At 66.3% G+C, this 53,399-nt stretch carries 47 protein-coding genes and 1 pseudogene; 19 read left to right on the top strand and 29 right to left on the bottom strand.

Annotated features, from left to right (window positions below; translation table 11 throughout):
- Window positions 1-59: 59 nt before the first annotated feature.
- The 9 genes and pseudogenes from ACR807_RS19305 to ACR807_RS19265 all read right to left on the bottom strand — a co-directional run bounded on the left by ACR807_RS19305 (window position 60) and on the right by ACR807_RS19265 (window position 8,769).
- Window positions 60-1,298 carry a hypothetical protein gene (locus ACR807_RS19305; protein ID WP_438922733.1) on the bottom strand — a complete coding sequence of 413 codons (1,239 nt, stop codon included), beginning with the start codon at window positions 1,296-1,298 and terminating at the stop codon, window positions 60-62.
- An 835-nt stretch (window positions 1,299-2,133) separates the two neighbouring features.
- Window positions 2,134-2,724, bottom strand: a complete 591-nt coding sequence (locus tag ACR807_RS19300) for a hypothetical protein (protein ID WP_438922732.1) — start codon at window positions 2,722-2,724, stop codon at window positions 2,134-2,136.
- Window positions 2,725-2,943: 219 nt separating this feature from the next.
- Entirely contained in the window at window positions 2,944-3,234 is a 291-nt protein-coding gene (locus ACR807_RS19295; RefSeq protein WP_438922731.1) for a hypothetical protein, read from the bottom strand.
- A gap of 42 nt (window positions 3,235-3,276) precedes the next feature.
- Entirely contained in the window at window positions 3,277-4,329 is a 1,053-nt protein-coding gene (locus ACR807_RS19290; RefSeq protein ID WP_438922730.1) for an AcrVA2 family anti-CRISPR protein, read from the bottom strand.
- A gap of 329 nt (window positions 4,330-4,658) precedes the next feature.
- Window positions 4,659-5,063 carry a hypothetical protein gene (locus tag ACR807_RS19285; protein ID WP_438922729.1) on the bottom strand — a complete coding sequence of 135 codons (405 nt, stop codon included), beginning with the start codon at window positions 5,061-5,063 and terminating at the stop codon, window positions 4,659-4,661.
- A gap of 80 nt (window positions 5,064-5,143) precedes the next feature.
- Window positions 5,144-6,028, bottom strand: a complete 885-nt coding sequence (locus ACR807_RS19280) for an IS3 family transposase (protein WP_438922728.1) — start codon at window positions 6,026-6,028, stop codon at window positions 5,144-5,146.
- Window positions 6,025-6,318: a transposase gene (locus ACR807_RS19275; RefSeq protein ID WP_438922727.1), complete on the bottom strand. Its 294-nt coding sequence runs from the start codon at window positions 6,316-6,318 to the stop codon at window positions 6,025-6,027. The genes ACR807_RS19280 and ACR807_RS19275 overlap by 4 nt, the downstream gene beginning before the upstream one ends.
- Before the next feature lie 34 nt (window positions 6,319-6,352).
- The gene (locus ACR807_RS19270) at window positions 6,353-7,876 is read right to left on the bottom strand and encodes a hypothetical protein (protein WP_438922726.1); all 1,524 of its coding nucleotides are present in this window, start codon (window positions 7,874-7,876) and stop codon (window positions 6,353-6,355) included.
- Between the two features lie 133 nt (window positions 7,877-8,009).
- Window positions 8,010-8,769, bottom strand: a pseudogene (locus tag ACR807_RS19265) (transposase family protein).
- Between the two features lie 405 nt (window positions 8,770-9,174).
- Here ACR807_RS19265 and ACR807_RS19260 point away from each other — a divergent pair.
- The 5 genes from ACR807_RS19260 (at window position 9,175) to ACR807_RS19240 (ending at window position 18,690) form a co-directional block, all read left to right on the top strand.
- Window positions 9,175-9,441: a transposase gene (locus ACR807_RS19260; RefSeq protein ID WP_438922725.1), complete on the top strand. Its 267-nt coding sequence runs from the start codon at window positions 9,175-9,177 to the stop codon at window positions 9,439-9,441.
- 261 nt (window positions 9,442-9,702) lie between these two features.
- Complete coding sequence (locus tag ACR807_RS19255) at window positions 9,703-11,250, top strand: DUF2397 family protein (protein ID WP_438922724.1); 1,548 nt, start codon at window positions 9,703-9,705, stop codon at window positions 11,248-11,250.
- Window positions 11,247-12,497 carry a DUF2398 family protein gene (locus ACR807_RS19250; protein ID WP_438922723.1) on the top strand — a complete coding sequence of 417 codons (1,251 nt, stop codon included), beginning with the start codon at window positions 11,247-11,249 and terminating at the stop codon, window positions 12,495-12,497. Before ACR807_RS19255 ends, ACR807_RS19250 begins: the two co-directional genes overlap by 4 nt.
- The gene (locus ACR807_RS19245) at window positions 12,494-17,452 is read left to right on the top strand and encodes an SbcC/MukB-like Walker B domain-containing protein (RefSeq protein WP_438922722.1); all 4,959 of its coding nucleotides are present in this window, start codon (window positions 12,494-12,496) and stop codon (window positions 17,450-17,452) included. Before ACR807_RS19250 ends, ACR807_RS19245 begins: the two co-directional genes overlap by 4 nt.
- Complete coding sequence (locus ACR807_RS19240; RefSeq protein ID WP_438922721.1) at window positions 17,452-18,690, top strand: DUF2399 domain-containing protein; 1,239 nt, start codon at window positions 17,452-17,454, stop codon at window positions 18,688-18,690. The genes ACR807_RS19245 and ACR807_RS19240 overlap by 1 nt, the downstream gene beginning before the upstream one ends.
- Before the next feature lie 213 nt (window positions 18,691-18,903).
- Here ACR807_RS19240 and ACR807_RS19235 read toward each other — a convergent pair whose 3' ends face one another.
- The 6 genes from ACR807_RS19235 to ACR807_RS19210 all read right to left on the bottom strand — a co-directional run bounded on the left by ACR807_RS19235 (window position 18,904) and on the right by ACR807_RS19210 (window position 24,559).
- Window positions 18,904-20,874: a recombinase family protein gene (locus tag ACR807_RS19235; protein WP_438922720.1), complete on the bottom strand. Its 1,971-nt coding sequence runs from the start codon at window positions 20,872-20,874 to the stop codon at window positions 18,904-18,906.
- 131 nt (window positions 20,875-21,005) lie between these two features.
- A complete protein-coding gene (locus ACR807_RS19230) occupies window positions 21,006-23,105 on the bottom strand; it encodes a cell division protein FtsK (protein WP_438922719.1) in 2,100 nt (699 codons plus the stop codon).
- Window positions 23,102-23,713 (bottom strand): hypothetical protein, encoded by a 612-nt coding sequence (locus ACR807_RS19225; RefSeq protein ID WP_438922718.1) that lies wholly within the window; start codon window positions 23,711-23,713, stop codon window positions 23,102-23,104. Before ACR807_RS19225 ends, ACR807_RS19230 begins: the two co-directional genes overlap by 4 nt.
- Complete coding sequence (locus ACR807_RS19220) at window positions 23,710-24,042, bottom strand: hypothetical protein (RefSeq protein WP_438922717.1); 333 nt, start codon at window positions 24,040-24,042, stop codon at window positions 23,710-23,712. Before ACR807_RS19220 ends, ACR807_RS19225 begins: the two co-directional genes overlap by 4 nt.
- Window positions 24,039-24,368: a WhiB family transcriptional regulator gene (locus ACR807_RS19215; protein ID WP_438922716.1), complete on the bottom strand. Its 330-nt coding sequence runs from the start codon at window positions 24,366-24,368 to the stop codon at window positions 24,039-24,041. The genes ACR807_RS19220 and ACR807_RS19215 overlap by 4 nt, the downstream gene beginning before the upstream one ends.
- Complete coding sequence (locus tag ACR807_RS19210) at window positions 24,365-24,559, bottom strand: helix-turn-helix domain-containing protein (protein WP_438922715.1); 195 nt, start codon at window positions 24,557-24,559, stop codon at window positions 24,365-24,367. The genes ACR807_RS19215 and ACR807_RS19210 overlap by 4 nt, the downstream gene beginning before the upstream one ends.
- Before the next feature lie 167 nt (window positions 24,560-24,726).
- On the opposite strand from ACR807_RS19210, the gene ACR807_RS19205 reads away from it, so the two are divergent.
- The 3 genes from ACR807_RS19205 (at window position 24,727) to ACR807_RS19195 (ending at window position 27,163) form a co-directional block, all read left to right on the top strand.
- The gene (locus ACR807_RS19205; protein WP_106614129.1) at window positions 24,727-25,110 is read left to right on the top strand and encodes a helix-turn-helix domain-containing protein; all 384 of its coding nucleotides are present in this window, start codon (window positions 24,727-24,729) and stop codon (window positions 25,108-25,110) included.
- Between the two features lie 137 nt (window positions 25,111-25,247).
- A complete protein-coding gene (locus ACR807_RS19200; RefSeq protein ID WP_438922714.1) occupies window positions 25,248-26,816 on the top strand; it encodes a transcriptional regulator in 1,569 nt (522 codons plus the stop codon).
- Window positions 26,813-27,163, top strand: a complete 351-nt coding sequence (locus ACR807_RS19195; protein ID WP_438922713.1) for a signal peptidase I — start codon at window positions 26,813-26,815, stop codon at window positions 27,161-27,163. Before ACR807_RS19200 ends, ACR807_RS19195 begins: the two co-directional genes overlap by 4 nt.
- On the opposite strand, the gene ACR807_RS19190 is transcribed toward ACR807_RS19195, so the two are convergent.
- The 8 genes from ACR807_RS19190 to ACR807_RS19155 all read right to left on the bottom strand — a co-directional run bounded on the left by ACR807_RS19190 (window position 27,152) and on the right by ACR807_RS19155 (window position 35,850).
- Window positions 27,152-28,726, bottom strand: coding sequence for a transcriptional regulator (locus ACR807_RS19190; protein ID WP_438922712.1), 1,575 nt, complete (start codon window positions 28,724-28,726; stop codon window positions 27,152-27,154). The genes ACR807_RS19195 and ACR807_RS19190 overlap by 12 nt on opposite strands.
- Before the next feature lie 307 nt (window positions 28,727-29,033).
- Complete coding sequence (locus ACR807_RS19185; protein ID WP_438922711.1) at window positions 29,034-29,603, bottom strand: hypothetical protein; 570 nt, start codon at window positions 29,601-29,603, stop codon at window positions 29,034-29,036.
- Window positions 29,581-29,916: a hypothetical protein gene (locus ACR807_RS19180; RefSeq protein ID WP_438922710.1), complete on the bottom strand. Its 336-nt coding sequence runs from the start codon at window positions 29,914-29,916 to the stop codon at window positions 29,581-29,583. The genes ACR807_RS19185 and ACR807_RS19180 overlap by 23 nt, the downstream gene beginning before the upstream one ends.
- Window positions 29,894-30,115, bottom strand: a complete 222-nt coding sequence (locus ACR807_RS19175; protein ID WP_438922709.1) for a hypothetical protein — start codon at window positions 30,113-30,115, stop codon at window positions 29,894-29,896. Before ACR807_RS19175 ends, ACR807_RS19180 begins: the two co-directional genes overlap by 23 nt.
- Before the next feature lie 87 nt (window positions 30,116-30,202).
- Window positions 30,203-30,829 (bottom strand): hypothetical protein, encoded by a 627-nt coding sequence (locus tag ACR807_RS19170; protein ID WP_438922708.1) that lies wholly within the window; start codon window positions 30,827-30,829, stop codon window positions 30,203-30,205.
- Window positions 30,830-30,836: 7 nt separating this feature from the next.
- A complete protein-coding gene (locus ACR807_RS19165; protein ID WP_438922707.1) occupies window positions 30,837-32,408 on the bottom strand; it encodes an RNA-directed DNA polymerase in 1,572 nt (523 codons plus the stop codon).
- 458 nt (window positions 32,409-32,866) lie between these two features.
- Entirely contained in the window at window positions 32,867-34,309 is a 1,443-nt protein-coding gene (locus tag ACR807_RS19160) for a recombinase family protein (RefSeq protein ID WP_438922706.1), read from the bottom strand.
- Between the two features lie 350 nt (window positions 34,310-34,659).
- Window positions 34,660-35,850: a restriction endonuclease gene (locus tag ACR807_RS19155; protein ID WP_438922705.1), complete on the bottom strand. Its 1,191-nt coding sequence runs from the start codon at window positions 35,848-35,850 to the stop codon at window positions 34,660-34,662.
- 247 nt (window positions 35,851-36,097) lie between these two features.
- Here ACR807_RS19155 and ACR807_RS19150 point away from each other — a divergent pair, with 247 nt between their 5' ends.
- Window positions 36,098-36,310: a hypothetical protein gene (locus tag ACR807_RS19150; protein WP_438922704.1), complete on the top strand. Its 213-nt coding sequence runs from the start codon at window positions 36,098-36,100 to the stop codon at window positions 36,308-36,310.
- Window positions 36,311-36,473: 163 nt separating this feature from the next.
- On the opposite strand, the gene ACR807_RS19145 is transcribed toward ACR807_RS19150, so the two are convergent.
- Window positions 36,474-38,255, bottom strand: coding sequence for a CHAT domain-containing protein (locus ACR807_RS19145; RefSeq protein ID WP_438922703.1), 1,782 nt, complete (start codon window positions 38,253-38,255; stop codon window positions 36,474-36,476).
- A gap of 44 nt (window positions 38,256-38,299) precedes the next feature.
- Here ACR807_RS19145 and ACR807_RS19140 point away from each other — a divergent pair, with 44 nt between their 5' ends.
- Together ACR807_RS19140 and ACR807_RS19135 are read left to right on the top strand one after the other, a co-directional pair.
- Complete coding sequence (locus tag ACR807_RS19140; protein ID WP_438922702.1) at window positions 38,300-38,626, top strand: hypothetical protein; 327 nt, start codon at window positions 38,300-38,302, stop codon at window positions 38,624-38,626.
- 7 nt (window positions 38,627-38,633) lie between these two features.
- Window positions 38,634-40,169 (top strand): CATRA conflict system CASPASE/TPR repeat-associated protein, encoded by a 1,536-nt coding sequence (locus ACR807_RS19135; RefSeq protein WP_438922701.1) that lies wholly within the window; start codon window positions 38,634-38,636, stop codon window positions 40,167-40,169.
- Here the strand turns inward: ACR807_RS19135 and ACR807_RS19130 are convergent.
- Window positions 40,096-40,734, bottom strand: coding sequence for a hypothetical protein (locus ACR807_RS19130; RefSeq protein ID WP_438922700.1), 639 nt, complete (start codon window positions 40,732-40,734; stop codon window positions 40,096-40,098). The genes ACR807_RS19135 and ACR807_RS19130 overlap by 74 nt on opposite strands.
- A 632-nt stretch (window positions 40,735-41,366) precedes the next feature.
- Here ACR807_RS19130 and ACR807_RS19125 point away from each other — a divergent pair.
- From ACR807_RS19125 to ACR807_RS19095, 7 genes are all read left to right on the top strand, one after another.
- Entirely contained in the window at window positions 41,367-42,251 is an 885-nt protein-coding gene (locus ACR807_RS19125) for a sulfotransferase family protein (RefSeq protein WP_438922699.1), read from the top strand.
- 14 nt (window positions 42,252-42,265) lie between these two features.
- Entirely contained in the window at window positions 42,266-43,420 is a 1,155-nt protein-coding gene (locus tag ACR807_RS19120; RefSeq protein WP_438922698.1) for a DegT/DnrJ/EryC1/StrS family aminotransferase, read from the top strand.
- Window positions 43,417-44,388 carry a hypothetical protein gene (locus ACR807_RS19115; RefSeq protein WP_438922697.1) on the top strand — a complete coding sequence of 324 codons (972 nt, stop codon included), beginning with the start codon at window positions 43,417-43,419 and terminating at the stop codon, window positions 44,386-44,388. The genes ACR807_RS19120 and ACR807_RS19115 overlap by 4 nt, the downstream gene beginning before the upstream one ends.
- A gap of 170 nt (window positions 44,389-44,558) precedes the next feature.
- Window positions 44,559-45,431 (top strand): ATP-binding protein, encoded by an 873-nt coding sequence (locus tag ACR807_RS19110; protein WP_438922696.1) that lies wholly within the window; start codon window positions 44,559-44,561, stop codon window positions 45,429-45,431.
- On the top strand, window positions 45,431-46,255 hold the full coding sequence (locus ACR807_RS19105) for an NAD-dependent epimerase/dehydratase family protein (protein ID WP_438922695.1): 825 nt from the start codon (window positions 45,431-45,433) through the stop codon (window positions 46,253-46,255). Before ACR807_RS19110 ends, ACR807_RS19105 begins: the two co-directional genes overlap by 1 nt.
- 280 nt (window positions 46,256-46,535) lie before the next feature.
- Window positions 46,536-47,084: a hypothetical protein gene (locus tag ACR807_RS19100; RefSeq protein WP_438922694.1), complete on the top strand. Its 549-nt coding sequence runs from the start codon at window positions 46,536-46,538 to the stop codon at window positions 47,082-47,084.
- Window positions 47,081-47,809, top strand: coding sequence for a phytanoyl-CoA dioxygenase family protein (locus ACR807_RS19095; RefSeq protein WP_438922693.1), 729 nt, complete (start codon window positions 47,081-47,083; stop codon window positions 47,807-47,809). The genes ACR807_RS19100 and ACR807_RS19095 overlap by 4 nt, the downstream gene beginning before the upstream one ends.
- Window positions 47,810-47,844: 35 nt before the next feature.
- Here the strand turns inward: ACR807_RS19095 and cysC are convergent, their stop codons facing one another.
- The 4 genes from cysC to ACR807_RS19075 all read right to left on the bottom strand — a co-directional run bounded on the left by cysC (window position 47,845) and on the right by ACR807_RS19075 (window position 51,104).
- Window positions 47,845-48,420 carry an adenylyl-sulfate kinase gene (gene cysC / locus ACR807_RS19090; protein ID WP_438922692.1) on the bottom strand — a complete coding sequence of 192 codons (576 nt, stop codon included), beginning with the start codon at window positions 48,418-48,420 and terminating at the stop codon, window positions 47,845-47,847.
- Between the two features lie 825 nt (window positions 48,421-49,245).
- On the bottom strand, window positions 49,246-49,734 hold the full coding sequence (locus ACR807_RS19085) for a hypothetical protein (RefSeq protein WP_438922691.1): 489 nt from the start codon (window positions 49,732-49,734) through the stop codon (window positions 49,246-49,248).
- Between the two features lie 68 nt (window positions 49,735-49,802).
- A complete protein-coding gene (locus ACR807_RS19080; RefSeq protein ID WP_438922690.1) occupies window positions 49,803-50,312 on the bottom strand; it encodes a hypothetical protein in 510 nt (169 codons plus the stop codon).
- A 291-nt stretch (window positions 50,313-50,603) separates the two neighbouring features.
- The gene (locus ACR807_RS19075; protein ID WP_438922689.1) at window positions 50,604-51,104 is read right to left on the bottom strand and encodes a hypothetical protein; all 501 of its coding nucleotides are present in this window, start codon (window positions 51,102-51,104) and stop codon (window positions 50,604-50,606) included.
- A gap of 546 nt (window positions 51,105-51,650) precedes the next feature.
- Between ACR807_RS19075 and ACR807_RS19070 the strand changes: the two genes are divergently transcribed.
- On the top strand, window positions 51,651-53,399 hold a 1,749-nt coding region (locus tag ACR807_RS19070; RefSeq protein ID WP_438922688.1), incomplete at its 3' end, for an ATP-binding protein.

The raw sequence follows: 53,399 nt of genomic DNA, 5'->3' as shown, positions 1-53,399 counted from the left end.
GCGCGACCATGGGTTCGGGGGGCGGACGGGTCGCCCCCGTCCGCCGGCGGCTCACTGGCTCACGCGGCCACCGGTTCGGCCTGCTGCTGGGCGGTCTCCTGCTCCAACCGCCGGCAGTCGAGGCACAAACCCTGCCGGACCTGCTTCACCTCTCCGCACGTCCCACACGGACCACCGTCCACCGTGGGGACGCGCTCCGGCTGCGGCTCGGGATTCGAGTCCGGTTCCGCGTCGGGCTGCGGCTCGGACTCCTGTTCCTGCTCGCGCTGCGGCTGGAGTTCGGGAGTGTCCTCGGGGGCGGTGGCGGCGTCGGCGCACGCTCGGGAGCAGTAGCGCGGGTCATGCGGCGCGTTGCGCTCGTCGTGCTGGTTCGGTACGTCGAGGGGGTTGGGGGTGTTGTTCAGGTTCGCGTCACAGTGAGCGCAGCAGGGCACGCCCTCGGCAACGGTGACGGTGCCCTGCCGATCCTGGTAGCCCTTCACCCACTCTTCAATCGTGATGGCCGTAAGGCGGCGGTGGTTCCGCATGGCGCGTCGCCACTCGGCGCGCACGGTGGGCATGCCGTTGTGCGTGACGTGGTAGGCGCATCGGGCGCGGATGGCGTCGGCGTAGGTGTGGCCGGTGGACAGCTCGGGGATGCCGGGGCGGTCGAGCGAACGGCACTCGGTGCACAGCCCGTCGTCACCGTGTCCGGCTTCGACGCGTTCGGTACGAATGTCGGCAACCGCGCGTTCCCCTGCGCACCACACGCACGGGCGGGTGCGTAGGTCGGCAACAGCGGCCTTGTCATAGTCCAGTTCGTACGCGATGGGGCGTGCTGCGGGCGAGGGGGCGTCGTCCACTCCGGCGCGTGTGGTCATGTACTGGGTGACGACGGGCGAGTCTTCCTGTGCGCGGGCGTGCTGGCGCTGCTGGGGCACGGTGCGGCGGGCGCTGCGGTCGTTGCGGGTGCTGCTGTTGCGGGGGGCCTGGTAGTTGCCGTGACCGTAGCGGGGCGCGTCGGCGGTGTCGGTGTGCGGGCGGTAGAGGCCGGGGTCCTGGTCGGGGACACAGGCGGCGATGACGGCGCGGTGTTCAGGGCTGGTGGTGCGCTGCCACGCGTTGCGCAGCTTCGCAATCGCGATGCCGTAGGGGTAGCTGCTCAGCGTGGCGGCGCACTTGCCCATCAAGGCCAGCGTCTCGGGGTCGGTGTTGTTGACCACGGTGCGAACACGACGCTTGGCGGCGGCCAGATCACCGGCCCTGACCAGGGAAGCGACATCGGCGAGCGCTGCGGGGACGGAACCGAGCTGCGACATGAATAACCTCGGGTTAGGAATTTGTGTCCACCGGGCTTGGTCTTCCCGGTATTTCTTACGGTTTTAATCCTATCCGTCATGGTTGCGGTTCGCAAGACAAAGAAATGCGCAGACCATTCTCGTTGTTGAAACGTTACCGTGTCAGGTGGGTGCTCTGACCTGCGCTTTTGCTTCAACAAACGTGAGCCGCACGCATTGAGGAGACCGGTGGGAATGGTGGCTAACCCTTTTTCTCCCGCCCCCCTCGCGTAGTGCCGGTTTCGTGTCGCGTAGACCGGGTCAAGGTGGGCCCCAAAAATAATTGTTCGGAGCTTGCGGAGAAGAATTATTTTTGGGTGCCTTGATGCGGTCGGAGCGACATGGCAGCCTCAAGGCACGAGGGGGGCGATGGCGACGCGCGGTTCCGAGACGGCTTTCACTTGGTCGCGTATGCAACTGGGGATATGGCAAAACGCCAGTTCAGAGCCTCTTGAGAGCGTGATGGTGCCTTGAGGCACCAGGGCTGTGGTGACGATCCATTGGGTCGCTACACTGAACCGCGTAGCGCATCGGGATAGGCCCTTAGGAGCCTGTGTCGTCCTGATGCGTTGTCCCCGTGGTCTTGGTCGAGCCACTGCCTGGCGGTGGTAAGCCTTCGGGCTTCCGCGGGTGACACGGGGCGTGCCTGGCTTCGGCCAGGCACGCCCTCGACATCTGTCCCGAGGTTCTCCGGATCGGCCACCTCTTCCGCCGGGGCGTCCGAGTGGCGGATGTTCCTGCCGGTCACAGTCACCACAGCGGCAAGCCCTTAAGATCGTCCGCCCGTTCCCCGGTGCGGTGGGCGGAACACCGCGGGCTACTCGCTGGCATGTGTTCCATCGTCCGCAGCCAACGTCTCGACCAGGCCGACCACGGCCTGGGTTGCCTTGCGCTGCAACCAGTCGAGGAATTCCTCTGGTAGTCCCGTGGTGGTGTCCGTCGTCTCGTCCCGTCCCAGGAGCAGGCACGGTCCGGAGATTCGCGGCCTGTCCGCGGCAAGCAGTCGGCGGACGAAGGCGCGGTCGTCGTCTCCGGCGGCGTAGGCGCCGATGATGATGTCGTCGAGCAGGTCGTTGAGCACAATGGTGGCGGCAGGGTTGGGTAGGTGATTGCGCAGGCTGCGGTCGCCGATCCAGAAGTCGATGCCGCGGACGACGTGGATGCGGTCGGCGTGGGGATCGCCGACCAGCCCGATCGGCAGCTGGGCGAGTTCGTCTCGACTACCGGGCAGGGTGAGGAAGTGCAGCTGGTCGGCGTGGCAGAACATGCCGAGCCGGGAGCGCGGCCGTGGCTCTGAGGTGACGGTAGCCGCGTTCGGGCTGGGCGGCTCGACGGCTGAATCGTGGCCAGAGGCGGTGGCGAGCAGCTGCTGGATCCTGGCTGTCAACTCCGTGACCGAGTTGTCCATGGCGTGAGGTCCCTTCGGTGAATGATCCGTGTGGCTGTCCGCTGGGGCAGCCACACCGGTGGAAGCTGGGTGCGGCCGGCGGGTACTGGCCCCGTGCTGTTGCAGGAGCCGAGGCGCTGTCGTGTGAGGTGGTTCTCCAGCTCGGACGGACGTGTTGAGCCGGGCCGCTTTCGACGTCGGGTGTGAGCGGCAGTTGCATTCGGTGTCGGCGGGCGGCGCCTACGTGTTGTCCAGGCCGCAGCCGGGACACAGCAGGAAGACTCCTGCGGCGAGATCCGATGCGTCGGAGTCGACTGGGCGGCCGTGGCGGTCGAACCACACGCCGGTCGGTGAGTCATCGGTGCAGACTTCGGGACGTTCGGCGGGCCAGATGCGGTCGGGCACCTGTACCACCCGCCGGTCCGGATGGACGTACTCGCGGGCGAGGCCGTGGAAGTCGACCGGCCGGTCGTGCAGTACGACGACTTCGTCACCGCAGGCTGTCGTGGCCGGAACGTGGGAACGGGGCATACCGCTGTGCCTCCTGGAGGGTGTCGTGGAGCTTGGGATGTCTCACCGGTTCGTGGGTCGGTCCCACACGTTCACGGTCTGTCCGGTCTTGAGCGGCTTGTCCTGGGGGCCTCTGATCTGTGGGTTGATCCAGACGAGGCGGCGCAGAGACCGGCCAGGGCCGTGGGGTTGGTTGCGCCAGTGGCCGCGAACCAGCCAGCGCACCGTGTACCGGCGCTCATCGGTGCCGGACGACTGGTCGTCGGTGGGCTTGTCCCGGTGGCGGCGGTGTACGTGCACGATGCGGACCTCGGAGGTGCGCATGCCTTCACGGGTACTGCGGCGCTGGAGGCGGCGGTTGGGCGTGACGTGCTCGGTCTGGCTGATGCCCGGCTGGGTCATCAGCAGCCAGGCGGCGTAGAGCACCTTCAGCCACGGCACGACGGCCTGACCGATCAGGAGCGTGCTCAACTCCTGGATGAGGTGAAGGTCGGCGATGGTGCTGCCGTGGTGCAGGGTGATCTCGTTGTCCCACAGCCACTCAGGGGTGGTCCTGATCGCGGCGTCGAGTTCGGCGCGCTTGGGTGGCTGGCCGAAGATCCGGGTCAGGGAGTAGCGGACGTAGTCCAGGTCGCGGACGCTGTAGAAGGTCACCCCGGTGGCATCGGGCTTGCCCACCAGTGGCCCCCACGAGGCGGCGGCGATGTCGACGCGCCGGTCACCCAGCACGTCCCCGAGGTAGGAACCGATGGGTTCCGCGAAGACGATGAACCCCTGCTCGGCCGGCTGGTGGGTCTCGTCGATACGCAGGTCTTCAGGCAGCGTGCTGGCCGCCGCTGTGGCGACCTGGGTCATCTCCGGGGAAACCCAGTACAGGGCGGCCTCGGCCAGCCGTTCGCGTTCACCGTCGAGGATGAGCCGCGCCGCCCGCTCCGGACGGGGTGAGCGGATCAGGTCGAGTGAGAAGCGACCTTCCTTGACCATCTGGGTGTGGAAGGCCAACGCTTCCGGCTGGGCGAAGAACTCGCGCAGGTAGAGACGCACAGCGGGCAGGTCGTGGGGCGCGGGTGCGGTGTAGGTGCTATCCCAGATACCGGTGTCGGGGTTGAAAGGCATGACGGTGTGTGACTCCCGAAAGGCGAAGGAGTGGCTGAGGAGGCGCGGGGCTGCACGCGGCGTGCAAGCACCACGGGCCCCGGCCGAAGCCGGGGCCCGTGAGGTGGAGGTGCTGTTCCGGAAGCGGTACGCGAAGTAGGTGGACCGCCGCTGCTGCCGCCGTGTTCGGGATCGGCGACTGCTTTCGTCGGCGTCCGGTGGGCATGCCGCGGCGAAGCGACTGTGGTGCAGGATGCCGTCAGGACGCACTGTGTCCCGGCGTGCGGCGTCGGCACGTCCGACCGTGCAAGCGTGCTCGGCAGCCGAGACGGAGTGGTGCAGCGGCGGAGTCAGTGTTGAGCTTCGGGTGACCGCGGATCGGTTCCCGGCACGGGACGCTGGTCGTGGTGCAGTGGCGTGGTGCCATGACGGCGTTCGTGCACCTGCGTCGGTGCCGTGATGCGGCGCCACCCGATGCGCTGGCAGGCGTAGAAGCGTCCGTCGACCGCGACGATGTCGCCGATGGACAGCGACCGGTTTCCCCGGTTGCGGTAGCGGATGGCGCGCTGGTCGGGCTCGCCGAACTGGGGGTCGTCCCCGACGTTGCACAGCTGGAAAGCCGACTCGACCAGGTCCACGTCACGAGTGCGCGATGCCGGCGGCTCGTGGTAGACGAGGACCTCGACGACCGGCTGCCCCAGGTAGCCGGACAGCATCGCGCGGTCGCTGAGGTTGTGGAAGACCCTGATGCCCACTGGTCGGCGTGCCCAGCGCAGTAGCGTGTGCCTGCACCGGTCGAACGTTGAGGTTGTCCCCGATGACCGGACACCGGATTTCATGCCACGAGAGTGAGACCTTGACGATAGCCGATGCGGGCTTCGTGCGGGGTGCGGTAGCCGAGTGTCGAATGTAGACGGTCGTGGTTGTAGTAGCCCAGGTAGGCGAACACGTCCCTGCGGGCGTCGTCGCGGGTGTCCCACACCGTTGTGCCGATCTCGGTCTTGAGGGTGGCGAAGAACGATTCCGCGACCGCGTTGTCGAAGCACGACCCGGTCCGCCCCACCGATGGCCGGATGCCGTGACCGGCGAGGGCGGAGCGGAACAGTCCGGAGGTGTATTGCGAGCCGCGGTCGGCGTGAAAGGCCGCGCCGTCGCCGGTCAGGCCGCGTCGGACGGCGAGGTCGAGGGCGTCGCGGACCAGCTCGGCGCGCATGTGGTCGGCCATCGCGTGCCCGACGACCTCGCGGTTGTGCAGGTCTATCACCGTGGCCAGGTAGAGCCACCCCTCCCGCGTGGGCAGGTAGGTTATGTCCCCGACCAGCCGCCTGCCCGGGGCCGGGGCGGTGAAGTCGCGGCCGATCAGGTCCGGTACCGGCGCCGCGACTGCATCAGGCCTGGTCAGCGACCTGCGGCGTCGGCGGGTGAGACCGACGACCCCGCGCTCGCGCATGACCCGCCCGACCCGCTTGTGGTTCACCCGACGGCCTCGGCGGCGCAGCGCGACGACGATCCGCGGACGCCCGTAGGCGCCCCGGTGACCCGCGTGCACCTCGGCGATCTCGGCGGCCAACTCCTCGTCCGCCTTCGCCCGCTCCGCCCTGGTCGGGGCGGCGGCGAGCCACTCGTAGAACCCGGGGCGTCGCACGCCCAGGACCCTGCACAGCCGGGTGACGCCGAAGACGGCGCGATGTTCGGAGATGAACCGGTAGCTGCGGGTCAACGACCCATCTCCCGTGCAAAATACGCGGCCGCCTTACGCAGGATGTCCTTCTCCAACTCCAACTCGGCCACCCGCTTGCGCAGTTCCCGCAGCTCCTGGCGCTCATCGGCCGACACACCGCCCACCGGCGCAGCGACCTGGGCCTGTTCGGCGGTGCGGACCCAGTTGCGCAGCGTCTCGTGGTTCACGCCCAGCTCACGGGCGACCTGCCGCAACGGCCGGTCCGACGAACGGGCCAGCTCGACGGCGTCCCTGCGGAACTGCTCGGGGTACTTCGACTTACCTGACACGGAGGACATCCTTCCCCCAGAACGCTGTCTGGGATCAAGGCGTCCGGTTCAAGGGGACAACCTCACCTGGTACCAGTCCGTCTGCTCTGGCAGTGTCGAGCTGGTGGTCTTGAACTCGGCGCGCGAGCCGCGTGATGAGCTCGTCCCGCACGGCTCCATCGGGGCTTCGCAACGCGGCCACCAACATCGCACGCCCATCAGCATCGTCCAGGAGCGCGTCAACGTCGATCTCCGGGTTCTGCCGCAGGACGTAGCGGGCGGCCAGGTGAGCCTGGGTAAGTGGGCTCCGGAAACGGAATGTCGTTCCCTCGAATCGACCGAGGTCAGCCACGACGACGGCCGCTACGCTATTGGCACCGACAGCTGCGTTCGGATCGACGATCAGACGAAACGCCGCCTCTTCCGCGTGCGCCACTCTCGCGGCAAGGTCTTCGCCGAGGTACCCTGCCAGATCAAACCGGGACGCAAGGAAGCCGTCAATCACCTCCTTCCGGGATTCGCCCCGGAATGGCGCCGTCGCCCAGTACGACGCGAGGCCGCTGAACAAGGCCACTTCCCGCCGCAGCTCGACGAACTCCGGATCGGTGTGCAGCCGGTCGAGCAGGGCCGCATGCGTCGATATCGTGATGCCATGGCGCTGCAATAGTCGCAAGCTTGACAGCGCCGTCAGCTCGCCGACCGCGAGGACGACGTCAGCGTTCGGCGGTGGCGTGCGCATCGCGATCACGGCCCGGTCCCGGTGCCTGGTGCGCAGGAACTCTCCGACCGCCGCCGCGTACTTTGCTGCCTGGTCGAGGGTCAGATCGTCGCCGATGTCGAACGCGAACAGCCACCGGTGGCGGCCGGTCCTGTCGTCGAGGTACTTCCCGAGCTTCTCCCCCACCACGGCGTCGTCGAATCCTTCAGTAAGATGCCGCCGGATCGCGCCCACGGTGATGCTCTCCAACGCGCGCACCTCGACATACACCACGAGGTCCCGCGGCTTGCGCCGGTGGAAGGACCGCCGGCACCAGTCAAGGGCGAACCGGCGGAGCACCGCCGTCTTGCCCGACCCGCGACCGCCGCACAGGAACGTCACTCCGCCAGCGACAAGCGTCGAGACGGACAGGCTTCTCGGCGGCCGTCCTACAGGCTCGTCCATGCGCCGCACGCCGAGGTCGACCTGGTGCCGACGATCGATGCGATCACGCCGCTCGCTCTGCTCGATCCGGAGTTCGACCGCCGCGAGCACCTCCTGCATGTCGTGCCGGTCGATGCTGGGGGCAAGCAGGACGACCGTCGCACCGATGATGCTGAGCACCACCCCGGCAGCAGCCAGTGCTGCGAACTTCACGCCGGTTCCCGCGAGCGGCGATAGGTCCTGGGTGTACAGCGGCACCGCCGCCATCGCCACCGCGAAGAGCCCCAGGATCATGCAGGTCACGCCGACCGTAAGGCGCAAGACGCCACGCTGCACCCGACGTTGCTGCACGACGGCGACCATGGTCACCACAACGGTCGCCAATCCAGACAGGGCGGCGACCAACCAACCCACTACCCCAATCAGCGTTTCCTCCATGCCCTACCCATACATGATCAACGATGGCGGCCGCGGCGGCCGCTCAGCCGTATTTCGAATCGCCATCCCCAAGCGTTAGCGATTCCACGTGACCGCTGCCGGGGGATCCGCTATCAGTGAGCCCTTTCCAACCTCATCCAGCGTCGAGGTGAAGCGTGAGGACGGCTCTGGTCAGGTCGGTGGTGCGGGTCGTGAAGCAGCGGAGTCTGCGCAGCAGCCGCCAGGCCTTCAGGATCGAGACGGATCGTTCGCCGAGGGCGCAGATGCGGGCATGTGAGCGGTTGACAGCCTGCTGACCGGGCGAGAGGTTGTGCCACTTGCCGCGATAGGGCACGCGGATTGGACTGCCGGTTCCCCGGCAGGCCTTGTCCGCCCAGCATGGGATGGCCGCTCCGGCCAAGGCGTCCACGATGCCGTGGGCGCGGGCCGAGGTCAGATCGTGGGCCGCGCCTGGCAGTGTGGGCGAGGTCCAGAGCAGTCGCCCGGCCGGGTCGGCGAGGACTTGGACGTTCATGCCGTGGCGTTTCTGTTTCCCGAGTAGTACGGCCGGTCGGCGGCGATGCGGTCGATGGGCAGCAGGGTGCCGTCGGGGATGACGTATGCCTTGCGTGTGGCGACTTTCAGCGCGTCGGCCAGGTCCGGTGCCAGTGCCGCCAGGAGTTGGACAGCTTCGTGGATGTAGCGGCAGACAGTGGCCAGGCCGACGCCGCCCCCGCGGCAAGGCGGCTGTAGGTGTCGCCGCGACGCAGATGCGCCAGCACCAGCAGGGCTTGGCGTCCGGGAACCAGCCTGCGCCACCTGCTGCCGATCCGGCGCCGGTGCGTGGTCAGTTCCCGGGCCAGGAACTGAAGGTGTGAACTGGACAGGTCGATCGCTGATAGGCGGACAAGCACTCGAAGCTCCTGGCGATGGCCTTGCTCATGGTCGAGAAGTCATCTACCAGGAGCTTCGCAATGCTGCACCACGGTCACCGCCCACGCCATCAGATCGGAAAGGACTCAGTGATGGATTTGCTCTACAGGCTCGGGGAACGCAGCCGCATGTCGTGGCGGAAGAAGCCATGGAGCCCACACCTACAAGCGACTACAGTTAAGTGCGCCCGGTGGCGAGACGCCGCGTCGAAGCAGGCAGCTCTCGATCCGGGCCCGGATGATCCGGCCATCGCCCTCTCCGGAGAAGGGTGCAACCTGACGTCCGCCGGGTTCCGCACCGCTCCCGGCGGAGACAGCAAGGCAGCCTCGCGCCAGCTAGGGCGTGTCTGACGGATCTTGATGTTGAGGTCCGGCAGAGTTCCGGTCATGGGCAAGCAATTGATGCCGGATGCGGCGTGGGCGGTGCTGGAGCCGTTGTTGCCGGATCATTCGCCGCGTCGGGGTGAGCGGTGGCGTGATCACCGTCAGGCGATCGAGGGCATCGCCTACAAGTACCCGGTGGGCGTGCCCTGGCGGGAGGTGCCGGAGCGGTTCGGGCCGTGGCAGACACTCTACGAGCGGTTCGGCCACCGAACTCGTGATCAACCTCAAGCGCACGACCCACGAACTGCTCCCCATCGACTTGAGCGGTGAACCCACCACCGTCGAACTCATATCGCATGTGGAAATCGGCGAACTGATCGACCGCCGACCACAGAAGGCGCTGAATCACAGCATGACGAGCACAACCTTTTGGAAATAAACTGACCAGCAGAGCACAAATTTGACACGTGCATGATGCCGCCCGCCTGGGCTACGGTGACCAGGTCGCCCTCAACGGCGAGCGAGTCGAACAACGCCCATATGGCCGCATTTTTGCGGAAATGATGTGGTGAAGCAGCCGGAGGGGGAGCAGTGCGGGAGCCGCGGCGGTGGTGGCAGGAGGTCGAGGCGAGCGACTGGACGGCGTTCGCCATGCCTGACGACCTGGTGCGGGAGCGGTATACCGCCCTGCTGGCCGCGCTGGAGGAGTTGTCCACTCGCGGCCCCATGTCCACTCTGACCGAAATCGCCGATCAGGCCAAGGAGGTCGGCTACCACGATCCCCTACCCGAGGGTGAGTTGCGTTCGGCGCTCGACCAACTCGCCAAATGGGGATTCGCCGAGCCCTTCCGGGACTACGCGGCGCCGGTCCGCAGTTTTCAAGGGATGGTCGTCCGACAGGAATCGTGGGCACTCACCCGCAAGGGCAGGGGGATCGTCGCCGCAGTGCGACTCGCAATCGTCGACGCACGGAGAGCACTGCAACTGCCCAGCAGGCTCCTCGACGGGGTTGAGAGCACGATCCGCGGATTGTTGGCACACGCGGATAGCGACCCGGGTTTGCTCCCGGTGGACTTGGACGACGTGCGGACACGGGTCGACGAACTGCAGAAGGTGACCGCCGACTTCTACGCGGCACTCGCCCAGATGGTGCAGTCCGACGTCACCGACGACGATGTCTTCGGCGAGAACCGGGACCGGGTCGTCGAGGCGTTGCGGCAGTTCCCTCGCGAATACGAACGAGCGCTGCAGCGAGTGGAAGCGGCTTTGAAGGATTTGCGAGCGGCGGGCCATCACGCCTTGGTGGAGGCTGCGGTCGGCCACGCCGGTTTGATCGATGCGGCCGATCAGCAGAGCTGGGTGGAGGACAGGGTGCGGCGGCTCGCCGACCTGGAGGCGTGGTTCCACCCCGACGGCACAGTGCACCGGTTGATCGCCTCGGCGACGGGAGCCGTGCACACGCTGCTCGTGGCGATCGACCGCCGCTACACGGCCCGCCGGAGGGGATCCGACCTCGGGCACGACTTCCGGATCCTGGCGCGGAGTCTCCACGGGCAGCCGACGGACGTCGAGGCCCGGCGTGTGTACGCCGCCGCGTTCGGGGACTGGCCCGCGTGGCACGCCGTGGCTCGGGCGACCGAGGAGGACGTGGCGCACGGGACGTTGGCGGTGGGTAGCCGCACCAGACACCACGTCGAGGTGACACTGCGGGAGCACGAGCGCCACGGACCCCCCAGCGGACGACCGCGCAAGGTGGCGGACACGAGCAAGGAGCGCGAGGCCGCACTGAAGGACGCCGCAGAGCAAGCCGTGCACCGGCAACGGCTGATCGCCTTGTTGGAGACCGGTGGCGAGGTCGGGCTGGACCACTTCGCCGGGCTCACCGCCGACGCGGCCACGGTCCTGATGCGCACCATCGAGGTCGCGCTGACCCGGTTGGACCCCGTCACCGGCCTCGGACGAGCCTATGCGGACAGCGCGAACCTGCAGGTTATGGTGAGGATCGGGGTCCCGGGGAGGGTGGTCCGCGTCCGACTCTCCAACGGGGTGCTGACCGCCCCCGATGTTCGCGTGCGCGTCATCCCGTCCGCCGACGTCGAGACCGATCCCGACACCGAACGCAAGGGCGGTGCGGCATGAGCAGCGCCCGTGCCCTGACTCCCGAACTCCGGGAGCCCGCGCGCAAACTGATCGCCACCGGTCGCATCCTGGCCGAGCGCGATGTGGAGCTGTACCGGGCCGCCGTGCAGGGGCGCCGCGACCTGACCGAATTCTTCCGCACGGAGCTCGGCTGGACTCTGGAGGTCGTCGAGTCCGCTGAACTGGTCCGCCTCCACAAACGTCGCACCGACGTGCCGACCGACCGGGGACCGTGGTTACGCCGTGACGGCCGTGATGCGCACCTGGCTTCGAAGGACGTGCTTGTACTGGTCGCGCTCGTGTGCGAACAGCTGTGGCGCAGGCCGCGGATGAGCCTGCGCGAGTTGATGCAGGCCATCGCCCAGGTGTGCGCCGCCGAGGCGCCGACCAGGCAGCTGCCCCACTTCAAGATCGTCGCCTCCGACGGCACGGGGAAGAAGGAGGCGCGGACCAGCCGGATCAACCTCGTCGACGCCCTCAAACTCCTGGAGAACGAGGGGGCGATCTCCGTGGACGCGGACCTCGACCGCGTAATCGGCGAGGACGAGAGCGATCTGGTGGTCACCGCCTCGCGGGAGAGATTGGCGCAGAAGTTCTCGGCGCTGTCTCCCGCCCTCCTCGGCTTGGAGGGACTGCCGGTGGCCCGGCACGCCGATGCCCTGTCGTCGAGCGTACTGGTCGACGACTCCGCCCCCGTGGACGAACCGACCGTCGACGACCGGCGACTGCTGGCCATCCGCCGCCTGGTCGACGATCCCGCCACCGACCCGCTCGACGACCGGGCCGCGATGCCGTACCTGCACACACCCGCCGGCCGCGACCGGGCTCTCGAGGTCACCGCGGCCCTGGGGTTCACCACGACCGCTCGGCGCGACTGGTGGGAGGTCACCGATGCCACCGGCATCGGCACGTCGATCAACTTCCCCAACGGGCGGCGGAACGAGCGGCAGGCGGCGCTCGCCCTGCTGGAGGCGGTGAACCGGCGTGCCGAACCGCAACGCGAGCTGCACATCTCCGAGGTGGTCGAGTTGTTCGAGCGGGTGAGGACGACCTTGCCGCGCTGGGCAGCCGCCTACGACCACCGCCTGCGCGTGCTGGCGAGGGCGGCGGCTGCGGAACTCGTCGCCGTCGGGTTGCTCGTACCGGTGCGGCAGGACACCTGGCAGCCGACACCCGGTGTCCACTTCTGGCGGGTCGTGGTCCGGCGCACCAACACGTCGAACACCGAGGAGCACAGCGAGCGATGAGCACTACGGAGCACCCGGCGACGCGGTTGGGGGCTGTGCGCGATCTGCCTTCCGTCGGTGTGCCGGGCGTCGACGGCCGTTGGCAACCGTCCCGTGCCGGTGTGGTCAACTCCTGGGCCTGGTCCAACGAGGTCTTGGTGTTCGCGGACGGTTGGATGACCCTGACCGGCCCGAACGGGTCCGGCAAGTCTTTGACGGCGTCCATGCTGGTCACGCTCCTCCTGGACGCCGACACCTCGCAGACCGCCCTGTCCGTGTCGGGCAAGGCGGCGGGCACGCTGACCAGCAGGCACACCGACCGCAATGAACGTGAGGACCGCACGGGCGCCTGGTGGCTCGAATACGGGATGCGGGACGCGGACAGTTCGGAGACGACTTACCTGACCACCGGGCTATGGCTGCGTTCGGTCGGTGGAAACCTTCAACGGGCCTTCTTCATCGCGCCTGCTCGGGTCGGCCCGCAACTCGTGCTGGAACGGGAGGGGAACCCCGTCCGCATCGAGGACCTGGCTGCTCAACTGGCCATGGCCGGTGGCGAGTTGTTCACGTCGGCCGCCCCGCTGAGGTCGAAGGCTTCGGGGCACCTCGCGGCGGTCGGTGACGAACCCGGTTACCGCCACGCGGTGCGCACCCGCCTGTTCGCCCCGCTGGACGAAGTCCAGTTCGAAGCGCTCGTTGGCGTCCTGCGCAGCCTGCGGAGCCTGCGCACCGCGGAAGCCATCCCGCCGGCTCAGATGCGCGCCGTCCTCACCGAGGCCTTGCCCGCCTTGGACCCCGACCGCCTGACCGTCATCGGCGAAGCCATGGAACGCATCTCCGAACTGGAGACGCAACTGGTCGACATGCGCGACGAGGCCAAGCAGCTGACTGCCACCGACAGGCGGTACCAACGGTATGTCTCGGCGCTGGTCGCGGTGGAGGCGGCGCAGCTCGCGGCGGCCAACACGGACTTCGACGCCCAGACGCGCCGGACCCGGGATGCCACCGCGAAGCTCGACGCGGCCCGACGGGAGCAGGACGAGGCCGCGGAGCGGCTCAAGGACCTGAACGCCCACATCTCCAAGCTCGAAGGTCGACGGGATGCGACGGACACCGCGCTGCGCGGTCACGCCGGAGCCGAACTCCCGCACATGGAACGCCGGGCGGCGGAACTGACGCAGGAGGCCGTTCGAGCTGAAGGCCGAGCCGACGAAGCCGAGCACGACGCCCGGAGCGCAGCCGAGCAGTCCGTCGAGGCCGCGTCGAGCGCCGTGGAAGGGGCGGTCCACCTCGCAGAGCTGTCCGACGAACTGCGCTCCGCATCCCGCGAGGTGGGAGCCGGCGCCGCACTCGACAGGCTCTTCGAGGTCGCTGACCTGCTGACGTCGGCCGGCGAGCACGAGCCGTCGGCGGTCGAGTTCCAGCAGACGTGCGCCACCCCACTGGCGTGGGTGGCCGCGCGCACCGAGCAGGTCGCCCGCGTCGACGGAGCGCTGCAGGCGCACGCGGACGCCCAACGCGACGAGCGCTCGGTCGCCCAGGAGCTGCGCCGGCTCGAACAGGACGAGACCGAGGCCCGGCACCGCGCGGAGGACTCGACCCTGGCACGCCAAGCGGCCGAGGCACGACTGGTCGAGGAGGTCGCCGCCTGGGAGGCACGGGGCACGCACTTCGGCGACGTGCCCGTCGACCTAGTCGAAACGCGCGATTCGGTTGGCGAGCGCCTGGCACCGGACCGCATTGAAGCCTGGCTCTCGTCGGCTGAGAGCCTCGTCCGCAGCCGGATCGACGTGGCGGGACGTCACCGCGCCGCCGACACCGCCGCGGCTCTGCGGGATCAGGCCGAGCAGTCGCTCGGCGCCGCGCGCGAGGAGCAGCGGAGCGCCGAGGAGGCAGTCGGGGAGACGACCGCGGCGCTCTTGGCGGTGCACGAGGAGAACCAGGCCGAGGAGGCGGAGGACGGGCGCCGACGCGACTCGGCGGCCGAGAGGTGCGCACGGGAGACGGTCGCCGCACGACACCAGCTGGACATCGCCGAGCAAGCCGCTCGCGAAGCCGACGCAGCCGCCGGGCGGGCCGCGACGAGTTGGGTGGAGGAGATCCACCGGTGGCACCATGCCGCGCGGTTCCTGACCACCGTCCCCCTCCCCGAACCCGCCGTGGACATCGACCCGGCCACCGTCCGGATCGCGGTGGTGCAAGCGCACGCGCAGGTGAAGACAGAGCTGGAGCTCCTCGTCGACGCCGCTCGGCGGGCAGTCACGAGCGCTCGGGGCGCGGTTGACGAGGTCGAGGGCGCACTCGCCGATGCTCGGAGGGCGGCTCCGGTTCCGACGGCGCCCCCGTGGCGTGGTCGCCGACCGGACCAGGGCGTACCGCTGTGGGCCCTGGTGGACTTCGCCGAGGGTTTGTCACCCGACGAGGCGGACCGGCTGGAGGGTGCACTCCTGGTCTCCGGCCTGCTGGACGCGCTCGTGACGCAGGACGGTTCGGCACTGGTCGGCGACCTGGTCCTCACCTCCGACGTACCGGCGCCGGGACGCACGCTGGCCGATCTGTTGCGCCTTGAACCCTCCCCCGGCGTTCCCCCGGACCGGGTCACCGCGCTGCTCCGGTCGATACCGGCTCCTCAGGTGGTCGAGCACGGCATCATCGCCGCAGGGGCCCTGACCGCAGCCGCACCTGAGGGGTACCGCGCGGAGTTCATCGGCCGCACGACCCGCGAGCGCAGGCGCCTGAGGCTGGTCGCCGACCTGGAAGCAGAACTGGCCCGCGCCGTGGCGGTGGTCGGCGCGGCCGAGGAGGAGGTGTCGAAGCGGGAGGCGGACGTCCTCGCGGCGAGGGCGGAACGCGACGCGTTCCCCGAACCGACCGCACTCTTGAACGCGCGCCGGGAAGCGGAGCGGCTCCGTGCCGAAGCGGACCAGGCACGGCACCGGGCAGCGGAGCGCACGACCCAGGCGGAGCGGGAGCGGGACCGGGTGCTCGCCCTGCTGGACGCGGCAGCGACGAAGCGGGTCTCCCGCGTCGCCAGTGCCGAGCAGCAGCTCCGTCATGCCGAGGAGGTCGCCGTCCGGGCACGTTCCAAATCCGACGAGGCGGCACGGGTAGCGGAGGTACGTCGAACGACAGCAGCCGAGACGGCCACAGCACTGAGCGAGGCGACCGAAGCACAGCGGGAGGCAGATGGCGAACGCGCGTCGTTCCCCGACTTGGAAGATGTCCGGCGTGCACACACAGATGAGGACCGCCACGAGGAGGAGTTGCGTCGCGCGACCGCGCTGGTCATCCCAGCCGCGGAACGCCACCGGGAAGCCGGCGAGGCGGTGCGGGAAGCCCTGCGTCGGCTGAATCACGCGGCCACGCTGCCTGACGGGACGTTGCTGCCCACTGAACGAACGCTTCTCCGGGAGCACGGCACCATCGTCACCCGCCTGGGGCACCAGGTGGAGCTGTGGGGACAGGCCGCCAAGCGCGCCGCTGACCTGTCCCGTCAAGCACGCGCCTCGGCCGACGTGGCTCGTCAACGCGCCGACATCGCCGCCAGGTCGCGGGCTGAGGTGGAGGAGGCCAGGCTCACCGCGATCCGTGAAGCCTCCGCCGTCGCCGAGGCGCGGGAACTGCACGGTGCCGAGTACGAGCAACTGCGGTCCGCCAGGGAACAGGTCGTCACCGAGCTGACCGGCGCGAAGGAGGAGCACTCCGGGGTGCTCAAGCGCGGTCAGAAGGCCGGAGAAGCCGCAGCCGCAGCACAGGCCACGCTCAATGGCATCGCGCCCCAACGCGAGGCCGCCGAGAGACGACGTGATGGGTGCGTGCGACAACTCGGTCGGCTCGTCGAGGAACGCTTCGCCTCCGTACCGGACGACCTCAGGGACGACTCGGGCAAGCCCGCGCACCTCACCGCCGCTCTCACCTGGGCACGACGGCTGCTGGCCGACCGCACGGGAGGAACCGACCGGTTGGAGGCACTTCGCCAGGCACGCGCCCAGGCGCTCTCCCAACTGGAGGCGAGCGTCCGCACGACCAGCAGCGCTTTGGCGCGGTTCGACCGCCAAGTCGTGCTCGAAACCGTCGAGGGCACCGAGTGGCGTCGTGCCGTGGTGGCCGACCCCGGAGCGAACCGGGGTGAAGACCTCCACGCTGCCGTCGAGAAGCTGGAAGCGACGGCAACGCAGTTGGAGGAGGACCTGCGAGATGACGTGAAGCGCACCTTGAAGACGGGCCTGTTCACGCAACTCCGGCGCGACATCCTGGTCCGCAGGCAGGCGGCCCAGGAGTTGGTTCGCCACATCCGCGGCACTCTTGCCGAGGTGCGCACCGGTGTGGCCAAGGTCGGCGTGCAGGTCGACTGGATCGTCCGGGAGGACGAGGACGCCCGGCGCATGGTCGAGTTGATCTCGCAGCCGCAGTCGGATGAGATTTTCGAGGACATGTACACCGTGCTGCGCCAACGGATGAACGAGAAGGCGGGCGAGTCGTGGAAGGACCGCGTCGCGCACACCTTCGACTACCGCTCGTGGCACGACTGGAAGATCTTCGTCACTCACTCCTCCTTCAGCGACCAGGACCAGGGGAAGTTCCGCGAGGTGACTGCGCGTTCCAACCCGCTGGAAACCCTGTCCACCGGCGAGCGGCGGTTGGCGACCATGCTGCCCCTCCTCGCGGCGGCGTGGTCGATGTACTCCGGAGCGGACTACCGGGGACCGCGGTGGGTGTCGATCGACGAGATCGACGCCGCGTTCGACGAACCGAACCTCCGGCAGGTGCTTGCCCTCCTCCGATCCTGGGAGTTCGACGTGCTGGCGACCGCACCGTTCATCACTCCCATGATCAAGAAGGAAACGGGTCGGGTCGTGGTCCACCAGGTCGTCACCGCGGGCAAGCGCCGCGTCACCGTGCCGTGGCTGTGGGAGGGACAGGGCGAGCCGGAAGTGCTGACCCTCGACTTGGCCCTCGGCAGGAGCGACGACTGATGCCAGCACGGCTGGACGACCTGGCACGCGACCAGGACCTGGCTCCGCTGTGGGAGGCCGTGCACAGGAGGCTGTGCACGGGTGCTCGACCGGAGGCCATCGCAGGGATTCGCGTGGACGGCCTGTCGACCAACGGGATAGCGCTGCTCAGGGCGTGGCTGGACACCACCACGCGCCGTCGACGCGACAAATCGGCCGTGGAAGTCCGGGACGGCGCGGCAGTGGTGCCGTTGCGCCAAGTGCTGACCGCCCTCGGAGTAGGGACCGACCAGTTGCTCCCCCTGGTTGAGTTGGCCGTGGGGCGTCCGGTGATCGACTCGGCGGCCCTGCGACGGGAAGCCCTCGCCCAACGACGTGACCTCTGGGCCGAAGTCGAGGCGAAGCTGCCCACCCTGCCTGGTCTGGTCGCGCGGATGCGCGCCGCGGGAACCGACGACGAAGCGTCGGTCCGGCGCTTCACCGACGCGCTGGCGAAGATCGTCTCCGCACTGCCGTGCGATCCACCGATCAGCCTGGCCAAGTTGTCCCACGACAATGCGGGTGATCCCCACTTCTTCGACCTCGATCGTCTCGCCGGCGCGCGGCTCGTGAGCGCGGTCGCGGAGTGGACCGGCAAGCCCGAACCGACACGTCCCGATTTGATCCGGGCTCTGCTGACCGAGGTAGGCATCCTCGCCGACCGGTTGTCCGCCACGGTCCTGTTGCACCAAGTGCGAGTGGTCGGCGACGGCCCGGTGGACCGCCGCCTGCGCGACGCGACCACACCGGTAGCGGTCACGCTGCTGGACCTGACCGTGCACCCACCCACGCTGGCTCCCCAGGTGCTCACCGTTGTGGAGAACCCTTCCGTCCTCGAAGCCGCGATGCGCCACCGAAGCCCGCTCGCCTTCGCATGCACCAGCGGCCACCTCGGCAGTGTCGACCACGCTTTGCTCCAACTCGCCGTCGACCAGGGCGTTGCCTTGCGCTACGCGGGAGACCTGGACGGCCCTGGCCTGCGCATCGCCGGCCAGGTCGCGACGACGTACGGAGCCACGCTGGTTGCCATGTCTGCGGACGTCGTCCGGCACGCCGGGGCGGAGCCGTCTGCCGTGCCGTTCGGTGAGCCTGCCGACTGGCTCGATCCCGGACTCCGAGATGCCATCGCCCTTTCCGGACGCATCGTGTACCAAGAACACGACGCGGTGTTGGGAGAGCTTCTCACGGATCAGCCCGATCTACATACGCACTCGACTTGAACACGAATCATATCCAAACGGTCGTCCGCACGCCTTGGAAAGTCACGTGTCGACGTAGTCTTCGAGGTTGTCGAACTGCCGCTGAACGCGTTCGGCTTCGCAGCTTTGTCCCTCGTACAGCCTCCAGCACTTCCCGCCATATCATCCAATAAGGCCACCAGTGCAAGCGTCCAACTATTGAAGTTTGTGATGTTGTCAACATTTTTAGCGAGTTCACTTCGCGTCGTTTAACGCCGAAAATACCCGCAGACGCCGCCCGTAGTGACGGAGCGTGTTCACCGAAGAGGGCTCCGGCTTCCGCTGCATGAAAGTCTCCGTGGGGAATCCCCCACTCTTGCCACAGGAGGCTCGCGCCCCTGCTAAGCTGGACTTATGAGCCACCCCTCCTCGACAGGAGTGGGGAATTTCCCACGGGCGCGTGTTCGGGCAAACCTCTCGGACACGCGCACTATTCACACGGCCCACGGGTTTGATGATCACATCAGCCTCGTGGGCCGTGTGCGTGTAGCGAACTTGCAGGTCAACTGCCCTGTAGAGGCTCGCCACGCTCTCTATCTCAGCATCGGCCAGGGTCGCTCCGACGTTACCCAGTGAGTCGATCATCGCGTGCACCTCGGCTGCGCTCAGCGCGTCTGGTGCCGGCGTTCCCTCCAGTTCCGCCCGCGCGGCTGCCCGTACCGCCTGCGCCTCGTTCATCGGCTCGACCAGTGCCAGCGGGTCAATTCCCGCTTTGATCGCCTCTTGGAACCGGCTCAACTGAGCTTCCGCTTTGGCGAGCCGCGCTTTCACGGCCTCCCTGCCGTTCGCCGCGCCGTTCGCTCCCTGCGACTCCAACAGGGCGGCAACGGTCCGGTCCCGGTTCTCCGGCGCGAACAATCGCCCGAGCCACCCGTTCACCGCATCCTGAAGAACGTCCTCGCGGAGGTAGACCGTAGGCGGATGCGTGGCGAGCGCAGGTGATCCGGGCGCGAGCGTCCTAGCCGGACACCGGTAGTACACGCCGCGCGCTCGTGGGCTTGCTTCCATCTTCCGACCGCAGGCGGTGCACCTAACGATGCCCCGGAACAGGTACGGCCGTTTCGTGGGCCGCTCGGCGCGCTCGGTCTTGCGTGCCGTCTTGAGCCCGCCAGCGGACTTCGACTTGCGTAGCAGGTGCGCCTGCGTGAACTCCTCAACGCTCACGATCGCCGGGTGCGCAGGCTTGCGGGACCGCACGATCCGGTCGGCGCTCGCCCGCCGGAAGCGGATCACGTAGCCGGCCGCCACGTCGTCAGGGTCGAGCAGCATCTCCTGCCGCGCCCACCGGCCGAAGAACGCGAACCCGGTGTACCTCGGGTTGTCCAGGATCGCCCGGACCGTGCTGCCCTGCCAGCCATCGGCCAACCGGTGCCGGTTCTGGTCCGGCCGCCGAGCAGACGGGCAGGGAATCCCGTCCCTGTTGAGGCCCGTTGCGATCGCCCGGTCACCTCGACCGCGCACGTACTCGGCGAAGATCCGCTGGACCACCTCCGCCGACTGCTCGTCAATGGCCAGCACCCGCAACCGGTAGCCCTCACTCGCCTTCCGGGGGTTCGGGTGCGGACCACCGTCCACCACGACGTAACCGTACGGCGCACGTCCGCCCTGGTGCCGCCCCTCGTTCACGACTTGAGCGTCCATCGCCGCGCGAACTCGTGCCTGCACGTGCTGCCGCTCGGATTCGCTCATCCCTCCGAGCACGCTCATCAGCATCTTGTGTGACGGGTTCCGGGCGTCGAACTTCCCGCCCAGCTCCGGCACCCACAGGTCAACGCCGTACGCGGCGAACTTCGGCGCGACGAGTGAGAACTGATTGCCGAACCAACACCGAGTGCCCTCCCCGACCACCAGGGCGTTCCACCCGCGATACGAGTCCTTCAACGCCGCGAGCAGCCGAGCCGCCTCTTCGCGCCGCTCCCACGGCACGGACCTCGACTGCCCTACGTCGAAGAACTCCTCAGCGACGACACCGCCAAGCGGCTCCACGAACTTCCGCGCGTTGCCGAACTGCCAACCACGCGACGTCTCGGGATCTTGGTTGTCCTCGGTCGAGCACCGCCCGTAGACCGCTACCGGCCCGATCCCGTCCTCGATCGCTTCGACCACCTCGACGCCCAGCAGCTCGTCCAGCGTCGCCCACGGATCTCGGCTGATTTCAACAGTCATCGTCACCCCCTCCCGGAGGTCCGTCCAAGACCTCCACCTCGGTCAGTTCGACCAGTATGGCAAGCAGTATGCGGCTGGTAGAAGCCGTCAGCACAGGTAGTTCATCCGGCAGGCGCACGGTGACACGGCCATCACCGGTCATGCCTGATCACCGCCCTGCGAGCCGATTTCATCATCCCTACTCGCTCGACAGCCGCCCGGATGTCGGCCGTCAGGTAGCCACGGACACGCCGTGAGGTCTCCCCATCCGGCACGTACTGCCGCAGCGGCTTGCACCCCAGCTCGCTCATCTCGCGAGCGAACGTGACCGCCTCGACCTCCAACCCCTCGACCAGCTCCGATGTGGGCACGAACTCGCGTTCGTCCAGCTCCTCGCCGAGGTAGTCCACGACCGCCGCCAACGGTTCCGGCAGGTCCACGACCCATCCGTCCGACGTCCCGCTCACGATCGCCTTGACGACCGACGTCGAGTCGATCGGACGTGCCGCATCGTCACCCACGGCGTGACCGGCGAGTGTGCCCGCGGCTTCCCTCAGCGCTCGACCACGCGCACAGATCACCCTCCACTCGGCGTTGGGCATGTAGTACGTCCGCACGGTCATGGCGATCATGTCCGTCCCAGCGTCCGTCTCGCCGTCCGGCCGGAGGATGCCGACGCCCTTGTGACTCGGCAACAACGTCGAAGCGTCGTACCCACGCGTGTTCATCTGCTCGCCGAGCACGATGTTCGAGTCACGCCAGTCCATCACCCGCAGCGCGAACCGCGAGCCGAGCACCGCCCGCAGCCGAGACGGGATGGTGTTCGAGTCCGGCCGCTGAGTGGCCAGGATGACCACCACACCGGCCGCCGGTCCCTTCCGCACGAGGTAGGTCAACAGGTCCGCGATGTACGCGCCGAGCGTGGTCTTCTTGCCGCCCACCTGCTCACGCGTCGGGTTCTCCAGGAACACCTGAACCTCGTCGATCACCACCCCAGTGATCGGCATCGCAAGGTCTGCGTCCCGCGAGATGGCTGGCGTGATCTTCGACTCCGGACAGATCTCATCGTCCAATGTGGCCATCCGCGCATACCGCGCTTGGACCTCCGCCACCAACTCCACGAGGTGATCCCGCACGGCGTACGCGTGCTCAAGCTCGTCCCCGCACACGTAGCGGTAGGCGATCTGCTCGGCGGCCTCCCAGTCCTTGCCACCCTTCCCGTCAAACACGTACAGCCGCGCGTACGGGTCCAGCACGAGCCCAGCGGCAGCCAACCGAGTAGCGAACGTCTTGCCCTGCCTAGGAATCGCCCCAACGAGCAATGACGTCCACACCAACGGAAGATCAATCCGCCGGTTCCGCGCGTCCCGACCGAACGGCACCGGCCGCCACGCATCCCACCGCTCCACGTCGAGCAGCGGCGTCCGCAACGGCGCACCCGCATACGGGTCTTCATCCGCCACCCACAGAGCCACCCGCCCCGCGTGCCCGCCCCGACCGCGGACCCGCTCCACGATGAGCTGCACCTCGTCCACCGCCAGCGCCGATGCCAGCGCGTCCCGGTGCTTGATGACGTCCACAGCCTTCCGCGTGGCCGGAAGGTCGACCGTGACCGCCCAGCCCTCACCCACACGTGCCGCGCGCTCGACCAACCGCAAGGTCTCGTCCTTGCCGATCAGCTTCGCGTCCCGGAACGCGTCGACCAGGAGCTGCGAGTCCATCGTCCAAGCCAGTGTGCGCGGTCCACCCAACACCGCCTTGCGCCCCGGCGAGCCGTCCTTCCGACGCCCCACGATCGCCAGCACCACCGACACCAACCCGGCGGCACTCCACAAGACAATCCCGCCATAGAGCACGTACAGAACGAGCAGCGCCGCCGCGACAGCCCCGACCACCGCACCGGTCACCTTCCACCGGAACAGCGTCAAGACGCGGATCTCCACGAACTTGTCCGCCAACTTCTCGGACTGCTCCGCAGCCTCCCGGTAGTCCCGCACGCGAACCCAGCGCCGCCACGCGCGAGCCGCTACCACTGCTCCCCTGCCCACTCCGCTGACGAACCGACTCGGCAGACCCACAAGCCATCCGAGTACATATTTCAACCAACACTGAAGGAATTGTGATGACTTCAACTTCGGCGGTACGACACCGCCTCGCCGCCAGCCGCTCCCCAACCGCCGAACCAACGTCTTCGGTTCACCGACCAACTCGCCATCGAGCACCGGCTCCGTAGGCACCAGGTCGCCGTTCATGAACGGCCCCCGTCCTCCATGAGCGCCGCAGCAAGCCGTGACGACAACCCGCGCGAGCACCCGGTGACTTCCCGGACCCACGCCGGCGTCACCTTCACGTCCGGCGTCCGCGCCGCCCGAGCCACCGCGAGATAGTCCGCGAACGACGTCCGCGGAGCCGTAGGCGCCGGTGCCGGCGGAGCGCTCGGCGCAGCGCTCACGGCCGCGCCGAGCTTGTCCCGCAACTCCGTAACCGCCTCCGCCGCCACGAACACGACCAACGGCGGCACCGAGTGCAGCACCACGAGCGCCGCCGAGCCGGCCACGAACGCACTCCAGGTGTTCATGACGTACGTGGCAGCGAGCGTGAACCACTTCGCCGCCCGCACCCACCCGCCCATCCGGACGCCGTACCGCGCGGTGACCTGCTCGGCCCGGAGAATCGCCAGGAGCACGAGCGACACCATCGGATCGAGCAGCCACGCCGCAGCCCAGGCGAGCGACCACACCGGCGCACCAGCCGCTGCGAACTGCTGGACGTTGGTCATCGTGAACGCCAGCCCGAGCAAGATCCCCGTCCAGCACAACCGGTCAACCTGTCGAGCCGCCCGATCAACCGGCTCACTCATCGTCGCTCACCCCGACGACGAGACGGCTCGTACGTCGTCACGGTCAGCGCTCGCGTCAACGCATAGGACGCGAACAGCGCCGGCACGACGAGCACCACCAGGAGCAGCCACCCGTCACCGCGATGGGTGATCACGACCCACTGCACGAGCACGATCAATACCGCGTTCACGGCCACCCGGCCAGCGAGCGACACCAGCCGCGCACTCGTCCGTGCCGCACTCGCGGCGGCCTTCGCTCGCCGAGCACCAGCCCGCCAGACGAGCAGCAACACCAGGACCACGCCGAGCCCAGCGAGCAGTTGCGTCGGAGTGAGGCTGAGAGCGTTCATGAACCCGGCCCCCTCTCGACCCGTTCACCGCGTCGCAGCCAGTGCGGGTGCAGATCGCGCCGATCATCGGCAGCCAGCCCACCCCACACGCCGACCGTGTCCGCCCCGGCCGTGCGCAACGCCAGTTCCAAGCACTCGTCCCGCACCGGGCAGCCGGCGCACATGCGCGCGGCCAACTCCCGATCGGTCATCTCCTCGTCAATCCACGGCGGCAAGTCCGGGAACGCCTCCATGCAGAGCCCGTCGCGTTCCACGACCAGGGCCAGCACCGCACTCGGCACCCACCGGAGCCGGTCCAGCTCCCAGGCGATCTCAACCAGGTTCACGGCGTGCCTCCCGAACGGGGCTTGCCGAGCAGCCGCACGAGCGCGACCACCGGGATGACGAACCGGCCGTGCCGCCGCACCAGCGGCAGCCTGCCGAGCCGAACGGCGCGGTGGATCGTGGCCGGCTCGACTCCGAGCGCCCAAGCCGCCTGACGAACGGTGTAGCCGGAAGAAGACAGAGAAGTACGCATCAGAAAAGCCCTTCGACTAATCGAGCTGACGATTTCAGCTCTAGATTGCTGATTTCAGCGCAACGGAAGGCGCGTTTGATCGCACCCGACGCGAAATGCGCCGTGTCACGTCACGGAACAGCGGAAGACGGCTAATCTCAGCGCTGAGGCGGAGCGCGGAGGAATACGTGTCGGAGGATTGGGCGGCAGTCGCCAAGGCCATCAACCAGCGCGTGAACGAGCTGGGTTGGCGTCAACGGGAGCTTGCGGAACGCTCGCACGTCTCCCAAGCGATCGTCCGCGAGATCCAGCACCACACAGTCGAGCGCCGCCGCAGCCCGCGGACCCTGGAGTCCCTGTCGACCACGCTCGGCTGGCACCCGCAGCACCTGGACTCCGTGCTGCACGGTCGAAGGCCACCGGAAGCCGACGAGCCGATCACCAACCCGACCGACAGCCTCTGGTCCCGTTTGGACGGTTTCGAGCAGCGGCTCAACGACATCACCGACCGCCTCGACGACCTCAAGTCGGACCTCTCGACCGTGATCGAACACGTCCGCGACCGCCGCTAGCGCGATGCATTTCCGCTGGTAGAACGAGCTGCTTTCCATAGGCTCAATTCCACAGCGGAGAGGCCTTCGGCCCCATGCATCACCGATGCACATCCAGTGCACCACCAGTGCACATCGCTCCGGGGGATAGCGAGAAGATGAGCCAGCACGAGGGTTGGACCGGCCGAACCGCCAGCGCACTCCAAGCAGCGATGCGCCTCACCAACGAAGCGTTCGCCGAGCACCTGGGAATCGCCGTCCGCACGGTCGCCGGCTGGCACCAGAAACCGGACCTCAAGCCGAAGTCCGAGATGCAACAGCTCCTCGACACCACCCACGACCAGGCGGACCCAGCGGTCAAGTCCAGGTTCGCCGCCCTGATCACACCGAAGCTCGACCTCCCCGACGGCTCGGCAGCCGACGCCGAACTACGGCTCAGCTCAGACCCGAACATCGTCGCGGCGCTCGACTGGCTCGACCAGCACGCAAGCTGGGAGCCGGGAACGGCACGGCGCGACGTCGCCGCCCGCCTCGTCCGCCTGGACGTCCGCGCGCTACAGGACCGGGGCGTCCGCCGAGGTCGGGTGAACCAGCGCGACACAGCACGAGCGCTCGCTGAGTACTACGGCACGACCACCACCGACCACGGCCGCTACGCCGCCCGCTTCGGCTCCGCCACCCGCGCGTCCACGACCGTGCTCACGCACCCGAACTGGCTCGACCTCGACTGCCCACTCATCTCGGCCCACGACCGGCTCAAGCTGTCGACCGTAACCCCGGACGATCTTCAGCCGATGAACGAGGAGAGCGCTGGACGCGCGGCCCAGCGGCTGGCCGAAGCCCTGGCGCTCGGCAACCGCATGGTCAACATGCCGCTGTATCGACTACTCGACGTAGGCGTGCAGAGGAACAAGCTCGGCGGCGGAGTCGGCGTGACGAACTTCGTGGGGTACGTGGTGACGATGGACCTGCTCGAAGGCGAGCTGGTCGATGCGCTCACCACCAACCAGCCGATCAGCCCCGGCGCCCTACCCCTCCGCGACGCCTACCTACCCAACCTGCTCTCGGTCCTCGACGTCTCCAGCCGCATGTGCGCGGGCGGCGCTCTCGCCCTGACCGCGATCGCACGGCCAGCCGACCCCTTCCGCGGCGAAGCGGACTACCTCCTGCTGGTCCAGGAACGCTCCGGCCACGTCATCAACGCCGCACGCCGCCTGGCCGTGATTCCCAAGGGCTTCCACCAGCCGCTGACCGACTACCGGGCCGATACCCAGATCGGCGCGACGCTCCGCCGCGAGATGGAAGAGGAGCTGTTCGGCCGCGACGACATCGACAACACGGTCGGCGACCAGCGCCACGCGGACCCGATGCACCCGACCCGCCTGTCCGAGCCGATGCGCTGGCTGCTCGCCGAGCCCGGACGTCTGCGGATGGAGTGCACCGGCTTCGGCCTGAACCTCGTCAGCGGTAACTTCGAGTTCGCTAGCCTGATCGTGATCGAAGACGAACAGTTCTGGACCGAGTTCGGCGGACAAGTCCGAGCGAACTGGGAATCAGCGAACCTCCGTCAGTTCTCCAGCCTCGACACCGACAGCCTCGAAGAACTGACCAACGATGTAGCGTGGAGCAACGAAGGACTGTTCGCGCTCCTCCAGGGACTCCGCCGCCTACGGCAAATCGGCGGAAGTCGCGTGAACCTGCCAACGATCGAATGGGAGACAGAGTGACCGCCAACTGGCAAGCCGGAAACGCCAACGAGGACGGCGCGGTGACCCGCGGCTGGCTGGTAGGCCACTTCATCGACCCGTCCGAGGGCGTCCGGTCCCAGAAGGACGTAGAGGTCAAGTGGTTCAACCACCCGGCGGGTGACAAGCGCGTCGAGTGGACCTCCGACGACCAGCGAACCACCCTGGTCCTGTTGGTACAGGGCAACTTCCGCATCGACACCACCGAAGGCAACACCACCATGACCCGCCCCGGCGACTACGTCATGTGGGGTGCCGGCGTCGATCACTCGTGGGAAGCGCTCGAAGACTCGACCGTCCTCACGGTCCGGTGGCCGTCACAGACCTGACACCTCGACCGCCGGCAGCTTCACCCGCCGGCCACCAATCTCCGCAAGCCGCCGAAGTCCCTGGAGCAACGCGAACAGCCCTTCGTTGCTCCAGGACTTGTGCGTCACCAAATCAGCAATCAATTCGTCATCGAGGCTCGAATACAACCGCAGACCAGACGCCTCCCAGTTGGACTCAATCGCCCCACCGAAGCGCGTCCAAAACTCCTCGTCCTCGATAACCACAAGACTGGCGAACTCGTAATTCCCGCTCACCAGGTTGAACCCGAACCCGGTGCATTCCATCCGCATCCTGCTCGGATCATCACGCAGCCACCTCATCGGCGCAGACCACCGGCCAGGGTGCATCGGCGAAGCCGCACGACCCTCCCCCACCGTGGTGTCCACCTCGTCGCGGCCGAACAGCTCCTCCTCCAGCTCACGGAGCAGCGTGGCACTGACCCGAGCGTCCGCACGCACATCGGTCAACGGCTGGTGGAAGCCCTTCGGCACGACAGCAAGCCGCCCGGACGTGTTGAGCACATGCCCCGACCGCTCCTGCACCAGCAGCGCGTAGTCCGGCGCTCCCCGGTACGGATCACGCGGTCGAGCGATCGCACACAGCGCCAGCACACCACCCGCGCACACCCGGCCCGGTAGGTCGAGCACGGCGTCGAGATTCGGCAAGAACTCGCTCCGAAGCGGCAGGGCATCCGGGCCCGCGCCAGAGACCACCGCGTCAACCAGCTCGCCTTCGAGCAGGTCCGCCGTCAACGCGTACTCGGCGAAGTCCACCAACCCCACAGTGCCCTCGATGGCCGAGTCGACGTCTACTCGCAACAGCCGGTAGAGCGGCAGGTTCATGACTCGTACGTCCAACGTGGCCCACTCAGCGAGCCGTGCCACGGCCGCCTCCGCCGCCGCTTCACTCAAGCCAGCGCGCGGGCCGTCACGACGGCCGGCAAGCACCAGGCGGTCGTTCTCCGCCGTCAACGAAGCGGGCTGATCAAGCCACTCGTGACGAGCAAGGATGCTGGTCCTGACGTCTTCGCCACCACAACGCACGCGGTACATGTCGTACTCCGCGACTCCACGGCGGTAGTACGCACGCAGCGCCCGAACGATCTGCTCCCGGCTCGCCCTCGTGCGCCGATACCGCCAGTCGACCAGCGCGCCCGCCTCGAACGTGGCGAGCTTGGCGTGAACCTTCGCCCGACTCTCCCCCGGCGCCCACCCGGCCCGCTCGTCCAACCAATCCGCCATGCCGGCCAAATCGGCGTTGCCACGCATGTCCAGCTTGCCGACCCTGTTGCCCGCAGAGCCAGCGGCCGAAGGCTCCGCCAACAGGTCATGGATGCTGGTCCGGAAGATCTTCTCCAACAGCCGAGCAGTCACCGGCCGCACCGGACCGAGCGGCTGACCGGACGACCTCCGCCCCGCAGCCAACCTGTGAAGGTGGCGCAAGCTGATCGTGCCGGGTTCTCCAGCCTCCCGTGCGAAGACCTCGACGTACTCGGCGAACTCCTCCAGCGTCTGCTGTCGGTCCCAGATCTTCTGCTCAAGCACCGTGCGCGCCGTCCGCATGACCACCTCTTATCGGCTGATTCTGCGCTGACAAGCCGTTGATTTCAGTGTGTCACGACGCAGCAGTCACCCGTCCCGAGGCCCGTTCCACCCAACCAACCCGTCCCGACCGACGGGACACCAAGCACATCAGCACTGACCAGCGAAAACGCGCCGTAGTGACGTTTGGGACGGGACACATCAACCCGTCCCAAACGCACGAAACGGCCGTGCGCGACGCCATCCGAATGGATGGTTCGCACACGGCCGTCCCGTCCCACGGGTGTCGGGAGGCGTCCGGCACCTATGCCCAACCGTCAGGACGCAGTCAACGACGGTTGGAGGTTTCCAGCGCCAACAGCCGCGCCAGCTCCCGGCCGCTCAGCAACCCGTCACTCTCGACCGGCGACACGAGCCACCGCGTCTCGTACCCCTCAACCACAGCCGGCGGCAGCGGCAGCAACCCATCCGCGGGGAAGACCAGCTTCTCGTTCAACCCTTCGGCCGACGATACGACGAACACCGCCGACTCGATCATCACGCCGAACATCGGTACCGGAAGCATCACCACCGGCGTCGGCGCAGTCCTGAACGCCTCCGACTCGATCACCCGCCGCGCTGGCTCCAGCTCCACGACGAGCGCGGTCATCAGCGTCCCAAGGACAGCCAACGTCGACCGCGTGACGCCCTCCCCCACCACCGGCCACAGACGCCGGACCTCCTCCGGGTCCAGCGTCGCCAACGCCGGAGATGACAGGGCGAGCGCATCGGACTCGGCGTTCGTCACGGGATCGACGTAGGTGTCATCGATCCACAGCGCACCCGGAACCACCGGCCACCCCCGCTCGACGCACTCCAGCGCGGTCTCCAGCCCGTTACTCCCCACCTTCGCCGCCAACCCAGAAGATACGGGGAATCGCACGCCCACCGGCCCGGTAGAAGATCAGCGCGTTCTCCGCCGACTGAAGACCCATACGCGCCCCGCCGTGCACCCCGACCACCTCCACGCCCGTCTTGGTGGTCATCCCCCACGCCACGATCTGCAAGTCCTCCGGAGGCCCGAACGTCTCCTGCACCATCGCGAACACACGCGGAGCCTGATCGTCCACGAACTCCTGAACCTCACCGACGACCTTCGGATCATCGAACAGCGAGACGGGCCTCTCCCCACCCTCTCCCTGCTCGCCGTCACTCACCAGCGTCACCATCATGACTGCCTTCCCTCTGCTCCTCACGGATCAGGCGCACCTCATCCCGCGCCCAAACCGCCGCCTGTGCGTTCTCCTGGCACTGCCGCACGTACTGCCTACCGACGGCAACGAGGTAGAGCAGAGGGATCACGAGCCATACCAAGAACAGCGCCATGCCGCCGAGATCACTCGCCAACTCACTCCACACCACAACCATCACCACCTCAGACGATCCGTTGACCAGGAGTTTGGCCAGCGGTCCCGCCGAGATGAATGACCTATCTCTGACCTACCAAGACATACGCGGTCACTGAGAGGAATCAGCACCATCGGACGTTATCGGCGACCAGCCGGTATGTCGCAGTTCGACTGGCCGTGCCGCGTCGACGTACAAAATCAGCTCACGGCAGAGCAGATAGCACCGATCTAGCGCATTCCAATCAAGATCAATTCTGTCGCCGACCACCGAGACTCCAATAGCACGAATCTTGTCACGGTCTTTTGAGTTCCGCTGTCGCATGGTAAGAGAACCAAGACCATGCGCAATGGCGTTGCGCACATCTATCGCAGCGTCGAATTCAGACCAACGACCAAAGGACTGAATATCGATAGAATGATACCGAGACAAACTACTTTTTCTTTCATCCCAAGTACTAGTCGCGCGAAGTTCCATGTCGGTGACCAGTTGCCTGATAACCGAACTATGACTTTTGATAGTTTCTCGCCAGATTTGCCCACCAAGTGAGTCTAGGTATGACTCAACCACGCCTACGTATCTAAGGTATGTCGATGCAAGCTTCGTTTGATCATGATCGAACGCACCGAGTGATCCCGCGACCTGGATTCGACCAACAATGACGTCGTCTTGCTCTGTCGACCGATAGACAGCGCGGTTCTCAGCAAGAAGGGCCAAAGCTTCTTCGGCCAGCTCCAAATTATACCTAGACATCTGCCGTCCGACCAGCAATAGATGCGTACAGAGGCGAGGACGCTTTAAAAGCAGCTAGGCGCTTCTTTGCCCCCTCACCCTCTTCGCCTTCTACTTGACAGCAACTCATCAGTGATTCTATGTACCAGGGCTTCAGCACATCTGGAGCCGATTCAAATCCGTCGACTACATCGCTCGCTGCCAAGCGTCCTGCGCCTGCCAGCGTTCGTGTTGCGTAGGCAACTGTAGTAGAGGATGACGATTCAAATCGAAGGCGGCTAACCCAAGTGATCCTACGAGGCAGGTCGGCATGTGAACCCTTAAGTAGATCCAGGTCTTGCATCAGTTGCAGGAACCATTGCCGCTGCCACTCATTCATTGAAAGGTCCGTAGCGGAATCGACCACCTTGGCAACTTCCTCAGGAGCATCTTTGTAGGCCGCTGTGAGATAACGGCATACAGTAGGCGTTATCGCCGGAATGTAGGGGAGTATCTTGCCAACATCTTTCACCACTGTGGAGTCTCCTGCCACAGCAAGGCTCCCGATAGCGCGACGAAGTGTGCGCATACCGGCTGAATCGATACTACGCAGCTTTATGCCTTCCCCCTCTTGTCCGGTCGCGGTACGCTGAACAATCAGTCGAGCACTCTCCGGATTTTCGGAAAAATCTTCAATATATTCACTGACGGCCGTTTCAATCTCGTCCAAGTCTACCGCACCTTGGCGTTCATGTTCGACCAGGCCAACATTGTCAAAGACGTATTTCACAAAGCCATGAGTCAAAGTTTTGTATTCGCTTGTCACCAAGCCAACAGCCCTCGCCGAAGCATCCAACTTCTCAATCGATTGCAGAGCTTCGCCGTAGGACCGGCACGCTATCCGGAAGTCATCGTTATACCGCCAAACCGGCAGACCGTGACGTATCAGATCCCGCTCAACACGTTCGATATAAACTTCCGACAGAAAGTCAGATGGATCAAGGAGTTGCGGAATCCCGAACGTTCTACCTTGGACCTCTTGTAGCAGTTCAATCAAATGTTCGATCGCATCGAAGTCCCCTCCTCGCACCCTCAGTTCACGTGCAAGAATATTGTGATCGACATACTGATAGAAGGCGGCAATATCGGCAGATACAACATACTCGATTTCGGAGTCATTCAGAAAGAACAGATTCAGCACGGAATCTTCGGTAGCGGGCCGCCGCTTTGTCGCGGCATATGAAATTGGCCCGTTCACAAATTTCAAATACGCATTTCCTGATCGATCGAAGACGAATCCATCACCTACTGCCAGCTTCGTCAACGCCCGGTAGACGATACGTTCAACTACCCCCCAAACCGCCACGGGCCTCGTACCGTGCAATTTACGAACCGAGGTAATCTCTTGGGGTGCCGGTTTGAAGCCGCCCCTTAGCTGCGAAGTGATCGATTTTACTAGCCGCCCGGAATTCTTCGTAATATTAATCCAGTTCACTTCACGAGGCAGCATATTGCGCTCAGTTGCAGCTTCCTCCTGTATTGCTTCACTCAGTTTTAGCCGACTAACGATTTTTTCCGGTATAGCTTTCATGTCAACCTCTTTCATCACCCATTTGGTCAACCCAGCGGCTCATTGCTAGGTGCATTTCCAGATTCACACCTCTCGTTAGTCCGTACGGTATATCATCTCCACGAGGTTCGGCACTACCCTTCGACAGGTGCCATCTTATGCGCATCTGGAGTCGCGCGCACCATCAGCAGTCGCCCAGGGTTGTCTAGGTCAGAAATTCTGATCTTCCATCTGCAAACTATCGACCCAATGCCCTCCCATAAGAACTGCTTCTGTGTCACGATGCGCTCCGCGCCTAAGCGGAGCACTCCGAGTTCGATCCAGTTTTTTATAGATGACATCAATACATAAACACCATTCCAAATGATACCTCAATGGCGCGGGCCATCAATTCCGAGATAAAGTCGGTCAGTTTCGCGCAACTGGAAACGTGTGGATAGTGCGCAAGTCGCTCTCGGACACAGAATTACCCCACGGAAACGCTTTGAAGACTATCAAAGCGTTTCCGTGGGGTTTGTCGTTTCTACGGCCTCGGGGGCTGGGTGTCGAGCGGCCAGGGTCAGTTGGTCGATGTCGTAGACGATCACCTGACCATGTGCGCGAAGCTCGGCGACCAGCTCGTGCGGTGATCGGGCCGGGCGATCCTCGTCGGGATGCAGGAGTTCGGCGAGCCTGGTCAGCAGCTCGTCCTCGCGGACGTAGAGCGTCTTGGCCGCTTCTCCCCTACGCTGTTCGGGGTGGTCGCCTTGGTGGCGGCAGCGGTAGCCGGGACGGCCGTGGGCCCAGTGGGAGTCCATGCGGCGTCCGCAGGGGCGGCAGCGGAGGTCTCCGGCGAGCCGGTAGGTGCGGGTGGTGCCGTCCTGGGTGGGACGGGCTGTGCGCAGGCGCTGGACTGAGACGAAGGCGTGCTCGCCGACCAGCGCGGCGTGCGCGGGAGCGTTCGAGAGCACCCAGTTCTTCTTGGCGGCGGTACGGCGCCCTGGTCGCCCGCGGCGCCGTTCGGTCGGGGTGGTGTTGTCGCGTTCGGCGGTCTGGCGGCCCCAGACCTGCCAGCCGGTGTAGCGGGGGTTGTTCAGGATCGTCGCCACGGTCTGCACCGTCCAGAGCCCGCGGATACGGTGCCGGTTGCGGTCGGCGTCGTGCTCGGCCGGGCAGGGCACCTTCTTGTCGTTGAGCGCCGCCACGATCGACTCCAGGCTGACCCCGCCGAGGCGTTGGGCGAACATCCACCGCACGTGCGGCGCGGCCACCGGATCCGGCTCCAACCGCCGCAGCCGACGACCCGCTTGGGCGTGGGAAGGAATCGGGTGGGGTCCGGCGTCGACGAACCGGTAGCCGTAGGGCGCCCGGCCGCCGAGGTAGCGGCCCTGGTCGCGAGTCTGGACCGTCATCGCCGCCCGCGCCCGGTACTTGGCCCGCCGGATCTCGTGCAACGACCTTGCGGCGAGGATCGTCATCAGCGCCTTGTGCTCCGGGGTGTCCGGATCGACCGGGCCTGCGGCCTCGGGCAGCCACACCCGGACTCCGTAACGCCGGAACAACGGCAGCAGCCGCGCCAGTTCCTCACCGGCGAACGCACGCTCGTACTCCCCCACCACGATCGCGTCGAACCCCCGGTCCGGGTCGCGCAACGCCCGCAGCAGCGCCGCGGCCTCCGGGCGGTCCCGCCACGGCACACTGCGCGACTTCCCGACGTCGAAGTAGTGCGCCACGATCGTGCCGTGGCCAGCCGTCAACTCCTCGGCCGACTCACGCTGCCACGCCGCCGACGTCACCGGGTCCTGGTGCTCGGAGGTGGAGGTGCGACCGTAGAACGCGAACCGCACCCCGCCCGCCGCGCATACCGACTGCCGCTCCGAACGCGCCTGATCAGGCAGCCCCATCCACTCGATGAGCACATCACGACCCGACCGCACGACACCCGCCTCGACGACCACGCCACCCTCAACCCCGTCACACACGACCGCGAGCAGAACCGACGCGGCCGACGATCACTTCATGATCAACTATAGGTGGGCGGATCTTCGATCGGGCACGACCCCACAACGTGATGGGATCCTGGCGGCTCGCAGAGTCCGACAGAAGCGGTCACGAGGCCACCCGGCAGCGTTGGCGACCTCGCTCCCCACGTCGGGGCAGCCACAGTGGACGCGACGCCCGCGCCACAAGCGGCTACAGGGCGTCGAATCCCCCTGGGCGGCTACGTCACGCAGAGCGCCGTCACCGAGGACTTCGTCGCCGCCATCCCCGACGGCCTCGGCTGGTCGAGGCCGCGGACAGCGCTCCGTCAGCCGAGCAGGCCGAACTCCGCCAGGATCGCCGGCCACTTGCGCAACAGCGCCTCCAACTCGGCCGAGGACCAGATCGTGATGTCCGGCCGCCGGGCTTCCCGGTTGTGCTGCTCGACCCAACGGACCGCGTCCTGGGTGAAAGAACCCGTGGTGGCGACGATCAGTCCCCGGATGGGCTCACCCTCCCAGAGCGGCAGCTTCGCGTGCACCAGGTCGGCGATATCGGAGGAGTTGATCCCGCGCCCGGGCCAGTGCTTGGCCTGGACGATGACCCGTTCCAGACGCTCGGCCGCCAGGCCGTCGGACACGCGCCGAAACGCCTCGATGTCACGGCCGGCGTCCGCTGCGTTGACGTTCATGGGCCGGTTGATGTTGGTGTACGTGCCGGCATGCTCCAGCAGGCGGGCAAGCAGCCGCTCGAACCCGTCGGCGTCGACCCGCTCCCAGTGCACCACGGACGGCACCGACGAGGCCGTGGCACCGGCCAACACCGCAAGGTCGTCGACCTCCACCGGCACCGGTGCCTCGTCACCGTAGAGGGCCAATTCGACGTGCGGCCGAAACGCCGGCCAGTCGAACACCGCGATGTCGCGCAGGTCGTGCGGCTCGCCGAAACGCAGATGACGGTGCAGGTCATGCTGACGAGGACCTCCTGTCAGCGCCTCGCCCAGCAGGCGCTCGATCTCTGCGACCACCACCCGCAGGGTGTCGACAACCGGAGCCGTCTCGACCTCCGTCAGCAAGGTCTCCGGGTCCGTGGGCACCGGCTCGAGCAGGCCGTCGACCTCCCGCACGAGGTCGGCGGCACGCTTGCGCACCAGGCGTTGGCGGGCGCGGGCGAGTCGCTGCCGGTACCGGGCCGCCTCGGTGCCCGGCGCGGCCACCTGCGCCTCGAAAGCGTGCAAGCCCAGGGGCTCGTCGATCTCCAGGTAGTCCACACGTGCCTGCCCGATCGCCCCGTAGTCGACGACTTCAACCTCCAGGCGCCAACCGTCGATGGCCGGCAGGCTCGCCGCGATGTCCTTCCACGACTGCGCCAACTCGCCGTACAGGACCTCGTCGTCACTACCGCCGGCGAGGAACGGCCCCTCGGGCACAAGATCCCGCATCCGCTGCCATACACGATCCAGCTTGTCCAGGTTGAGCGCCACCCGGTCGTAGACCTCCAGCGCGGCGGAAAGATCCATCCCACGATTCTCGCAGGCCAGCCGATCATCGGAGGGCTACGACATGCCGCCGCGCAGGTCCACTCCCGCGGCTCCGCACACGACCACCAGTCCCGAGGCGCGCAGACGAGCTGGAAGCGAGCCCACCGCGACGCCCGAGTCCGCCGCCCGAGTCCGCAAGCCCGGCCAGCTCGCCCAATAGGTGGTCCTCGCGGCGATACAGCGGCCTGAGTACCTGTGGGACAGCCCCGCGCCGGGCGTGTTCCTCGTGGACGCCGCACTGCTGGCCGGAATGTGGATTGTGCCGCCCGACGCGGCGGGATGGACGATGCTGCCCGGCCTCGGGCTGCTGGCCGGGAATCTCGACGGCCAGGGGCTGCACTGCGTGTGGCGGCGCGTGCAGCCGGGCTACGCGCGGTTCCAAGACGAAGAGCGCGCGGCGCTGCACCGCTGGCTACGCCACGGCGGCAGCCGGGCGTAGCTGCCGGGCGGCGGAGTGGTGTCAGCCGCGGGCGCGCGGATGAAAGGGCAGCACCTCGGCCAGTGGGCCCGGCTCGGCCGGGTGGCAGTTGCAGGCAACGTTGTCGAGCACGCCGCCAGCCAGTCCCAGACCGGGGTCAGGGAGGTGCCAGCCCGTGTGGGACTCACGCACCGAAGTAGGTGAACGGAGCCCACAGGGTCGCTGGAGCGCCGTGGTCACGTGCTCGCTCGATCGCCGAGCCGAGAGCCTTGGTCCCCGTCATCGTGGCCAGACCTTCATGGAAACGGGTCATCAGCCGCACAGTCCTCGGTGTGTCGGGCACCGGCCACAGTGCGGCGACGACCGACCGGGCGCCGCAGGCGAGCAGTACCGCGGGGAATCCCAGTTGTTCCCCCGGGCTCTGGGTGCCGATTCCGGCGAGATCGCACGCGGACAACACGATCAGGGACCCGGGCTGAAGGTCTTCGGCGAGCATGGTGCCGACGGGTAGGGTGCCGCCGAGCAGGAGCGCGGATTCCAGCGGCTTGGCCGGGCTGATCATGCCGTGGCACGCGAGGTGCACGATCGCGCTCGTGCGGATCCGGTCCACCAGGTCCTGCGATGCCCGGGCGCCGGTGTCGAAGGCCTGCCGGGTTGCCGACCGCAGCCGTTCTTCGTTCCCAGGGCCGGCAACGGTTCCGATGATCGTGGGCGGCACGCCGTGGACGTCCGCGACCGCCTTGGCCTCGTCCACGACGTAGGGCAGTTCGTCGTCGCCGGAGGAGGGGTCGGCTGCCACGAGGATGGTTCCGGATGCGACGGGGTGTTCGGCGGCGAGCACCAGAGACCGCGCGGATGGCGCGATCGTGAGGTCGAGCGTCGCGCACACTGGCCGGTCGTCGATCAGTGCCGTGTAGAGCGGGAGCTGGGCGGCCTCGCCCAGCGGCACGACCACGAAGGGCTGCTCCCGCAGGTCGGGCCAGCGGTCCAACAGCGGCTGCCACACCGTCCGGCCCAGCCATTCCAGCAACTGCTCGATGTGCTGGGACAGCACGAGGCCGGTGATCCGCCGTTCGCGCCGGTCCGTGGCCACGGCGTGCAGTTCGCTGACCTTGCGCTCGATCGTCTTGATGTCCGCGTCGGGCAGTGTGATGCTGGTGGCGAGGCGGGTCTGCGGGTCGTTGAGTGCTGCGGCGTCGAACCGGATTGCGACCCCGTCGTGTACGCCACCGCCCAGGTAGACCAGCGAGCGGCCGGTGGCCCGCATCGCCTCCAGTGTGATGCCCGTACCGGCGGCCAGTGCGACTCGGGCACCGCCGGTCCGGTTGTGGTCGATGCGCTGGAAGTCAGCCAGGATCTGCTGGGAGTAGAACGCATCCAGCTCGCCGGGTTCACCGCCGAACGTCAGCGTGCGCCGGGCGGCGGAGATTTGCTCGCGCAGCGTCTCCTGCACCTGCCCCTGTGCCGAGGCCGGTTGCCCGGTGGCCAGGGCGGTCGCCGACCGGAGGAGCATCCGGTCGTCCAACCGGATCGAGGTGAGCTGCTCGGCGATCGCGCCCGCGGCCGCAGGCAGGCTGGCGTGGTGAGCGGCGTAGGCGATCATCTCGGCGTTGCGGAACAGGTCCCGCGCGAACGCCTCGAGCAGGCCCGGGCGTGGCTGGATCTCGTTGTCGAGGTCCAGCTTGGAGATCGCGGAGGCCATCACCCAGCCGGTGGCCACCACCCGGTGCCAGTTGCGGGCGCCCAGATCTGGGACCAGCAGGATCTTCGCGGTCGCCAGGGCGACCACGGCTGCCCGGAAGTCGTCGACGATCCGCGGTGCGCAGTCCTTGATCAGTTGCCAGGCCAGCTCCTGCACTCGGGGCCAGCGGTTGGGGCCGCCGGGATTGGCGTGCGCGTGCCGGGCCAGATCCCTGATCTCGAGATAGCGGTCGTCTAGGCTCTTGCGCTGGCCGAACAACCCCATGGTGTGCCCTCGTCTCCACGCGCCGGCAGGTACGGTGGTCCATCGTGACGACGGACGCCCTGTTACACGGTGAGAACGCCGACGACCTGCGCGAGCTGCGCACCCGCGTCAGGCGGAGCCGGTTGACCGTCGAGGAATGGGCCGAAGTCGCCACCACTCTGGTCACCCTCCGCGACGCCCTCCGCCGGGGGACGGCCCGCGAGGTGCTGAGGGCCATGGGTGTCTTCGACGATCTGGTCGGTGTGCGGGTGCGGGCCGAGCCCGGCGCCCTGCCGGTCGACGGACCGCCGGACGAGGTCGTGCACCTGGTGCACGAGGTGGAGCTGGCGACAGACGCACGGCTCGCCGGTTTGCCCGCCGATGATCAGTAGACCCGCGTTGCTGCTCTACGCCTTCGCGTCCCTCGACGGTGGTCGGGTCATGGCCGAACAGGGCTGGCAGCAGCTCGATCAGGTGTGGCGAGCGTGCCGGGAGGCCGGCTCGATGACCGCGCCGCTGTTGAGCGTGGACGCGCCGGAGCAGCTGCCTGCGGTGCCCACGGGAAGCGGTCCCTTCCGGATCGTCGCCTCCGCGGCTCGGGCTACTGCCGGCCGTATCCGATCGATGTTCGTCTTCGCTGAGCACGGCACCGCGGGTCTGGTGGCAGCCATCTCCGCGGACGACGACGGTGAACGAGCCTGGGCCGACCTGATCGAGCAGTGGCACGCCGTTGCCCGGCCCGACGCCGAGCGCAACGGAATCGGGCGCGTCACGGTGCTGCTCGGCCTGTCTCCTGACAGCTCAGCCCTGGACGACCTCGCCACGGTGGGTAACCGGCTGGCGCGCAAGCTGGGCGTGCACGCGGACCTGCCGCTGGCCGACCCAGGCCCCGCGGGGGCGTTGCTGTGGGAGCTTCGCCCCTCGTTCGAGACCGCTGATCGCCACCGCACCCTCGTCATCGCCGCACCGGAACACGCTGAGGACACCGTCGACGAATGGATCTGGACGGCCGACGGCCACCAGGGCCTGGTACCGCTTGTCCGGTATTGCCTCAACATCTACCGAGCCGGTCACCAACGCCGTGTCCACGAAGCACAGACACCACTGCCCGACCTCGTGGCCGACACCGACACCGCCGTCACAGGCCTCGCCTCTCAACTGGCCAGTGTCGGCAGCCCGTCCGCTGCCCCGGCCACGGTGCTCGCCACGGACGACCTCGTCCAGCAGGTCCAGCTCGCCACCACGAAACTGCTGTGGCGCCAGACAAAGATCCGGGAGATGGCGACGACCACCCGGGCGCTGCACGTGAACGCCCGCCGCAACCGGCCCGCCCCCAGCCCGATCCCCGGCGGCATGTTCGCCCGTGACGACACCGACTTGGCGTGGTTCGTCGACCAGCTCGACCGCGAAGCCACCTACCTCGATGCCCTGATCCAACGAGCGACCACCGTCAACGCCACGGCGGCCAACGTCACCAGCGCCGTGACGACCCGACGGCGCGACCGGATCACCCTGCTGCAAACGTCATTCCTGGGCGCCCTGCTGATGGCACTCGCCGCCATCCAGTCCTTCCAGTACACGACGTCGCTGAACCCGGCCCTCAAAGGCCCCGTGATCGGTGCGCTCGCCGCGGCCGCGTTCGGGCTCCCGGTGCTCGTAGCCCGGTGGAGCGGTCTCGTTCCACGGACAGAGGCATACCGGTGGCTCGACCTCGTCGCCGCAACGTGCTTCGGCGCAGCGCTCGGCTGGCTCGTCAGCAGCATCGTCTGGATGGCAGCGGCGGAGCGCCTCGCTCCCCCGGTCGTCACCGGTTGCGCGGTCGCCCTCGGAGCACTCCTCGTCCTGACACCCACGTGGCTGATCAGCCGGCGCCGGATGTGGTCGGGTGTGCGGTGGCGCCCAGGACGTGAATCCGGCGGCTGGCGTGTTCGATGACCGCGAGCACGTACAGGCGGGCACCGCTCAAGGTGGAGGTCTCAACGAAGTCGCACGCCGGCACAGCGCCAGCCTGCGAGCGGAGGAATGCCGACCAGGTGGCGAAGGTGCGCTCGGCCGCCGGATCGACTCCGGCGTCCTTGAGGATCTGCCAGACGGTGGACGCGGCCACCTTGATGCCGAGTACGAGCAGTTCGCCGTGGATGCGGCGGTTGGGATTCTCACTTGCCAGGCGCAGCACCAGGAGCCGGATCGACCGTACGGTCCGTGGTCGGACGGGACGCTTGGGGCGGGACTTAGGCCGCGTGGCGGTGTGCGAGAAATCCCGGTGCCAGCGCAGCACCGTCTCCGGACGTATCCGCAGCCTGAACCGACGGAGCGCCTCCGTCGGGAGTCGGTGCAACAGCGCCGCGAGGAACGCCCGGTCGCCTGGGGAGAACCGCGGTCGGGTCTTGCCCAGTTGGCGTTCCAAGACCGTGATCTGATGGCGCAGCACCAGGATCTCCGCATCCTTGTCCCGATCGCTCGCGGGCAGCAGCCGCAGTAGCGCGAACGCATTGGTCACGCCAGCTAAGCCAGTCGGAGCAGCATCACCGGCCATCATGCCGTGCTGATCGACAACAGCGCGGAATCAGGACCGCTTCCGCGCACCGTCTCTGCAGCCCCGCTACCTGCACGGATGAGGTTATCGACAGCCACAAGGCCGCGATCTGGTCGGCCACCTCGAGCAGCTCGAAGTTCTTGCTTGACAACGCCGTGAGGCGACGCTTCCCGTGAAGAGGATATCGGGGACGGCCTGACCTGATCTCTGGCGTTGCACGCGCCGTCCCTACTTCACGGTTGAGTGGATGATGAAGCCCACTTCATCCGCAGCGGCGCTACTGCACTGGAGTGAATTTTCGCTCGATTGGAGTAACAGAGAACAAATCCGTGACGTTGCCGGCCTATCGTCACCACCTCTTGAAGTGACGGAGCCAGCGGGAGGCGCTGTGGGACCGAAGCGTTGCGATTGGCGAATTAAGGACAAGCGTCAGACACTATTCGAGGCATGTCTCCTCTAAACGTGTCTTTTTCGGACTGTCTGCCAACGGTGAAACGAATCGAGAATTCCTTAGTTTCAACGTCGCTGGGCGTGCCTACATTCGAGTGTACACCGGTGATCTAAACGCAATGCGATCTGGCCGAGAGGAGCGGGACTTGGAACCGGAGAAGTCTCTCGCCGAAGCGCCACGACGAATTATCTTCATTGGAGGCGTGCACGGTCGTACTGGTACGAGCGTGGTTAAACGATTGCTGTGTGGCCACCCAGATGTCAGTGCCGTCGCCGGCGGCGAGACGCGGATGCTCGAGGCAATTTGCGAACTTTGGCCGACGCTGGCAATTAATGTCGCATATACCCCGAGTGCAGCGATGAGCGGACTCGCCGCCTTTACGGCCCACGTGCACAACATGCTCGGGGACACTCCCGAGCTGAGGGGAGCAATCGACAGGCTCGCCGACCAACTCGGCGTGCGTTACCTACGCCTGCCCGGCCGGCAACGTCTGCCTATGCCAGCGCCTCAGGATGAGGGGTCGCTGACCGAAGCACTCGGGGCTTTCATCGTCGAAGCGTTTAGCGCTGCTGCTCTTGACCCAACTAGGCCAGTCCTGTGCGAGAAGACTCCCAGCAACGCTCTCTATCTTCGCCGATTGTGCCGTCTATTGCCTGGAGCTCGCATTGTGGTGATGGTCCGGGCTCCGTTGGCCGTGGCGCTATCGCACACGCAACGAGACTGGGGTCCGCCTGACCCGGCCGAGGCTGTCGCATATACCGCCGCGTATTTTAAGCGGTGGCGGCTCATGGACGTACAAGAGGAGCGCTGCCTGCTGGTGAGACAGGAAGACCTGGTTATCGACCCCGATCGGACCTTCTCGCTGATGTTAGATCACCTCCGTCTGCGCAAGGATGACGAGCTTCTGCGTCACGCGCGCAGCCAACTGCGGCCAAGTGTGGACCGCCGTTCACGGTTCGCGATATCGGAGTTGGCGGTTCTGAAGGCACGGCTAGGCGACGAACTCGATGCATTTGGGTACGAAAGCTGAAACCGGGGCAGGCGATGAGCAGTGAGATCTCAGCGTTCTTGCAGGCCAAATGGGAAACCGAGGCGGACGAGAGGGAGCGGGCGTATGTTCCACTTGTAAGGCCCTACTTGCCTCCTCTGGACAAACTTCTACCGCTGTTAACTGAGATCTGGGCTTGCGGTCGGATCACCAACAATGGCCCGCTTCAGCAGAGGTTAGAGGCGGCTCTACAAGACCGCCTCGGCTGGCGCAACGTCGTGGCCACAGCAAATGGCACGCTTGCTTTGCAATTGGCCTGCCGGTCGCTCGATCTCGACGGCGAGGTGATCGTTCCTGCCTTCACCTTCCCAGCGACTCTGCAAGCATTGATGTGGAACTCTCTGGTACCCGTTCTCGTAGATGTGGAGCCGGACTACTTGACCATCGCTCCCGACGCAGTGGAGGCCGCCATCACACCGCGGACAGTTGCCATACTCGCTGTACACACTTTCGGGCAACCTGCTGACGTCCTGGCTCTGCAGAAAGTCGCCGACCGGCACAGTCTTGCGCTGGTATATGACGCGGCTCCCGCAGCTGGCGTCCGTGTCCATAACCAGCCTGTTACTGCATTCGGCGACGTGTCCGTCGTCAGCTTTCATGCCACCAAGGTGATGCACACTGTAGAGGGCGGCGCGGTTACGACCCCTCACGAATCGGTAGCCAACGCGGTGCGGCGATTGCGAAACTTTGGCCTTGGTGGCGGTCGAGAGGCGCTCGCGCTAGGTACGAACGCCAAGCTGAACGAACTCGAGGCGGCGGTGGGCTTGTTGGTGCTGGACGCGTTGGATACTGAGATCGCTAATCGTGCAGTTGCTATGAACGCCTATATCGAAATGCTTGCGGATATTCCTGGCGTACGAGTTTTGAGTGCAGCCGCAGATGTGCAGCCCAATAATGCATACGCAGTCGTCCGACTACGAACAGGTGTACAGGCAAGGGCTGATGAAGTGCATCGCCGACTTCAGGTTGCCCGAATCGACAGTCGACGCTATTTCAACCACTGCTATCAACTCGCCGATGTACTGCGGCGCGATGAAACCGCTGTTGCTGATGCGGCCGCGGAAGACGTGTTGTGCCTCCCGCTTTGGGGTGACATCCCCCTTGCGACTTTGCGGCGCATAAGCGACGTCATCGAGGAGGTCATGGCATGACCGAGCGCAGCCGCGGTGAGGTATGGGTGCAAAATCCGCCCTGTGCGATGCTGTTAGAGAGAGTTGCCGCTGGTGCCGGCGTGGCTATGGCGAAGCGCACCCATGGAGTTTGGGATCATCTGAGCCTGCTTACAACCGGCGGTTGGCGGGCCGACAGTTGGCGCCGTTGCGACCAGATGATCTTTAAGCAGGTTCGAGAGTTCGAGCCCTCAATCAAGGGCGAACGCCGGGAGTACATGCGCTACCTCAACGAACTCCTCGACGATGTGGTCAATCCCCCTCGAGATCCCCGCTGGCTGGAGACAATCAGTCTGGATCTGGACTACCTCACAAAGAAGCTCTACAAACCAGCTTTCAGACTTCGAACGAGAGTTGACCCTCGACTGCTTGCCTACTGGCAATGGCAGTATTCCTATGCAGACCTTATCGGGGCGTACGGCCTGGCGACCCGCGAGTTCCATTTTGCACAGATGCTCACGCAGGGAGTGATATCGCTTTCAATACTGGAACTCCCGGATATCGCGCGCAGCTGCCACGTCATTGTGGTTGGCCCAGAGAAGACTCGGGATCTCGCGTCGCGATGGCGATTAGATGACGGCCACTTCTCATTTATCCCAGCGCCTGATTGGCCCTCGCGGCGTCCTGACGGCAACCTGTTCAGCGACCCTGTGCTGCCAGCTCTGCAGACTTTCCGGATCCGCCACGAACTACTTGCGGAGCTAAAGTCGATTAAAAGTGCCCGACCACTGCTCTATCTGTTTGAACTAGGCACTTGCGCACAATGGCTCATCGCCCGACTATTCCGAGACCGGCCGAGCGCCTCCTATCTCGATCTAGGCCGGACACTGGAGTTGTGGTTCCCCGATTCTGCATGGCCTTTGAAGAAGCCTGTTTCTGCGTTCTACCGGCGTGCAGCCCGCGCTTACTACGGTGATCGCCGCTACACGAGCCTGGTGGCCGCATCATGAACGATGCGAGGACGATCGTATTGACGAGCGCGACGAGCGGGGTGGGCGCCGCAGTGCTGCAAGCGGCCGCACTCAGTCGGAACGCCTACCGGATCACGGGGATGAGTTCGGTCCCCGCAGATATACCGATGGGTGTTACCGCCTTAGCATGCCCTCCGACCGCACACCGCGTGGCCTTCCAGACGCGAGTTCTGGAGCTGGTGGAAACGGTTGGCCAATGCCTGCTGGTACCTGGCAGAGACGAGGACGCCGTCGCGCTATTGGAAATCGCCCTGGCGTTGTCTGAACGTGGGGCGACGCTGACCAGCGGACCGGGAAGCGTGATCTCGGCCGCCTATGACAAAGCAGCTACTGTGCGTATGTTTGGTGCCATAGGACTGCCGTTTGCTGGAACTTCGGACGACATTGAAGGTGCTGCGAAGTTGGCTAGCCGATTCGGCTGGCCACTGATAATCAAGCCTCGACATGGAAACTCATCGCGCGGTGTCCGACTAGCGCGAAACGAAAGCGGATTGCGTGCCTGTTTTCGTCCGGACGTGGACATTGCTCAGGAGTTCCTTCAGGTGGGCTCGCGGGACCAACGTAGCTGGGACGGCCAATTCCCTGGGGGGCAAGATGGCGAGTATTCCCTGCAACTCCTCTTGGATAGACGAGGACAAAAGATCGGCCACTTCTGTAGTCGCAATACGCTGGCAGCGGGCGTTCCCCGCCTTGTGGAAACTGTAGCCGACACGCAGATTGACGTTCTTCTTCAACAGTTTCATCATACCTTGGGTTCGCTAGGCGCATGGGGTGTCTGGAACCTACAAGGGAGATGCTGCAATGACGGAACCATCCGCGTGTTCGAGATCAACGCGCGACCTACCGGACTTACCGGACTACGGGCCCGACTCGGATTCAATGAGTTAGACCTATTGTACGAGGCGTTGATTCTCGGTTATTCCCAGTCAGTGTTGGAATCGCCGACTGTAGGCCTACTCATCAACACGGTGTCAGGCGTTGTCGTCAACGCCGACCGCCCTGGGCCGGAGGTACTTACTTAGTGATCACGTCGACTATCGCCGTCACCGGTTCCAAGGGCTATCTCGGCAGCGCAGTCACCAAGGCATTGGCGGAGCGCAACTACGTACACGCTATCGTCGCCGAGCGCCTAGAACGTCTCCGCCCAGGCGCCCTGAATTGCCAAGCGGTTCTGCATTGCGCTGGCAGGCTTCGCGGGCACGGCGCCCAGCGGATCTGGGCCGACAACGTCACCACCACCGCCACGCTACTACGGGCCGTGCGGTCGAATACTGTGATCGTCTTGGCCTCTTCCCGCGCTGTCGACTCGGCGGTTCCAGACCAATACAGCCGCAGCAAGCAGGCTGCGGAGCAGCTGGTGGCCGCCCATCCTGGACCAACGTGCGTGCTGCGACTCACGGTATTGGCGGGCCCGTCACCTGGCGGCCTCGGACGATCGTTCTTGTCACGCATGACCGCTCATGCGATCCGCGATAGGACGATCACTGTCCCTCAGCACACCCGACCAGTCGACCTGCTCGACGTTCGAGAGGCGGCGGCCGTACTGGCAGCCGTCTCCGTTGCGCCTGACCGGCGCCGCATGACACTTCACGCAACAGCCGGTCCCGTGGATCTCTTCGGTCTCGCCGAGCTAGTGGCTGACACTGTGTACGCCGTAACACGCCAGCGAACGCAGCTTGTTCGTGCCGCGATGCCAGCCAACCATAGCCCCAGTCCAGCAAGCCCGGCCGCATGGCGAGACCTGTGTACGCGGCATGGGGTGCATCCGATACCTCTGGAGATCACCGTCCGGGACGCGGTCGAAGCGCATGTTGCAGCCCTGGAGGCAGGCCGTGTCGGACCATGACAGGCTCATACTTGTAGCCTCCGGACCAGGTCGCTGTGGCGCGGACACGGTGCTTGATGTCCTGGGGCGCCACCGGTCCGCCATTGTGTGCCAATCGCTCGGACCGCCAGTGGTTGCAGCTTTTATCCAGCTACTCATCCACGCGCCCAGCGACAATGAGGTTTGGTTGCCGCGGCGCGCGGCGCAAGCGTTCACTGATGTTTTCGAGCGGCTGGAGGCGATGGGCGAGGGTGGCCGGGTTGCGGCTATGTCCCTAGCAAGATCCGTACAGGCTCAACCGATGTACATCCCGGTGTATGGACAACTGATGCTTCCCGCAGAAATTCCCCTGCAGCAATGGAGTTCTCTTGTGCGCCAGACACTGTTCAAGGCAGCTGGCCTTGATGATGCAACCCACTTAGCTCTAAAGACTGGCCCGCACTGCGCCCCTCTTGCGCTTTCGCTGTTGCGACCGGCTGACGCCTTGATATATACAATTCGCCATCCCGCAGAGACTGTAATCGGCCTCACCGAGTCGGTGGTGGACGGCATGCGACCTGCGGAGGCTGTGCAATACGTTGAACTCCATCTACGGCAAGCTGCCCATCTCCTTGCCACTTCGGCGTTTCCGACATTGTTAGTTCGTCTCGAAGACTTGGTGACCCAGACCGAGGTATCGCTCGCACAGTTGGTTAACACAACCAAGCTGTCCAACGAGAGAGACTGGCAGCAGGCAGCGCTCGCGGCGCTACCCAACGACATTTATTGCTCCCCGCGTTGGGACCACCCGACCGTGCGGCCGTATCGCACTGAGTTGGCAGCGTTGGGTGACGCATGGGGATATGCATGAGCGTCGGTCTTCCAATCATTGCCTCAGTTGCATCCGTCGATATCGCTACTTGCGTTGCCGCCCTGCGCAAGTATGGGGTTGTAATAGTTGAGCGATGGGCGACCGGGCGCAAGCTTGAGCAGTTAATCGACGAACATAATCAGGTCTTCGCGGCAAAGATCGACACCACGCGCGAGCTGAACAATTATCGTCCAGGCACAGGGTCACGCGCGGCACGGCTGGTCACCGACCAGATCGCGGCTATTCTACCAGAGACCTTCACCTTCCTTACTGACACCACATTGCGCGGGATCGCCGGATCCTATCTTGGTCGAACTGCCACTATCAACCACGCCGCCTATCTGACTCTTGACGTCGCCCACTCCACGCCTGTGACCGAACTGCACTACGATCGAAAGCATGCCCTCAAAGCATTTTTATGCCTTACTCCCGCATGCCGGGCATATGGCGCTCCGGAGTTCGTCCCGGGCAGCCATCGCCACAGCAAGATGATCCGCGAGGCTCACCTCGGCGCCGGAATTCCGGAATCCGATCTACCCATCGAATTCGGCCACGATGGCCGGGTAGCTATCTCAATGAATAGTCCGGCAGGAAGCCTAGCCATCTTCGATACCGACTGCCTGCATAGTGGAGGTCGGGTCCTGCCAGGAAAGCTTCGTCGGGTCCTGCGCGGACACTCCCACTCCACTGACGTAAAGGCGGCGCTCAGTTCAGGGAAAGATTAGTTTGGTCATACTGTCTTGCTCGACGCAACTGGCAACTACCTATGGGAAATTAGCTGGTATACGGAGTCAACAGACTCGACTTCCGTCTGAGTGTCGGTGAAGACTCGAAGATCAGGGTGGGACGGCGTCTCGTACGGATCATCTACGCCGGTAAGACCACTAAGCTGACCCGCCCTCTGTCGGGCATATAGCCCCTTTACGTCGCGCTCAGTGCACACCGCGACGGGCGTAGCGATGTGCACCTCGAGAAACTTTATCCCCTCGCTGGCGTGAAGAAGTCGAACCTTTTCTCTACTAGCCGCATACGGGGCAATCACCGATACCAGAACCGTTACGCCGTTGCGCGCAAGCATCACCGCCAGAACACCGATGCGGCGTACGTTCTCTTCGCGGTCGACCCTACTGAACCCAAGGTCGGCGGTGAGGTCTCGGCGGATCTTGTCGCCGTCGAGCACTTCGACTCTGTGCCCCTCGGCTCGCAGACGGCTCGCAACACCGTTCGCAATTGTCGATTTTCCAGCACTTGGTAGACCAGTGAGCCACGCCGTCAATCCGGATTGCCGAACGGCGTGGTTGGACGTCTCGGCCTTTGGGTCCTTCAAATCGCTCACATACGAATCATCGTCAGAGTCGTGTACACGGTTACTGATCGACCGGGCGGGGATGGACGGTGTCGTGAGCATGTCAGCAGATCTAGAGCCGATCGGGCGTAGTAGTCCTCTAGATGTTGCGCCTCCAGCCAGTCGCATCGCGCTCGACCAAACGGACGTCGCCGTCTGCCGTGGTTGAATCCGTGCCTGATTCGTTACCCGAAGGATACGGATGTCAACGACGGAAGTTCTCGCCATCAAGGTCGACATCGATGCGGTCGCCCTGTCCTTGCTGAGATGGGAGGCGGTCGGCCTCCAGGCCCGCTTCGTCCGTGAACGGATCGGGCAGTCGGACTACTCGAACACGGTGACGGTGCCCGGCGAGCTGCGCTTCCACCCTGACGACTCGCGTGACCGGTACAACGTCACGAACCTCTTCGAGGGCGACTACCTGCCGGGCCTCATCTGGCAGTTGCGCTCGACGCGGCACGGGCCGCTCATGGGCTATCAGACCATGACCGACGCGATGAAGGCCAAGAAGCTGCGCGCTCCTTGGATGATCTCCGAGAGCATGAAGCGGTGGTACTCGACCTACGCCCACGCGCCTGCGCCGACCACCCGCGACTGCGGGCCGCGTTGTAGGACACACCGCTCATTGTCGGCCCCATGTCGGATCGGAGCTGCCAAGTGCGGTCACCCCACCGCCGAACAGCCGACGAACCGACCCGATCATCACCACCACCAGCCGCAAGCAAGCCGCCACGACCGAGCCCCTGCTCGACTACGTAGCCGATCGAGACCGCCCACGACTTCCCGCTCCCGTGAAAACGAACTGAGGTCCGGAGGTCAGCGGACGTACTGGCGCGCCACGTCCACGAACGCTCGCACCTCCGCCTCCATCGCGTCCGCGGCCTTCCGCACAGTCAGCGGCAACGTATACCGCTCGAACGTGGATGCGTCCTCCGCGATGAACCGCACCATCCCCAGCTCGCGGTCGGCCTGGCGGACGGCCCGCGCGCCGGCGGCCAGCTCGTCCGGACCGGACAGGTCGAGCAGGCCGGAGACCTGCCGGATCTCGTTGCGCGCCGTGTAATAGGTGTTCTCGACCTCGAACTCTTCGGCCATCTCCACCACGTCGGCCCCGAGTGTCCGGCGGCGGTGCAGTGTGTTCAGCCGGATCAACGTCGAGCGGGCCGTGGTCGCGGCCTCTACCAATCGCGCGCATCGCTCCGCTCTCTCCTGCCGGGACCGGGCACGCGCCGCGAACAGTGCCTTCACGGGCTCCAGCATCACGCCGAGCGCGACACCGCCCAGCGCGAACAGGCCGGTGATCAATGGGGTCAGCATCCCGACAGCGTCGCCGCAGTCGCGCGGCCGGGCGATCGACCGACACGGTGAGATCGCTACGCCGGCAGCTTCCGTGCTGTCGCCGCGAACTCGTGCACCACATCCTCTAGCGTGTGGGCGACGTCGAGCACGGCCTTCGGCGGCCTGTCTTTGTCGAAGCGCTCGCCGTCGTCGCCGACGAACCGGGCACCGCGGAGCGCGCGTTCAGCCTCCCTCACCCCCATAGCGGCGTCCACCAGCTCGTCCGGGCCGCTCAGCCGCAGCAGCGCCACGGCCTGCCGCAGCTCGTTGCGGGCCAGCCGGTAGGCCTCGACCAACTCCTCCTCGCGCGTCGCGTCGACCTCGACTCCGGACGCGGCGCGACGGTGGGCCTGGTTCAGCGCCAGCAGACGGGCTCGACACGTCATCGACGCCTCGATCAACTTCGCACATCGTGCCGCCCGGTCGTCGCGGACACGGGCACGCCGCGCGGCACCGAGCTTGAGCGGTTCGACCAGGGCGCCGACGGTCACGCCACCGAGCGCGGCGGTCGCGGCGATCAGAGCGGGGGCCAGGGTGGTCCACATGCCTACGAGGTGCACCGCGCAGTCGGCCAGGTACATACGCCGAGCAACTCCAGCCGAACGGATCAGCTACTCGCCGGCACCAATCTCAGGTCCGTCACGGCCCTGTTCAACACGCCGCATGGCCACGCCTCGCCGCAGTCGGCGCCCAGGACTCGGCGGCCTTCGCCAGCGCCCAGAAGTACATGTTCGGGTCGGTGCTCTTCTCATTCATGCGGGCATCGTGACAAGGCGGTGTTGCCCACCCATCCCGACACTCCATCGCGCCCCTCAGCGTTTGACGCCACGTCGGGTTCAGAAGCGGCGGAGGTTCCACAGCTGCTGCTCGTGCAGGGCGGTGAGCACGCGCTTCTCCAGTTCCACCGCGGTGGCCCGGTCGGCCGTGGTGGCCCAACACAGCCACAACCCGGCTTCACACATGGCCAGGGCCGCCCAGCCTTTCACGTCCAGCCGCTCCCCAGCGGTCAAGGCCGCCAGCCGCCTGCTGAGGAACGCTCCATCGTTCAAGGCGCGATCCAGTACCGCTCGGCCCAAACCGGACACCGCCGCCTTGCCGGTGCAGTAGGCGGCCATCCTGCCACGCAGGCCCACGCCCCGGCGGTCTCCAGCCATACCCACGTAGACCAGTCCCGCCGTGGTGGCGGCCAAGTACACCCCCGGCGAGCGAGGCGCCGCCGCAGGCAACACGTCAAACGGAATCCAGGGCGACCAAGTGGCCAGTGCAGCCACGGGCTCGGACAGCTCCACCGCCACAGTGTCGATCACGGTCCGCTTGTCCGCAGCGATGTCAGTCAAAGGAACCACCTCCGCAACTCTGGACCAGTACTGTCGCTCGGACCATAAACCGTGCGAGCAAGCGTTCGCGCGTCTACCGAATCTCGGCACTAGCGGACGTTCGCCGCCATGCTCGATCAGCGGCATGTCAGGACGTTCGCGTAGTTTCCGAGCCGGTATCGCCCGGTCGGTGTGGATATTCGAATCGGGGCTGGTGCTGTTGATCGGTGCCTGGGCTGAGGTGTCGGACGCGTCTTGCCCGTCGCCCGCGGGCCGACGGGTCGTGGATGTTTCGCGCTCAACAGATCCGAGTCTTACGGGGTGTATTGCTGCGGGGTGTGGCGCAAGGCGGGCGCCGTTGGTGACTGACAGCGCCGGAACGACGCGATATCGTGCTGGGCGTGCCCGCAGTTCTTCGGTGCGGGCGGGTGGCTTGCCGTGTGGACTCGCTGGATGGGCGAGACGAGCGCGGTGAACAAGTTGTCGGGTCGCGTGGGTGGGGCCGCTGTGCAGGCGGGCACCGTGCACGGGGGTGTGCATCTTCATGTCGATGTTCCCGCGCGGCCGGTGCCGCGACAACTGCCCGCCGACGTGGCCGGGTTCACCGGTCGTGAGGAGCAGTTGGCGTGGCTGGACGAGCGTGCGCGGCAGGGCGGGGTGGTGGTGGTCACCGGCACCGCCGGGGTCGGCAAGACCTCGCTGGTCGTGCGGTGGGCGCACCGCCACCTTGAGGGCTTCCCCGATGGCCAGCTCTACGTCGACCTGCACGGCAGTTCGCCACGCGGTCCGGTGACCTCCGGCGAGGCCCTGACAGGCTTCCTGCGCTCGCTGCACGTCCACCCGGAGACGATCCCGGTCTCCGACGAGGACAAGGCGGCCCTGTACCGCTCGCTCACCCACGGCCGTCGGCTGCTCGTGGTGGTCGACAACGCCGCCGACGCCGACCAGGTACGCCCGCTGCTGTCCGCGTTCGGCACGGTCGTGGTCACCAGCCGCAACCGGTTGGCGGGCCTGGTGGCCCGCGACGGCGCCGTCCGCCTCGGCCTGGACGTGCTGCCGGCGGCCGAGTGCCTGGCCCTGTTGCGTGCGACCGCGGGCGCCGACCGCGTCGATGCCGACCCGGACGGGGCCGCGCGGTTGGCTGAGCAGTGCGCGTATCTGCCGCTGGCGTTGCGCGTGGCCGCCGAACGCATCGCGGCCGACCCGTTCGCCACGCTCGCCGACCTGACCGCCGAACTGGCTGCCGAGGAGGACCGCCTCGACCTGCTATCCGCGGAGGGGGACCCGTCGTCGGCGGTGCGCGCGGTGTTCTCCTGGTCCTACCGGTCGCTGTCCGACGAGACCGCGGCGGCGTTCCGGGCGCTCGGTCTGCACCCGACGCCGGAGTTTTCGCTGCGCGTCGTGACCGCGCTGCTCGACGCCACGCCCGGCCGGGCCCGGCGCCTGGTCGAAGCACTGGTGTCGGCACACCTGGTCCAACGCACCGCCCGCGACCGCTACCGCCTGCACGATCTGCTCCGGGTTTACGCGGTGGAACTTGCCGCGGACGCCCCTGGATGTGCGGGCGCGATCCGCCGCGTCCTGGCGTGGTACCTGTACGCGGCGGACGCGGCCGACCGCGTCCTGCTGCCGCTCTACCGCCGGCTGCCGCTGCCCGACGACCGGGTGGCCCGCGAGCAGTTCGCCGACCGGGCGGCGGCGATGCGGTGGTGCGAGGCGGAACGCGTGAACCTGGTGGCAGCCGTCCGCCTCGCGGCGGACTCCGGCGAACACGCCATCGCCGCACGGTTGCCAGTCGCGCTGTGCAGCTTCTTCGACCTGCGCAAGTACTGGCTCGACTGGGCGACCACGTTCGAGATCGGCAGGGAAAGCGCGCGGGCTGCGGGCGACCGGCCGGTGGAAGCCCATCTGCTCTACGGACTCGGCACCATCCACTACGAACTCTGGCAGGACGACCACGCCGCCGCGCGGTACCGGGAAGCGTTGGCGCTCAGTCGCGGGATCGGCGACGGCTGGGGAGTGGGCGCCGCCCTGGCCGGACGCGCCTACCTCCACCGCAGGCACAAGCGCTTCTCCGCGGCGTTGGACGACTTGCGTGAGTCGCTGGCCGTCCGTGAGCGCATCGGCGATGAACGGGGTGTGGCGATCACGTTGAACCGGCTGGGTTCGGTGTACCGGGATTTGGGGCTTCTGGACGAGTCGCTGGCGCACCTGACCGGTTCGCTGGAGGTACGTCGACGGATCGGAGACCGGCACGGGCAGGGGTATGTGTTCCACAGTCTGGCCGTGACCCACGAGTATCTGGGTCAGCCCGAC

Source organism: Saccharothrix sabaoui (assembly GCF_051756985.1).
In the GTDB taxonomy this organism is placed as follows: domain Bacteria; phylum Actinomycetota; class Actinomycetes; order Mycobacteriales; family Pseudonocardiaceae; genus Actinosynnema.
This window is presented reverse-complemented; position numbering and strand designations above follow the sequence as displayed.

What these genes read in the sequence shown, in the direction of transcription:
- ACR807_RS19210 (WP_438922715.1), bottom strand. Translation starts at nt 24,559, where the DNA reads ATGCGTACTTCTCTGTCTTCTTCCGGCTACACCGTTCGTCAGGCGGCT.
- ACR807_RS19240 (WP_438922721.1), top strand. Translation starts at nt 17,452, where the DNA reads ATGCCAGCACGGCTGGACGACCTGGCACGCGACCAGGACCTGGCTCCG.
- ACR807_RS19155 (WP_438922705.1), bottom strand. Translation starts at nt 35,850, where the DNA reads ATGGATCTTTCCGCCGCGCTGGAGGTCTACGACCGGGTGGCGCTCAAC.
- ACR807_RS19295 (WP_438922731.1), bottom strand. Translation starts at nt 3,234, where the DNA reads ATGCCCCGTTCCCACGTTCCGGCCACGACAGCCTGCGGTGACGAAGTC.
- ACR807_RS19165 (WP_438922707.1), bottom strand. Translation starts at nt 32,408, where the DNA reads ATGAAAGAGGTTGACATGAAAGCTATACCGGAAAAAATCGTTAGTCGG.
- ACR807_RS19235 (WP_438922720.1), bottom strand. Translation starts at nt 20,874, where the DNA reads ATGACTGTTGAAATCAGCCGAGATCCGTGGGCGACGCTGGACGAGCTG.
- ACR807_RS19225 (WP_438922718.1), bottom strand. Translation starts at nt 23,713, where the DNA reads ATGAGTGAGCCGGTTGATCGGGCGGCTCGACAGGTTGACCGGTTGTGC.
- ACR807_RS19220 (WP_438922717.1), bottom strand. Translation starts at nt 24,042, where the DNA reads ATGAACGCTCTCAGCCTCACTCCGACGCAACTGCTCGCTGGGCTCGGC.
- ACR807_RS19120 (WP_438922698.1), top strand. Translation starts at nt 42,266, where the DNA reads ATGAGCAGTGAGATCTCAGCGTTCTTGCAGGCCAAATGGGAAACCGAG.
- ACR807_RS19190 (WP_438922712.1), bottom strand. Translation starts at nt 28,726, where the DNA reads ATGCGGACGGCGCGCACGGTGCTTGAGCAGAAGATCTGGGACCGACAG.
- ACR807_RS19305 (WP_438922733.1), bottom strand. Translation starts at nt 1,298, where the DNA reads ATGTCGCAGCTCGGTTCCGTCCCCGCAGCGCTCGCCGATGTCGCTTCC.
- ACR807_RS19080 (WP_438922690.1), bottom strand. Translation starts at nt 50,312, where the DNA reads ATGTGGACCACCCTGGCCCCCGCTCTGATCGCCGCGACCGCCGCGCTC.
- ACR807_RS19200 (WP_438922714.1), top strand. Translation starts at nt 25,248, where the DNA reads ATGAGCCAGCACGAGGGTTGGACCGGCCGAACCGCCAGCGCACTCCAA.
- ACR807_RS19095 (WP_438922693.1), top strand. Translation starts at nt 47,081, where the DNA reads ATGAGCGTCGGTCTTCCAATCATTGCCTCAGTTGCATCCGTCGATATC.
- ACR807_RS19180 (WP_438922710.1), bottom strand. Translation starts at nt 29,916, where the DNA reads ATGATGGTGACGCTGGTGAGTGACGGCGAGCAGGGAGAGGGTGGGGAG.
- ACR807_RS19250 (WP_438922723.1), top strand. Translation starts at nt 11,247, where the DNA reads ATGAGCAGCGCCCGTGCCCTGACTCCCGAACTCCGGGAGCCCGCGCGC.
- ACR807_RS19245 (WP_438922722.1), top strand. Translation starts at nt 12,494, where the DNA reads ATGAGCACTACGGAGCACCCGGCGACGCGGTTGGGGGCTGTGCGCGAT.
- ACR807_RS19290 (WP_438922730.1), bottom strand. Translation starts at nt 4,329, where the DNA reads ATGCCTTTCAACCCCGACACCGGTATCTGGGATAGCACCTACACCGCA.
- ACR807_RS19115 (WP_438922697.1), top strand. Translation starts at nt 43,417, where the DNA reads ATGACCGAGCGCAGCCGCGGTGAGGTATGGGTGCAAAATCCGCCCTGT.
- ACR807_RS19145 (WP_438922703.1), bottom strand. Translation starts at nt 38,255, where the DNA reads ATGGGGTTGTTCGGCCAGCGCAAGAGCCTAGACGACCGCTATCTCGAG.
- ACR807_RS19260 (WP_438922725.1), top strand. Translation starts at nt 9,175, where the DNA reads ATGGGCAAGCAATTGATGCCGGATGCGGCGTGGGCGGTGCTGGAGCCG.
- ACR807_RS19230 (WP_438922719.1), bottom strand. Translation starts at nt 23,105, where the DNA reads ATGAACGGCGACCTGGTGCCTACGGAGCCGGTGCTCGATGGCGAGTTG.
- ACR807_RS19270 (WP_438922726.1), bottom strand. Translation starts at nt 7,876, where the DNA reads ATGGAGGAAACGCTGATTGGGGTAGTGGGTTGGTTGGTCGCCGCCCTG.
- ACR807_RS19300 (WP_438922732.1), bottom strand. Translation starts at nt 2,724, where the DNA reads ATGGACAACTCGGTCACGGAGTTGACAGCCAGGATCCAGCAGCTGCTC.
- ACR807_RS19100 (WP_438922694.1), top strand. Translation starts at nt 46,536, where the DNA reads ATGTACATCCCGGTGTATGGACAACTGATGCTTCCCGCAGAAATTCCC.